Raw genomic sequence first — 56729 nt, 5'->3', positions numbered from 1 at the left:
AATTCCGAAAGGAATTTATTTTGTGGATAAATTCATAGAAACTGAAACAAAAAAAATCCAACGTAAAAAAACACTTGCTAAAATTTTACCTCACTAAAAAGTATCTTTTACTTTTCTAATTAACCTGTTCCCTCATTTATGTTTTTATTGAAGTATAGCGTTAAGTAGTTTTATATAAACTTTAAAACGAAAAGCTATGTTTAAAAAACTATTTTATGCAATGTTATTATTGAGTTCAATAACACTTGTAGCGCAACAAAGAACAATAACAGGTGTAGTATCAGATGAATCTGGTCCATTACCTGGAGTTACTATTGTGGTAAAAGGAACTACCAATGGTACGGAAACTGATTTTGATGGAAGATATTCTATCTCTGTTAATAAAGGAGACGTACTAGTGTTTTCTTTTGTAGGTATGAAAACTCTAGAAGAAAAGGTAAAAGACAGTTATGTGATTAATATTTTAATGGAGGCTGACAGCGTTTTAGAAGAAGTTGTAGTAACAGCCTACGGTATTTCAAAAAGGAGAAAATCATCGGTCTCAAAAGGTATCAGAATCAGAGGGCTTAGTCAAATTGAAAATAGAGACTCTTATGCGGGAAGAAGTGAGAATATTTTTAAAAGCCCAATTCATTCACCTTTATCTACTTTTTCTATTGATGTTGATAAAGCTTCTTACAGTAACATAAGAAGAATGATAAATAACGGTCAAAAAGTACCAAAAGAAGCAGTTAAGGTTGAAGAAATGATAAATTATTTTGACTATAAGTATCCACAACCTACAGGGAAACATCCTTTTTCAATAACAACAGAAGTTGTTTCTACTCCATGGAATAAAGATACCCAGTTAGTAAGAATAGGATTAAAAGGAAAAGAGTATAAGCAAGAGAAGTTACCAGCATCAAACTTAACTTTTTTAATAGACGTTTCAGGGTCTATGTCAGAACAAAATAAGCTACCGTTATTAAAGTCAGCTTTTAAATTATTGGTAAATCAGTTAAGAGAAAAAGATAGAGTGGCTATAGTTGTATATGCAGGGGCGGCAGGAGTAGTTTTAAAACCTACATCAGGAAATGAAAAAGGGAAAATACTCGAGGCTTTAGATCAATTAGAAGCTGGAGGTTCAACAGCAGGAGGAGAAGGAATAGAGTTAGCTTATAAACTTGCAAATGAAAATTATATAAAAGATGGAAATAATCGAGTTATTTTAGCTACAGATGGTGATTTTAACGTAGGAGCTTCAAGCAATGTAGCAATGGAAGAGTTGATAGAAGAAAAACGTAAATCAGGTGTTTTTTTATCTGTGTTGGGGTTTGGTTATGGAAATTACCAAGATGATAAATTGGAAGTTTTAGCAGATAAAGGAAATGGAAACCATGCATATATAGACACGATGCAAGAAGCACAGAAAGTTTTTGGTAAAGAGTTTGGAGGAACTTTATATACAATAGCAAAGGATGTGAAAATTCAAGTAGAATTCAACCCAAAGAAAGTACAAGCGTATCGTTTAATAGGGTATGAAAATAGATTATTAAATGATGAAGACTTTGTTGATGATACAAAAGATGCTGGTGAGTTAGGTAGTGGTCATACAGTAACAGCATTGTATGAATTAATTCCTGTAGGAGTAAAAAGTAAATTTTTGAAGAAACTACCCAAATTAAAGTATACTCAAAATAAACAATTAGGTAGTTTTAATGATGAATTATTAACCGTGAAGTTTAGATACAAATTACCAAAAGGCACCAAGAGTATAGAGTTAGTGAAAACTGTAAAAAATGAAGTATTGGTACCAACGAATGATATGAAATTTATTTCAGCAGTAGCTTTATTTGGAATGCAATTAAGTAAATCAAAATTTAAAAATAAATCAAAAATTGAAGATGTACTTAGTTTGATAGAAGGAGAAGTAGGAGAGGATAAGGATGGTTATAAAGCAGAGTTTGTTAGATTAGTGAAAACGTATAATTAAGAATAAAAAGAAACAGGGCTAAATGCCCTGTTTTTTTATCTATCAACATCTAAAAACTTTTTGTCATCAAAAGCTTTTTTATAATCAGTTAAACTCATTCCGAATCGTTCGGCGTTATAGTTTTTCTCTTTGTTTATCTTATAAAGTTTACTTTTTCTACTTATTTCCATAGAGTTGGCTACAAAGAAAATAGAATCGGCGGTAACGTTTGTTACTTTTACGGTAGAGTAGGCTTTGTCGGATGACTTGTATTCAATAATATCATTAACTTCGGGAGAATTAATATAGGTAACAACATCCTTATCGTGTTGCTGTGCAGAGTAAATTCCGAAGAGAATTATAGCTCCCATTAATAAAGAACCTATCCAATGTGTGAATGGAGTTTTTGCATTTCGTTTTACATTGTCATGAGCTAGTTTTAATTGTTCGCTCATGTTTTTACGTTCGTAAGTAGCTTTGCAATGGTTACACTCAGACACTCCCTTTTTACCTATAGGAAAAATAGGTATCCAATAAATGTAAAAGTATTTACCAAAAATACTAATAGTGTGAGTGTTTTGTTGTTCACAGTGATTACATTTTACACCACTAACTTTTTCGCTGTGTAAATGCGCTCCTTTTGTTCCGTAGAAAATCATAATAGTGAGAAGTTTGGTTTGGATAAATATATAAAAAAAATCCAACGATTATTTTCGTTGGATTTTGAAGTTTTATAAAGAAATAGAAAATTATTCTTCCATAGAGTGATAGACATTATTCACATCATCATCTTCTTCCAATCTTTCTAAAAGTTTGTTAACTTCTTCTTTTTGTTCGTCAGAAATGGCAGTAGTGGTCGTAGGTATACGTTCAAATTCAGAAGAAAGAATTTCAATATTATTTTCTTCTAAATATTTTTGAATAGCACCAAATTGTTCAAACGGAGCATACAGCATTACTGAACTATCTTCTTCGTCAGCAAAAACTTCTTCTACTTCAAAGTCAATCATTTCCATTTCAAACTCTTCTAAATCCATACCTAATGAATCTTCTTTTACTTTAAAGTTAACCACATGGTCAAACATAAAAGCAACTGATCCAGAAGTTCCTAAATTTCCGTTACACTTGTTAAAAGCAGCACGTACATTAGCTACTGTACGGTTGTTATTATCAGTAGCAGTTTCTACCAAAACAGCAATACCGTGAGGAGCATATCCTTCAAATAATACTTCTTTATAGTTTTCAGTACTTTTATCAGAAGCTTTTTTAATAGCGCGCTCAACATTGTCTTTAGGCATGTTAGCAGCCTTCGCATTTTGAATTACAACACGTAAACGAGAGTTGGTTTCGGGGTTTGGACCACCTTCTTTAACTGCCATAACGATATCTTTACCAATACGAGTAAAGGTTTTAGCCATAGCTGACCAACGTTTCATCTTTCTTGCTTTCCTAAATTCGAATGCTCTTCCCATGTGTATTCTGTTTTAATTTTGCTTGGCAAATGTAACTAATGCTATAAAATATTGCAATTAAAAATGTTTTTTGAAAATTACATCACCTGTTTGTTCATCATAAGCTTTCCAAGTTCCACTTTGCTTATCATTTTTATAATGTCCTTTGACTTTTATATTTCCGTTTTCATAGTAAGATTTATAAGAGCCATCTTTTAAACCATCATCTAAGTCCACCTCAAACTTTAGTTTTCCATTTTTATAATACTCCTTGTACGATTTAGCGCTTAAATCTGAAGGATGTATTGGAGGTAGTTTGAAAAATGATGTAGAATTTTGAGTATCTGTTGAGTCTTTATAAGTAGCTAACTCTAGCAGTAACTTTTCTCTTAACTCTTTATCTTTTTTAATACTTGTTTCAATGTTTTTTGGATCTTCAAAAACGAAAGAAATATTAGTTTCAAAAAGTTCATCAGAAGCAATTAGTTGCATTCCAATTTGAGAAAAACAAGTTATGTATGGTTTATTCTTTTGGAGTTCACGTCGAGTTTTGCTGTCAACTAAACTTAAAAGATCTTTGTATGAGTTAGGTGTGTTTACATAAGCAAATACACTAGATTTCTTTTCAAAGTGATAATTAAAATCGTCAAACTTTTCAGAACTTTCAAGTGTGTATCCTATTAAGTGATTATTAATGATTTCTTTAATAGTATTTGGGCTAGTACTAAAAACAATAAAATCATCAATAATTGTAAAATAAGGTTTCTCCATCTTAGAAAACATGTTTCCAGCTAACATTTTAAAGAATCCTTTTAAATCAAAAAAGTTAATAGGATAACCTCTATAATTTATTTGCTTGTATTTTAAAGGGGTGTTTTCTTTAATTTTAGAAAGAATAAGCTGAAGATTTTCTTTAGCATCATCAATATCATCAGCTTTAATAATAGCGGCAATATCTTTTTTGTTTTTTGAAAGCTCAGTGTTAAAATGAATTAAAGCTATTTCACTACCAATCCAACTATAAATATTTTCAGACACACTTATATCTAATTTATCCTCAATCATAGCGAGCTGATCAGTATACATTTTAAATTCAGCTGGATTTTCTTGTTGAAGCTTTTCTAAATTGCTATTAAATGTTTTAAAGTCATCAAAAGAGAAACTAAGATATAAAGAAGTGTTTTTGGGAGCTATTTTAGCAACACTACGCTTACCAACTCCAGATTTTTGTAATACTTTTAGGTAGGTTTGCGAGTTGCTATCAACATTTGTAAAACCTGTAGCTTGAACTATAACTCCTTCTATAATTGATATATCTAAACCAGAGTAGAAGAATGCTTCTTTATTTAAGAAATTTAAATTACTTGAACTGGTAAAACAGTTGAGATAGTCTTTTAGGTATTTATGTTGTAAGTACATATTAAAAAAGCCATCAGTATCTGTTTTCTTTTTTATTTCTAAAAAGTTGAGATCACGTCCAATAACAGGATTCAAGTATTGGTCTATTGATTGCTCAACCAAAAGGTGAGTGTAGGAAGCTACGACCTGATTTTTAATAAAGGAAAGATGTAAGGTTTCTCTTGTTTGCTTATTATAGAGTTCTATAATTTCATGCTCTTTGTATACGCGTTTGGTTACTTTATAGTCTTCACCTGCTAAATTACTAATAGCCCTTTTTAAAAAGATGAGTTTAGAGAACTTTTGTAAATCAGCAATATATAATAACCCATACTTTTTTGGGCTATATACATGTACAGAAATAACTAGGTTACGTTCTCCAATAAAGTCAAAGATTTCCTTTTTTGCTTTAAAAGTTTCATCTAAACTATTTATACCTTCAGATAGTTTATTGATTTGTTGATTCTTTTGAAGATGTGTCCAAATTTGACTTGAGCTTATTTCATCCCAAGTATCAATAGGTCTTTCTGTATCAACTATAAAAACAGCATCATCAGGAACTAAGTAAATAGATTTTATATTATCATTTTCAGATAAGGTGAAAATATAAACCTGATAGATTACAAAACCAATTACAAGGGCAATAATACCCCAAAATACTTTCCTCTTCATGCTGTTTTCTATGTTTTAAACTTGTAACACTCCTAGGTTGAAAGGCTTTTCAATAGGAGCGTGGTCAGCAGCTTCTATTCCCATAGAAATCCAAGTTCTAGTATCCAGAGGATTAATCACAGCATCGGTCCAAATTCTTGCTGCAGCATAATAAGGAGATATTTGATTATCATATCTCGATTTTATCTTGTCAAATAACTCAGCCTCTTTTTCAGGAGTAATTTCTTCTCCTTTTTTCTTTAAGGCAGCTGTTTCAATTTGTAATAGTACTTTGGCAGCTGAAGCACCACTCATAACTGCTAATTCTGCACTAGGCCATGCAACAATTAAACGAGGGTCGTAGGCTTTACCACACATAGCGTAATTTCCTGCTCCGTAGGAATTACCAATAACGATGGTAAATTTTGGAACAACAGAGTTACTAACAGCATTTACCATTTTAGCTCCATCTTTAATAATTCCGCTATGCTCTGATTTACTTCCTACCATAAATCCAGTAACATCTTGCAAGAAAACTAACGGAATTTTCTTTTGGTTACAGTTGGCAATAAATCTAGTGGCCTTATCAGCAGAATCGTTGTAAATCACACCACCAAATTGCATTTCGCTAGGTTTCGTTTTAGCACCTTTTGATTTAACAATTTTACGTTGGTTGGCAACAATACCAACAGCCCATCCGTCAATACGAGCGTATCCTGTAATAATTGTTTGACCGTAACCGGCCTTGTATTCTTCAAATTCAGAATTATCTACCAAACGTTTGATGATTTCCATCATATCGTATTGCTCATTACGAGCTTTAGGTAAAATTCCGAAAATATCATCTTCATTTTCTTTTGGAGGGAAAGCTTCTTTACGGTTAAAACCAGCTTTGTCATAATCTCCAATTTTATCCATTAAGTTTTTAATAGTGTCTAAAGCATCTTTATCATCTTTTGCTTTGTAATCGGTAACCCCAGATACTTCACAATGTGTGGTTGCTCCACCCAACGTTTCATTATCAATAGTTTCACCAATAGCGGCTTTTACTAAATAACTACCTGCTAAGAAAATACTTCCAGTTTTATCTACGATTAGTGCTTCATCACTCATAATAGGTAAGTAAGCACCACCAGCAACACAGCTTCCCATAACGGCAGCAATTTGGGTAATTCCCATGCTACTCATTACAGCATTATTTCTAAAAATTCTTCCGAAGTGTTCTTTATCAGGAAAAATTTCATCTTGCATTGGTAAGTACACTCCAGCAGAATCTACCAAATAGATAATAGGTAGTTTATTTTCAATTGCTATTTCTTGTGCTCTTAAATTCTTTTTTCCTGTAATAGGGAACCAAGCACCTGCTTTTACCGTAGCATCATTAGCAACAACAATACATTGCTTACCGCTAACATATCCCATTTTTACAACTACACCTCCAGAAGGACATCCACCGTGTTCTTGATACATGTCTTCACCTGCAAATGCAGCAATTTCAATAGACTTAGATTTATCGTCTAATAAGTAATCAATACGTTCACGAGCAGTTAATTTTCCTTTCTCATGATGTTTATCAATACGTTTTTGTCCGCCACCTAATTTTACTTTGGCAAAGCGTCTGCGTAAATCTGATACTAAAAGTTTATTGTGGTCTTCGTTTTTATTGAAGTTAAGATCCATGGTAAGTTATTTGTTTGCGTGTGCTAAAATAAGAAAATCAATGTATAAAACAAGGTGTTTAAGTATATGATTGAATGATGTTTTCAACAGTGTTTTCTATTTCTTTATTTCTAGATTGTTTCATTAAAATATATGGTTCAGCTACACGTTCGTTGCAATTTTTTACAGCACAAGTTTCGCATGTTACTCCTACTGTTTTTTTAGTGAAAGTATCTTCATTAAAAAAATGAAGTTTTCTTTTTAAGTGTGGAGAAAGTAACATACCTATACTCACACTACGATTAATTTTTTCTTTAAAAGGATCTGCGGTAGCTGCAGAAAGTACTAAGTATTCTTTTTGAGAATTTTCGTACGATGATATCTGAATTCCGTAAGCAGATTTTTTTTCATCAGATACTTCTAAATCCTGAATTGTTTTAATAGCAATCCATCTTCTACAATAATGTTCGTTATTACGATTGGCATGGGGAGATTGTTGTTGAGTAATATGTAATTCTTTTGAAAGTCTATGCACTGGAGAACCTTCTTTATGTGTAAAACGTAAAAAGAATAAATTTTTAATATTAAAATGTTTTGGTAGGATGTTGGTCAAACGTTGATAGAATGTCTCATCAGAACAGTTATAGCTTCTAATAATTTTGTGTAATTGTATAGGTTGCCAGGTTTCTAAAGAAAAAAGTTGTGTTAGTTTTTGAATTAAATCATCTTTCGGAATAATTAAAGCACCAGCAAAGTAAGAAGCAATAAAGTTATTTAATACTTCATCAAAACTCTCAAATTTAATCCAAGGAAAGGTATATAGTCTATTTTCTATCTGTAAATAATTGTAGGCTATTTCTTTAGCAAAAATGAACGTTTTTTGTGCTTCGTTTATGTCGTTATATATAAGGAGTGTTTTATTCTTTGGAATATAGATGTTTCTGAGTTCAGATAGTTTTTGATGTTTAGATAGTTCTTCACTATCAATAGTATAACCATATTCTTCAATTAAAATTTCTTCTAAGTCTTTTGAAGTAATAGGTTTATTTGGGTTTATTTGATATGCTTTAATAAAGTCAGTAACCTTCGTTTCAATATCCTCAAAATAGTTATTGTGTGCCTCTTGGTACGAACGTAATGCAGCGAGAAAAAAACTCTCTCTTGTTAAATTGTAGTTTTGAGAAATCTTAATAATTGTACTTATAAATGCATTAACCTTGGCAGGAGCATTGGCAATGATGTCAATTAAATTATTTTCTTTAATACCAAATAGGTCAAGAGGAATCTCTTTTAAAATTTTGGATTGTAAAATTTCACCAATTGGCGCTAAGTTTTTATCTAACTTTAGGGAAACTAAATGGTCATAAGGCACTTCTAGCTTCTCAGAAAGAATAACAATTTTATCAGTTTTTGGGTACTTTTTTCCTTTCTCAATTTCGTTTAAATACGATTTTGATAATCCTGTTAGTTTAGCTAATCCAAAGAGTGATAGGTTTTTATCTGTGCGTATTTGCTTAAGCTTTAATCCGAAAACTAATCTGATATATTCTTCTTCCAAGGTGTTTTTATTAAAAGATTCGTAATTCAAAGGTATAAAAATTAGCGAATTAATAAAAATTAGTAAATTATTTATTTTTAGCGAACGTTCGCTTTTTTGTTTAGGTTCTTTTTTTTAATATTGAACTGTCAATCAATAAGAAAAAAATAAATAGATATGAATCAAGATGTTTTAGCAAAAGAAATTCAATGTGTAGGTTTTGATCAAACCGAGTATAAAAGTATTCTAACTGACGAAGCCAAAGCGTTTTTAATTCAACTTCAAGAAAAGTTTAATTCTCAAAGACTTCAATTATTAGCTGAAAGAGAAATAGAACAAGCTTATTTTGATGCAGGAAATAATCCAACATTTCCTTTAGAAACGAAAGAAATTAGAGAAAGCGATTGGGTATGTGCTCCATTACCTGAAGATTTGTTAGATAGGAGAGTAGAAATTACAGGACCAGTAGAGCGTAAGATGATTATCAATGCTTTAAATTCTGGAGCAAAAACATTTATGGCAGATTTTGAAGATAGTAATTCACCTACAATTCAAAATATTTTAGATGGTCAGGTGAACTTACTAGATGCGGTAAATAAAACAATTTCATTTTACAACGCTACAAAAGATAAAAGCTATGAGTTGAAAGACAAAGTAGCTACTTTATTAGTAAGACCAAGAGGATTGCACTTAAACGAAAAACATTTGTTGATTGATGGAGTAGAAATGTCAGGTTCTTTGGTTGATTTTGGTTTGTACTTTTTCCATAATATCAAAACCTTGCAAGAGAAGGGGAGTGCAACTTATTTTTATTTACCTAAACTAGAGCATTACAAAGAAGCACGTTGGTGGAATGATGTTTTTGTCTTTGCACAAGAATATTTAGGAGTGCCACAAAAAACAATTAAAGCAACAGTGTTAATTGAAACAATTACAGCAAGTTTTCAGTTAGATGAAATTATTTATGAGTTAAAAGATCATATGGCTGGATTAAACTGTGGTCGTTGGGATTATATTTTCTCATACATTAAAAAGTTTAGAAATCACACTGGTTTTATTGTGCCAAACCGTTCACAAGTAACCATGAGCAGTCCGTTTATGAGAGCATATTCATTACGAGTTATTCAATCATGTCATAAACGAGGTGTACATGCAATGGGGGGAATGGCTGCGCAAATTCCAGTAAAGAATAACGAAGCGTTAAATAAAGAAGCTTTTGCAAAGGTGAAGAATGATAAGGAGCAAGAAGTTAAGAATGGTCATGATGGAACTTGGGTTGCTCATCCTGGTTTAGTAGCAGTTGCAATGGATGTTTTTAATAAAACAATGCCTAATGCAAATCAAATAGATAAAAAGCTAGAAGATTTAACTATTACTGAAGAAGATTTAGTGGCTTTACCAGAAGGTACAATTACCGAGAATGGTATACGAGAAAACATTAACGTTGGAATTCTGTATATAGAATCTTGGTTAATGGGGCAAGGAGCAGCTGCTTTGTATAACTTGATGGAAGATGCAGCAACAGCTGAAATATCTCGAACACAAGTATGGCAATGGTTGCATAAAAGCGTAATGCTTGAAGATGGTAGAACATTTACAGAAGGAATGTATGAGCAATTTAAAAAAGAAGAATTAAAAAAAATAAAAAGTTATGTAGGTGAAGACAGATACAACAACGGGAAATTTGAATTAGCTATTCAATTATTTGACGAGTTAATTTTAAACAAAGAATTTGTTGAATTCTTAACCTTACCAGCATATAAATACTTGTAGTATAAACTATTTATAGAACAAGTTCTTGTGTAAACAAATATTTTAATATATAGACTAAACTAGGAATATTTAATCTCGATTATCGAGTAAAAAAAGCCCTCAAAAATGCGGCAACATTTAAGAGGGCGAGCTATCAATAAAAATTAATAACCTTATCAATCACAAAATTATGAAAAATTTAGCACACGCTAATTATAGTTCTGCTTTACAAACTGTAAAAGAATTAAAGAAAAAGTTCGGATCAACTTGGCATTCAGTATCACCAGAAAATGCAGCTAGAATGGTAGCGCAAAACCGCTTTAAAACTGGCTTAGATATTGCTAGATATACCGCTGCTATTGTGCGTAAAGATATGGCTGCTTACGATGCAGATCCATCTAACTATACACAATCTTTAGGATGCTGGCATGGGTTTGTAGCACAGCAAAAAATGATTGCGGTTAAAAAACATCATAAAACTACTAGTAAACGTTATTTATATCTTTCTGGATGGATGGTAGCTGCGTTACGCTCAGAATTCGGACCGTTACCAGACCAGTCAATGCATGAAAAAACAGCAGTTCCTGCGTTAATTGAAGAAATTTATGATTTTTTGCGTCAAGCAGACGCTATTGAATTAAACGATTTATTTAGAAGATTAGAAAACGGAGAAGACGTGCAAAATGAAATCGATAATTTCGAAACGCACATTGTACCAATTATTGCAGATATTGACGCTGGTTTTGGAAATGAAGAAGCAACGTATTTATTAGCAAAAAAAATGATTCAAGCTGGCGCTTGTGCTATTCAAATAGAAAACCAAGTTTCAGACGCTAAACAATGCGGGCATCAAGATGGAAAAGTAACAGTACCACATGAAGATTTTATAGCAAAGCTTAATGCAATTAGATATGCCTTTTTAGAATTAGGTGTAGAGGATGGAGTTATTGTTGCTAGAACCGATTCGGAAGGAGCAGGATTAACTCAAAAATTACCAGTAAGTCAAGAACCAGGAGATTTAGCATCTCAATATTTAGCATTTGTAGAAGCTGAAGAAATTACGATTGAAGAAGCAAGAGAAGATGATGTGTTATTAAAACGTGAAGGAAAGTTAGTGCGTCCTGTACGTTTGGCAAATGGTTTGTATAAATTTAGAGAAGGGACTAATATCGATAGGGTAGTGTTAGATTGTATTACAAGCTTACAAAATGGTGCAGATTTACTTTGGATTGAAACACCTACACCTCATGTAGGTCAAATAGCAAATATGGTAAATAGAGTAAGAGCTGTAGTACCAAATGCAAAATTAGTATACAACAACTCGCCATCATTTAACTGGACTTTAAATTTCCGTAATCAAGCATATGATGAAATGGTAATACAAGGATATGATGTTTCAATGTATGACAGAAATAATTTAATGGATGCAGCTTATGACGGATCACAGCTTTGTCAATTAGCTGATGAAAAAATTCGCACTTTCCAAATAGATGGGGCAAGAGAAGCAGGAATCTTTCATCATTTAATCACCTTACCAACGTATCATACAACAGCACTACATATGAACGATTTAACAGAAGGTTATTTTGGTGAAGATGGAATGTTAGCGTATGTAAAAGGTGTACAACGACAAGAAATTAGAAAAGGAGTGTCGTGTGTAAAACATCAACGTATGGCTGGTTCAGATTTAGGAGATGATCACAAAATGTTTTTCGCAGGAGACAAGGCATTAAAAGCGGGTGGAGAAAAAAATACGTCTAATCAATTTGAAGCAAGAGCAAAAGATAAAAGATTAGAAGAAGAAAGTGCAGTGGTTATATAAAAAATCTTAGTTGTTTGTAAACTTCCCGTTATGTTTGGTTTGTTTCAATTGTTTGTTTACATAGCGGGAATTTTACTTATTAATTTAACGGTATAAATTTATAATTAGCAGTTGTAAATTTTATTTTGAAGTAGTAGCTCTCTTTTTAAAAGAGAGCTTTTTCATTTTGATAATATTTTTCAATAAAAGCTTTAATATTTTTGAGTATCAATAGATTTTGTAATAGGAGTTATTACATCACCAGTGTGTTTAGTAGATTTTGTTTCAATAAGCATAATTAAACACTCTTCCAAAGAACTAACTCTATGATTGATACCTTTAGGAACTACGTATAGATCTCCTGTTTTCATTGTAAAACTAGGTTGGTTTTCAATTTCCATTAGAAGATTTCCATCAATAATATAAAAAAGCTCATCTTCATCTTCATGATTATGCCACGGAATATCTTCTCCTTTAATTTTAGCTATTTTAACGTATTCATTATTAACCTCAGAAATTATTTTAGGAGAAAAATATTCTTTTAGCTTTTCAGCTTCCTGTAGGATATTAATTGTTTGAGTTGTATCCATATCGTAAATTATCTAGATTTTGTTTTTAGTTCCATTTTAATATTACAACGTTCATATGGGCAACCTTCTTCTACTGGAATTTCTAAAAAGCCAAATTTTCTATAAATGTAAATAGCATTTTCTAGCTTTGTGTTAGAGTAAAGAACGAGTTTGTCAAAATTATTTTCTTTGGCAAAATCAATACAATGCTGCATAAGTTGTTGTCCTATTTTGTAACCTCTGTGTTTTGGTGAAACAGCCATTTTAGTTAGTTCATAAACGTTGGGTTCGTCCATTGGCATCAAAGCAACAGTACCAACAATTTCGTTATTTAATGTAGCAAAGAAAATACGTCCTCCTTTGTTAATAATATATGTATGAGGGTTGCTTAAAACTTCCTTATCATAAGGTTCTACGTAGAAAAATGTTTCTAACCATTCAATATTCAAATCGTAAAAAGAAGAGCTATACTCTTCTTTAAATGTGGTAATTGCTACAGTGTTTTTTGTTGTATTCATTTTTATATGTTCAATAATAGCTTTACTGAAGGGTTTTTCGTTAAATTTAGCTTCTAACTCATTTATAAGTTCAGTTAGAGACTCAGATTTTATATTTGTATACTCTTTAATAATGTACTCAATACTGTTCCAAATTGGGGTAACACTTTTGATAAGTCTTTTTCCTTTATCGGATACAAAAACAACTTTTTTTCGCTTATCTAACTTATCTTCTTTTAGAATGATAAGTCCTTTTTTTTGAAGTTTATTAATTGCTTGCGTTGTAGCAGGTTGTGATGTTTTTAAACTGTTGGTAATCTCAGTATTTGTTACACCATCTTTGTTTTTTATAATTTTAAAAGTAGGGAATAGGTAAGGGTCAAAGTCAATATTAAACTCATCATATACCAATTGTGTTTCACGCATCATATATTCACTAGTTCTCTTTAATCTAGAACCTAAACCTATTTCTCCTAATCCTTTTAATGCATCCATTTATAAAATATAAGTACTTATATAATTACAAATATAAATGTTTTTTTGATTTCAAATAGTTGCTTATTAATTTTAATAAATACCTAGAGAATATATACCATGGAGAATAATTGAAAAATTTCATATATTTGTAAAAGAATTTTAACAACAATTAAAAATGAAAAGAGATAAAATTATTTTTTATGTAGCTACAGGCTTGTTAACACTATTGATGTTTTTTTCAGCAGGAATGTATTTTTTTAACCATGGAGAAGTAGCTAAAATGTTTACAACATTTGGGTATCCAACATACATTATTTATCCCTATGCAATAGCAAAAATATTAGGTTTAGTAGCATTGTGGTTTTTTAGAGGGAAGTTTATAAATGAATGGGCATATGCAGGCTTTTTCTTTGCGTTCATTCTTGCCTTTTTTGCTCATTTTATGATTGGAGATGGAGAGCAAACAGGTGCTGCAATTGCAATGGTACTAGTAATAGTTTCGTATATTTATAGTAAAAAAATATAATGAGCAATAATCCAACATCAACAGTTACTTTAACTGAACGAAATTACTTAGCAGAAGGTAAAATGAGAAATCATTTTGCCGTTATTGATGAACCTTTGGATAAAGGAGGAGACGATAACGGACCAACCCCAGTAGAATATTTATTAACAGCAATTGGCGGTTGTGTATCAATAACACTGCGAATGTACGCAGAAAGAAAAGGGTGGGACTTAGGAAGAGTTACAGTAAATGTCAGTCAAAAAGAACAATTAACTCCAGAAGGAATTAAAAAATCATTAGTAGAAGAAATTTCTTTTGAAAAGGAAATTACGGATGAGCAACGTGTCAAATTATTAGAAATAGCAGGTAAGTGCCCAGTAGCTAAAATGGTGAAGGGAGAAACTGAAATCGATTCAAAAATAACAACATAAATGAAGAGTATAATCGCTTTTGCGGGGAGTAATAGTAAAAAATCAATAAACAAACAATTAGTAATATACGCTTCAGGTTTTTTAAAGGAAGTTGAGGTTTCTGTATTAGACTTAAATGATTATCCATTACCTATTTATGGAGTTGATAAGGAAGCGGAAAGCGGTATTCCAGAAAATGCGGTAAAATTTCTGGATAAAATTAAAAAAGCAGATGGAATTGCGGTATCGTTAGCTGAACATAACGGAAATTTTACGGTAGCTTTTAAAAATATAATAGATTGGATGTCGCGTATAGAACAAAAAGTATGGCATAACAAACCTGTGTTATTATTATCTACCTCGCCCGGAGGAAGAGGTGGAGCATCATCTATGTCCATAGCAAAAAACGGTTTTCCACACATGGGGGCAAATGTCATAGCTAATTTTTCTTTACCAAAATTTTATGATAACTTTAAAGACGGAAGGGTTGTAAATGAGGAATTTAATAAAAAAATAAAAGAGGCCGTTGCAACTTTCCAAAAAGCAGTATAAACATAAAATTTAATATTATGTCAGAAGCAAAGGAAATTGTAAAAAAATATAGTAATGATGATATTACTGTAGTTTGGAAACCAAATACATGTATCCACTCAAAAAAATGTTGGAAAGGTTTGATACAGGTTTTTAATCCACAAAATAGACCATGGATTAATATGGATGGAGCAACTACAGAAAGAATTAAAAAACAAGTAGAAGAGTGTCCATCAGGAGCTTTATCATACATTTCAAAAAGAGAAGATAATCAAGCAGCAGCTCATACAGAAACTAAAGTAGAAGCTCTAGAAAATGGCCCTTTATTAATCTATGGAACCTTGCATGTAACCAATCCAGATGGTAGTACAGAAAAGAAAAGTAAAACAACTGCTTTTTGTAGGTGTGGAGCTTCTCATAATAAGCCATATTGTGATGGTACGCATGTAAAGGTAGAGTTTAAAGGATAATCATGAAGGTACAGCAAGAAGACAAAGGAGGTAAGGGAGAGTTTTATATTGAAGTTAATGGAAGTAGGGATGCATTAATGACTTACACTTGGGCAGGGAAAGATAAATTAATTATAGATCATACCGAGGTTGGAGATAGTTTAAGAGGAAAAGGAGCCGGATACAAGTTAGTAGCAGCTTCAGTTGAGTTTGCGAGGAGTAAAAATATTAAAATCCTTCCTTTATGTCCGTTTGCTAAATCAGTTTTTGATAAAAAGCCAGAATATTCAAACGTTTTAGCATAAACAAAATTCCTTTTCAGTATTTGTAAAGAGTTTATATTCCTTGGTATATAAATGTGTGTTTTGTATTTTTGTACTCAAAATAAGGAGGTTAAAATGAAGATAGTTTTATACGGTAGAAAAGGACATGCACATACAGTTGCATATAAAAACTTTCTAAAATCTGCAGAAGTATCATTTGAAAACAAAGATGTTTCTGTTGATAACGAAGCAAAGGAGCATACTAAAGAATTGTATGAAGGTCAAGTAAAATATCCAACACTATTTGTTGATGAAGAAGTGTACTTAACACCATCATCGGATACTTTTAACAAATTAATGCAAGACTTAAAGTTAAAAGGGTAATCTTTTTTATTAAATAATATAAACCGGCTAATGGCTAAATAGTCGATAACAAAACAATGGGAGATATTTCAAAAGACATCAATTCAAAATTTCCAAATAATAAAATCAAAGCTTTTATAAATATTAAATATACTGCTAACTGGATAAACAGTAAAGAAAATGAGTTTTTTAAGCAGTATAGTATTTCGCCACAACAATTTAATATTCTTCGTATTTTAAGAGGAGCAAAAAAAGCAATAAAAGTTCAAACAATTAAAGATAGAATGATTGAACGAGCTCCGAATGCCACAAGATTAATGGATAAATTATGTGAGAAAAACTTAATTGACCGTGAAAGATGTGAAGATGATAGAAGAGTGGTTTATATAAGTATTACCCAACAGGGAAAAAAGCTTTTAAAAACAATAGATGATAAATTGCATTTAGATTTTATTGATAATTTAACAGAAGAAGAAGCCACACAACTTAGTGGTTTATTGGATAAAATAAGACAGTAAATTTTGTGCTTATTTATTAAATAAATAGGAAATCTAGTTTAAATATTGTATCTTTTAAGAAAGTGAAAAGATATAAGTCATGTATACATACGATACACTTTCAGAAGCATTAAAGGACCTGCAAAAAAGAGGGTTTACTCTTGATTTTAACCTGAGAGAAAAGGAAATAGAGAGTAAAAATACTAAAGAAATTTTTCCTCCAGATTTCTTTGAGGTAGTAGAAGTATATCGATTTGAAGGAATGAGCAGTACAGGAGACAACTCTGTTGTATATGCAATTCAAACAAAAACAGGTGTTAAAGGAGTTTTAGTTGATGCTTACGGGGTTTATGCCAATTCTCTTTCCCCAGAAATGATTCAAAAACTAAAAATAGTTCATTAACATAAAAATAAAAAGACAATTTTTTTTGATTTTCTCTTTTTTTTGTAACCAAAAATTGTTTAAAAAAGGGCTAATCACCTCATAAAATAAAGGTGTTTCCCTTATATAATAAATAACCTTTTGCCTATAAGTTTCTAAATAGAGGTAAGATATATTTGGGCTAATTAATTAACCCAAACTAATATTTTATGAAAACTTTAAAAACCCTAATGTTTGTAAGTATCTTTTTCCTGGTATTTGCATCATGTCAAAACGAAGAAACTGTATTACCAAACGAAACTCAGACAGAAGCAATTGATGCTAAAGCTGCAAAATCCACAGATGATTTAAGATTAGATTACCATGAAGACTACGGAGTAGTTAGAGCGGATGAATACCCAATGAATCCAGAAGGTGTTACAAAACCAACCTTAGATCTATTTTTAGAAAAAGGAAACCTTAAAAAAGAAGATTTAAAAAGTTACCGTATTGTAAAAGATGAATTTTCAGGTATAGGTTTAGCAGAGCATAGAATGGAGGATGGTAATGTAATACAAGTACCGCACGAGTATGAAAGGCAACCAGTTTATAGATTTGAAGCTGAACTAAATGATGGAACTAAAGTTAGAATTATTATAATTATAATATGTTCAAATGGTTTAATTATAATCATTTGGTGGTAATAGAATAAGTAAGTATTTCTAAAAGACCTTATACACAAGTATGAGGTCTTTTTTATATGAAAAACATATTATAAAAATATGTATCTTGCAATTTGTTATGCGTGCATAATATTTTATAAAAATAAAACAATGAAATACAAACATATTTTCGAGCCATTAGACTTAGGCTTTACAACTTTAAAAAATAGAGTATTAATGGGCTCTATGCATACTGGTTTAGAAGAAGAAAAAAATGGAATTGAACGTATTGCTGCTTATTATGCAGAACGTGCACGTGGTGGAGTAGGTTTGATTGTTACAGGAGGAATTTCTCCAAATATTCAGGGATGGACAGCTCCTTTCTCTGCTCGTATGAGCACAAAAAAGCATGCAAGAGAGCATAAAGTAATTACAGAAGCAGTCCATAAAGAAGGAGGTAAAATATGTATGCAAATTTTACATTCTGGCCGTTACGGTTACCACCCATTCAATGTGGCACCTTCAAAAATAAAATCACCAATAACTCCTTTTAAACCGTTTGCCTTAAAGCAATCAGGAATACGAAGAACAGTAAAAGATTTTGTTAACTGTGCTAAGTTATCACAAGAAGCAGGATATGATGGAGTAGAAATCATGGGGTCTGAAGGTTATTTAATCAATCAGTTTATAGTAACAAGAACAAATAAACGAACCGATGATTATGGAGGGAAATATGAAAACAGAATTCGTTTAGCAGTAGAGTTAGTTCGAAAAATTAGAGAAACAGTTGGTGAGCATTTTATCATTATCTATCGTTTATCAATGTTAGATTTGGTAGAACAAGGAAGTTCTTGGGAAGAAGTGGTACAACTAGGAAAAGAAATAGAAAAAGCTGGAGCTACTATTATCAATACAGGTATTGGTTGGCATGAAGCACGAATACCTACTATTGCAACTTCAGTACCTAGGGCTGCGTTTACTTGGGTAACTAAAAAAATGAAAGAAGAATTATCTATTCCGTTAGTTACTTCTAACAGAATTAATATGCCTGATACTGCTGAGAAAGTACTAGCAGAAGGACATGCAGATATGATTTCAATGGCACGTCCGTTTTTAGCTGATCCTGAATGGGTAAATAAAGCGAAAGAAGAAAGAGTAGACGAAATAAACACTTGTATAGCTTGTAATCAAGCTTGTTTAGACCATGCTTTTCAGAAAAAAGTGGCAAGCTGTTTAGTAAACCCAAGAGCATGTCATGAAACAGAGCTAAACTATAATCCAACATCAAAAAAGAAAAAAATAGCAGTTGTAGGTGCAGGACCAGCAGGATTAGCAGCTTCAACAGTAGCAGCACAAAGAGGACATGATGTAACCTTATTTGATGCAGATAAAGAAACAGGAGGTCAGTTTAATATAGCAAAACAGATTCCAGGAAAAGAAGAGTTTTATGAAACCATTCGTTACTTTAATAAACAGCTAGAATTACACAACGTAAATGTAAAGTTAAACACAAGAGTTTCTGCAGAAGATTTATACAATGGTAATTTTGATGAGGTTGTTTTAGCAACAGGAATTACGCCAAGAACTCCAAGAATAGAAGGTGTAGAGCACGAAAAAGTATTGAGTTATATAGATGTTGTAAAATTAAAGAAACCCGTTGGTAAACGTGTTGCGGTTATTGGAGCAGGAGGAATTGGTTTTGATGTTTCAGAATACTTAGCTCACGAGGGGGAGAGTACTTCTTTAAATGTAGATGCTTGGTTAAAAGAATGGGGAATAGATAAAACATTAGAAGCACGTGCAGGAATTGAAGGAATTGCTCCAAAAATTCATCCTTCACCTAGAGAAATATTTATGTTCAAGCGTAGTTCAGGGAAGTTTGGAGGAAATTTAGGAAAAACTACAGGATGGATTCATCGTTCAGTATTAAAAAGAAAAAAAGTACAGTTTATTAATGAGGTACAGTACACAAAAATAGATGACGAAGGTTTGCATTATGTTCAAAATGAAGAACAAAAAGTATTACCAGTAGATAATGTAATTATTTGTGCAGGTCAAATTCCGTTTAAAGAATTATTAGAACCATTAGAAGCTAAAGGAATGAAAGTACATGTAATTGGAGGAGCAGATGTTGCAGCAGAATTAGACGCAAAGAGAGCCATAAATCAAGGAAGTAGGTTAGCTGCTGAACTTTAGTTTATACATAAATTTAAAATCACTAAAAAAGTCTTGCCAATGCAAGACTTTTTTTATGCACACAACTACAGTGAATAAGTCTAAATAATTACCGATATTTGTAGCTCACATTTTTTTGAAAAAAGTAAATTATGGCAATGAACAAAAACACTGTCCTAGGTTGGGCAACGCTTATAATGGTATTAATGGGGATTTTACTTATATGTTTAGCAGTATTTAAGTATGATGAAATAGCTGGATATGGCTTTGGAGCTGTTGGTTTAGGTTTTTTTGCAAATGCATGGGTATTTAATGCCTTAAAAGGAAGAGTTTAATTAAAGAAAAAAATAAAGAAATGAGCGACGATAAAAAAGTCATTTTTTCAATGAATAAGGTCTCTAAGACCTACCAAAGTACAGGAAAACAAGTTTTAAAAGATATTTATTTAAGTTTCTTTTATGGAGCTAAAATTGGTATTTTAGGTTTAAACGGTTCGGGTAAATCTACTTTATTAAAAATTATAGCAGGAGTAGAAAAAAATTACCAAGGAGATGTTACATTTTCACCAGGTTATAAGGTTGGATATTTAGAACAAGAGCCACAATTAGATGAAAACAAAACTGTTTTAGAAGTTGTTAAAGAAGGAGCAGCAGAAACTGTTGCTATTTTAGATGAATACAACAAGATAAATGACATGTTTGGTTTAGAGGAAGTGTATTCTGATGCGGATAAGATGCAAAAATTAATGGATCGTCAAGCTGAACTACAAGATAAAATTGATGCATCTAATGCTTGGGAGTTAGATACTAAGTTAGAAATTGCCATGGATGCGTTACGTACGCCTGAAGGTGATAAAAAAATAGGAGTATTATCAGGAGGAGAGCGTCGTCGTGTAGCCTTATGTCGTTTATTATTACAAGAACCAGAAATTTTATTGTTAGATGAGCCTACCAACCACTTAGATGCAGAATCTGTACATTGGTTAGAGCACCATTTAGCACAATATAAAGGAACCGTAATTGCAGTAACGCATGACCGTTATTTCTTAGATAATGTTGCAGGATGGATTTTAGAGTTAGATAGAGGAGAAGGTATTCCTTGGAAAGGGAATTACTCATCTTGGTTAGATCAGAAGTCAAAACGTTTGGCTCAAGAAAGCAAGACAGCATCTAAACGTCAAAAAACATTAGAGCGAGAGTTAGAATGGGTACGTCAAGGAGCAAAAGGTCGTCAAACAAAGCAAAAAGCACGTTTGAAGAACTATGAGAAGTTAATGAGCCAAGACCAAAAGCAAACGGAAGAAAAATTAGAAATCTATATTCCAAACGGTCCACGTTTAGGAACGAATGTAATTGAAGCTACTGGTGTTTCTAAAGCTTACGGAGATAAGTTATTATATGAAAACTTAGAATTTAATTTACCACAAGCAGGAATTGTAGGAATTATTGGTCCAAACGGAGCAGGTAAGACTACTATTTTTAGAATGATTATGGGAGAAGAAACTCCTGATGCTGGAAGTTTTAAAGTAGGGGAGACAGCTAAAATTGCTTACGTAGATCAATCACATTCAAACATAGACCCTGAAAAATCTATTTGGGAGAACTTTTCAGAAGGTCAGGATTTAGTGATGATGGGAGGTAAGCAAGTAAATTCGAGAGCTTATCTAAGTCGCTTTAACTTTTCAGGAAGTGAGCAAAACAAAAAAGTAGCTACTCTATCTGGAGGAGAACGTAACCGTTTACATTTAGCAATGACTCTAAAAGAAGAAGGTAATGTATTGTTATTAGATGAGCCTACTAACGATTTAGATGTAAATACGCTACGAGCTTTAGAAGAAGGTTTAGAGAATTTTGCAGGTTGTGCTGTAGTAATATCGCACGATAGATGGTTCTTAGACCGTATTTGTACACATATCTTAGCCTTTGAAGGAGATAGTCAAGTGTATTTCTTTGAAGGTTCTTTCTCTGATTATGAAGAAAATAAGAAGAAACGTTTAGGAGGTGATTTAATGCCTAAGCGAATTAAATACAAGAAGTTAATTAGATAAAATTATTGTCTAATATTTTATAAAATAAAACTCGAAGTTAGCAGCTTCGAGTTTTTTCTTTTTCTATAACAATTGTCCCCTCAATGTAAAACTGTTTTGTAGATAGTTTTTCATAGTATAGCGAATTGTGTTAAAGTTTTCTTAACAACAATTATTGTGCCGTAAACTCAATAAAATAACATTTTTATTGAATTTCTGTTATTTTTTACCGTTTTACGGTAAATTATCTGTTTTTAGTACTGTGTAAAAAACCTCACCATTTATTGATGAGGTTTATAAGTATTTATATTTCATGAGTTTAGTAGCACTTTTCAAAGTAGCCATCAACACAGCAATATGGAACATCAGTAATACAGTGTACAGGAGAAGGGTATTGGCTGTTACAGGCCAAACCTTCTCTAGGGCATATGCTAGTAATTCCACCTGTAATAGATTTTTGCTCAGAAGCTTTTAAGACAAGCCCAATGTTTGAAATATTTTTTAACATAATCATAAATTTTAAAGTTGTTATAAATTTATGTATTAAGTCAAAAGTAAACTTTAGAAAAACCGTAATAAATGTAAGGTAATTACGTATTTTAAAAACAAACCTCACCAAATTAGGTGAGGTTTACGAACTTTTATATGTTCTTTAATAATCCTTTTTTGAAACTTTAACTAAATTAATAGCTCTTTGTGTTATAAGGTATACTATTAACTACATATTTCATAAAAACCATTAACGCAACAAAAGTTTACCGCTGGAAGGCATTCAGAAGGAAATTGAGATCCACTAGAACAACGATCTCCTAAAGAACATTCTTTCATATCATTTCCTCCTTTTACTGATTTTTGCTCTTCTTTCTTTAAAATAGTTCCTACTTCTAAAATATTTCTTAACATAAGTGTAAATTTTTATTATAAAACAAATTTATATTATAGAAGTCAAGAAACTTGATTAAAAACCGTAATAAGAATAAGGGAATTACGTACTTTTTTAATTATGAAAAGCAGCATTATGCGCTAAATCTCCGTTACAACTGTTACACTTTCCAGTAGTATCTGCCCCTCCAGCACAACCGTTGGTACAGGTGTAATGATATTGTCCAGAAGCATTAGGTCCAGAAGTAGTCTGTGTTGCAGGAGTTGATATTGGAGAGTTAGAAGTTTTGTTTTGAGTATTATGAAATCCTTGGTTATGAGCAAGAGGAGTTTTACAAACAGGGCAAGAAGTACCTTGAACACTTGAAGTTCCTCCTTCACACTTTTTAGGGCATATATAATGCGCTCCTCCAATAATATTAACAGAATTATTGTTATTATTTGGAAGTTGTGGAGTTGGACGTTCACTAAAAGGAACTGTTAATGGATTTACGGGTGTTTTCTTCTCTTCTGTTTTACAAGAATAAAAACAGCATAATAAAACGAATATTGGGAGTATTTTTTTCATATTCAAATATAAAAAAACCTCGCCAAAAAAGACGAGGTTATAATTTATATAAAGTTTGTAAATTTTATAAATGAATTACTTCATCATAAGCATCTGCAACAGCTTCCATAACCGCTTCACTCATGGTTGGGTGAGGGTGGATAGCTTTTAATACTTCATGACCAGTAGTTTCTAATTTACGACCTAAAACAGCTTCAGCAATCATGTCAGTTACACCAGCACCAATCATGTGGCATCCTAACCATTCACCATATTTAGCATCAAAAATAACTTTTACAAATCCGTCAGGAGTTCCAGCAGCTTTAGCTTTACCTGAAGCAGAGAATGGGAATTTTCCAACTTTTAATTCGTAACCTTTTTCCTTTGCTTGCTCTTCAGTTAAACCAACAGAAGCAATCTCAGGAGTAGCATAGGTACAACCAGGAATGTTTCCATAGTCGATAGATTCAGTATGCAGACCAGCAATTTTTTCAACACAGGTAATTCCTTCTGCAGAAGCAACGTGAGCAAGTGCAGGACCAGGAGTAACATCACCAATAGCATAATAACCAGGAATATTAGTTTGATACCAATCGTTTACTAAGATTTTATCTCTATCAGTAATAATACCCACATCTTCTAAACCGATGTTTTCAATGTTGGTTTTAATACCAACAGCAGATAATACGATGTCTGCTTCTAAAACTTCTTCTCCTTTTTTAGTTTTAACGGTAGCTTTTACTCCGTCACCAGAAGTATCAACAGATTCTACAGAAGAACTAGTCATTACTTTAATTCCAGCTTTTTTGAAAGAACGTTCCATTTGTTTAGAAACATCTTTATCTTCTACAGGAACAATTGTTGGCATAAACTCAACAACAGTAACGTCAGTTCCCATTGAGTTATAGAAGTGAGCAAACTCAACTCCAATAGCACCAGAACCTACAACAATCATTGATTTTGGTTGTTTAGGTAAGCTCATAGCCTCACGATATCCGATAACTTTTTTACCGTCTTGAGGTAAACTTGGTAACTCACGTGAACGAGCTCCAGTTGCAATAATGATATGGTCAGCTGAATACTCAGTTACTTTACCATCTTTATCAGTAACATCAACTTTTTTACCAGCTTTTACCTTTCCAAAACCATCGATGATGTCTATTTTATTTTTCTTCATTAAGAACTGAACACCTTTGCTCATTCCTTCAGCAACACCACGACTACGTTTAATAACCGCTTCAAAATCTTTATCGATTGCTTCTGCTTTTAAACCGTATTCATCAACATGTTTTAAATAATCATAAACTTGAGCAGATTTTAATAATGCTTTGGTGGGAATACATCCCCAGTTTAAGCAAATTCCACCTAAGTTTTCTTTTTCAACTACAGCGGTTTTAAATCCTAATTGAGATGCTCTAATTGCAGTTACATAACCTCCAGGACCACTTCCGATTATTAGTACGTCGTATTTCATGTTGTTTACTTTTACTTGTTGTTTGTTAATTTATTACATTCTTTCAGGAACCTGAATTCCTAATAATTTGAATGCAGATTTTATGGTGTCAGCTACTTTTTTAGATAACTGAACTCTAAATATTTTTTTATCTTGATTTTCTTCTCCTAAAATGGATACGTTTTGGTAGAATGAGTTAAACTCTTTTACCAAATCGTATGTATAATTTGCAATTATAGCAGGTGAATAATTATTTGCAGCTTGCTGAATTATTTCAGGGTACAATTCTAATTGCTTGATTAATTCTTTTTCTTTATCGTGTAATTCTACTGATACCGAAGAAGAATAATCGAAATCAGCTTTACGTAAGATTGATTGAATTCTTGCATAGGTATATTGTACAAAAGGACCTGTATTTCCTTGGAAGTCTACCGATGCTTGTGGGTCAAACAAAATTCTCTTTTTAGGATCTACCTTTAAAATGAAGTATTTTAAAGCTCCTAATCCGATAATTTTATATAATTCCTCTTTTTCCTCAGTAGAATACCCTTCTAACTTACCTAACTCTTGTGAAATTTCACGGGCTGTATTGGTCATTTCGTTCATTAAATCATCAGCATCTACTACGGTCCCTTCACGAGATTTCATTTTTCCAGAAGGTAAATCTACCATTCCGTAACTTAAGTGGAATAATTGTTTAGCCCAAGAGTATCCTAGCTTTTGTAAGATTAAGAACAACACTTTAAAGTGATAATCTTGTTCGTTACCTACAGTATATACCATTCCGTTTACATCAGGAAAATCTTTAGAACGTTGGATAGCAGTACCAATATCTTGCGTCATGTACACCGCAGTTCCATCCGAACGTAATACTAGTTTTTCGTCTAGTCCTTCGTCAGTTAAATCACACCAAACAGAACCATCTTCTTTTTTGAAGAAAACATCATTTTTAAGTCCTTCTTCAATAACATCTTTTCCTAATAAATAAGTGTTGCTTTCGTAGTATAATTTGTCAAAGTTAACTCCGATGTTTTCATAAGTAACATCGAACCCTTTATACACCCATCCGTTCATCATTTCCCAAAGGGAAACAACTTCTTTATCTCCAGCTTCCCATTTACGAAGCATTTCTTGTGCTTCTAAAAATAATGGAGCTTGTTTTTTAGCATCATCTTCAGAAATTCCTTTTGAAACTAATTCTGAAATTTCTTTTTTATACTCTTGATCAAACTTTACGTAGTAATTACCAACTAATTTATCTCCTTTTAATCCTGTAGATTCAGGAGTTTCGCCTTCTCCAAATTTTTTCCAAGCCAACATTGACTTACAAATATGGATACCACGATCGTTGATAATTTGTGTTTTGTAAACTTTATGCCCTGCAGCTTTTAAAATTTCAGCAACAGAATATCCTAATAATACATTACGAACATGTCCTAAGTGCAAAGGTTTGTTGGTGTTTGGAGAAGAATACTCTACCATTCGAGCATCTGTTTCGTCTTCTTTTACAAAACCATACCTTGCATCTGCTGCAATTTCATTAAAAAAGTTTACATAAAAAGAATCTTCAACGACTAAGTTTAAAAAACCTTTTACAACATTGTAACTGGTAACTTCGTTGATGTTTTCAACTATATATTTACCTAAATCTTCACCAATTTGAACCGGATTTCCTTTTTTGTACCGTAGTAATGGGAAGACAACAACAGTAATGTCTCCTTCAAAATCTTTACGGGTTGCTTGAAATTCTACACTAGGAATTTCTACATCATACAAGGCTAAAAATCCTTCTTTTACTTTCGTTTCTATTAACGATTGAATATTCATTGGTTCTTTTTGATTATCGCACAAAATTAGTGTTTTTAATTTTTTCTTCCCACCATTTTAAGGATGATTTTTTGATTCATGATTATAGCATACTTAGTTGATGCTTTTGTACCTTTGCACCATGGATAAAGACCTTGAAAACTTACCAAAATTAGCCAAAGACGCTTTACAAGAAAATAAGAAGTATTTTCAACGATTAAAGAAAAGAACACCCAAACGCTTAGACTTACTAATGCAAGAGTTGCATGAGGAAGAATTTGAACGTACGGATTGTTTAGAATGTGCAAACTGTTGTAAAACAACTTCACCAATTTTTACCGAAAAAGATATAGAGCGTATAGCAAAACACTTAAAAATGAAGGTGGTTGATTTTACAAATCAGTATTTACAGCGAGATGAAGATAATTTTATGGTCTTACAATCAGCTCCATGTACTTTTTTAGACGAGTCTGATAATACTTGTTTTATTTATGATGTTCGTCCAAAAGCTTGTTCAGAATATCCACATACGAATCGAAAAAAGTTTATCCAAATAGCAGATTTAACTATTAAAAATACAGAGGTTTGTCCTGCTACTTATAGGATAGTAGAGGAATTGAAAAAACGTCTACCACAATCGGGAAGTTCTAAAAAATAAGTCGTTATAGATATTTTTTCTATTTTTAGAAAAAATATTACACATTGGAAACCCTTATACATTATTTTGAAAATATTCCTTCTAGTCATAGAAGTATTATTTTAGTTGGAGGAATAACTTTTTTCTGGTTGTTAGAAGGCGCTGTGCCTTTATTTAGTTTTAAATACAATAAGTGGAAACACGCATGGCCTAACTTGTTTTTTACTGCTACCACGGTAATTATCAACTTTACTCTGGCTTTTGTATTGCTTAAAACAGCGGACTGGGTACAAGCAAATGATTTTGGATTGATTAACTGGCTTCCTGAAATGCCATTATGGTTGTATGTATTGTTAGGAGTGTTGTTTTTAGACTTTTTCGGAGCTTATTTAGCACATTTAGTAGAGCATAAAGTGAAACCTTTATGGATGGTGCATTTAGTACACCATTCTGATCATAAAGTAGATACCACAACAGCAAACAGACATCATCCAATAGAAAGCGTTATTCGTTTTACATTTACATTACTAGGTATTTTTTTAGTAGGAACACCTATAGGTATAATAATGTTATATCAGTCTATGTCGTTAGTGTTTACACAACTAACTCATGCTAACATAAAAATGCCTAAAAAATTGGATAAAGTATTAAGTTATGTTATTGTTTCACCTGATATGCATAAAGTACATCATCATAATTTATTACCTTATACTGATTCCAACTACGGAAACATCTTTTCTATTTGGGATCGATTATTAGGGACTTATATGGAATTAGATAGAGAAAAAATAGTCTACGGAGTAGATACATTCCCTGATGAGGCAAAAAATTCAAACCTAAAAGAGTTGCTTAAGCAACCTTTTCAAGGATATCGAAAACCTACAAACTTAAAGGGTATTAAATAAATAAAAGCAAGCAGTTAGGCTTGCTTTTATAATTCTTATCTAGTTATAAAGGATAACAAATGTAGCCACGATAGCTTAAATCTGTGTAAGAATAAAAAAAGGTAGGTGTATTACCGTTACTAGTTTGGTTATGACACCTCCACTTCCAACTTGGTGTTACTGGATCAGAAGGAAACCTGTCAGGATCTGTTGTTGTGTCTACTCCATCTAAATAACCACCAAAAGAACCACCTCCTGAAATTTCTTTTTGAGTTAAACTGTTTAGTTTTTGAACACCACTTAACTTTAAAATTTTTTTCAACATAATTTTTTATTTTGATTTATCATGTTGGCAAAACTATAACCGAAAGAGAATAAGGTCTTTAGGTTAATGACTATATTTTTTAAAGGAATAAACACTTGATTTATAGAGGGTATAAATTGAAATACCCACAAACTTTAGCAAATGTTCAGTACATAAGATTTATTTTAAGGGTGTTTTTCCTGTGGTATAAACAACAATTCCCCTGATAGTTAAGCTGTGGTGTTCGTATATATTTGAGTTCATAATTAACCCCGAAAACTATTATTTTATGAAACGACTACAAAACTTTGTAATTGTAGGCATCGTCCTTATGATGCTACAAGCATGTCAAAAAGAAGACACTGCAAACGAATTGTTAAACAACACAAATTTAGAAGTAAAACAAGCTCGAGCCTATTACGCACCATGGGTATATGTTATGGATTGGCGTTTTAGTAGAGGAACTTGTACTACAGGACCAGGAGTGTGTTTTAAAAACGACTATGGAGACATACTTGTATATGGAAATGCAAGTTCAGGCTCATCAGATGAAGTAAAAGAAACTTTCTCAAAACTTATGGAAGGAAACAATGATGAAGATAATGGTGTGATAGCGTTCAGAAATGAAGGTGAATCATTACGATTGGTGTTTTCAAGAAGTTTAGAAGAAGAAGATTTCATTATTTCAGAAGACGTATCACTAAGAGATGATATAGTAGCAGAATTAGGTAAAACTAATATTACTTTACAAGCAGGTAAATACGTTGTAGATTATTCACGTTTTAAAAACGGAGAGGTTTTAATACCTGTAAAAAATTAAATAACTAACTAATCAAACTAATAAACTCTTAGTAAATGCTGGGAGTTTCAAAAAATAAGAAAAAATGAAAAAACAAAATTTTTTATGGATGGCTGTGATGTGCTTTACATTGCTTTTCAGCTGTCAAAGTGAAGATGTAATTGAAAATGAATCGAACAAAGAAGAAGTACAATTAGCAAAAGAAGGTACAGTAACTATTAATCATACATACGATTATTATGGTAAGCAGTTTAAAGTGGCTTATGTATATGATGAAGAAAGTGGAGAAGTACTGAAAGCTGATGGAGATGTTGAGCTTGCTCAAGAAATCTTTGGAGATGAAGAAAGAGCTCCAAAATCATTATTCTTTGATAATCAAAAAGAAGGAAGTACTGATATTCAAGTTAAGGTTTTTGATAATGGAGAAGATTTACAAGAGTATGCTTCAAAAGTAGCAGAAGAATTCCCAGGTGATCAAGAAGCAACAGAAGGAAGATCATCTAAGTGTAATAGCTATGATTTATATGGAACAGGAAGGTTTTATTTCTACAAACACGCTTACTATAATACATACATGAGTGGAATGAGTAGAATGGATCGTAGGTATTATAGAGACCATTGGGTAGGAAGCGGTTATAACGATCAGTTATCCTCTTTAATAGTGAAAAAACCATGGAATAGAAGAGCTTTGGTGTACTTATATCAACATTCTTGTTATGGAGGAAAAGTTATAGGTTTTTATCAATCAGTAGGTCCTTCAGGTTTTGGAGTAGCTAACCTTAAGTGGTATACTATGTCAGGCTGGTGGTTCTGGAGAAAGTCTTGGAACGACCAAGTTTCTTCTACCAAAGGCTGGGCTTGGTAATACAATAGCTACAACTATTTAGTTGTTTGTAAAATAATAAAAGAACCTCAGAAGATTTTTCTTCTGAGGTTTTATAATTGTTTTTGGTTTTTATGCTTCTCTATCAACTCTAATATTTTCTTGCCTCTAGCTTTACAGCCTTTACTCTCATGAATTACTTTAGTACGAATTAGATGTTCTAACTCAGGATGAACCCAATCTTTTTGTAAACCAAATAAAAACAAAGTGCTCATGGTGTAGGCTTTCACGGCTATTTTTTGATCGGTAATTAACCAATCAAATCCAGTTTCTATAATTAAATCAATATCAGTTTCTGTTAACTGTTCTTTTATACCATTGGTTGTTTTTGAGGAAAAAGCAGTTGCTAAATGCTCACAAATTTTAGCACATGGTCTTACAGCACTGTCAAAATGTACGCTAGATATATTTTTTGTAAAAACACTTAAATAAGGAAGAATATACTCAACCCCTTTGTGCGTACAAATCCATTCCAATACCCAAGCAGCTTTAATAGATAGTTTATTATCAACATCAAAAGTGATATCAATCAAATATTTTATCAATTCAGGTTGTGCTAACACAATATTTGAAGCATTATCTCTGTTTACTTTAGCAGCATTATCAACATTTTCTAACACAGAAATTAAAAAATCAACACTCATATTGGTATGGTTTATGTAAATTTGAAATGTAAAAGAAATTATAGCATGATAAATATAAAAAGGATATTTTCAACAGCACTTTTATTAGCAGTCTTTTTTACAACGGCTGCACAAGCACAAAAAATTAATCAGTTTGATGCAAATGGTAAGAGACATGGGGTATGGAAAAAGTATTACGACGACAATAAAAATAGAATAAGATACTCAGGCGAATTTAAAAATGGGAAAGAAGTTGGAACATTTAATTTTTATGAGCCTAATTCTTATGGAGTACCTTCTATGTCTAAAGACTTTTCAGCAAAATCAGATAGTGCTTTTGTACAATTTTTTACACCAAAAGGAAAAGTAAAAACAAAAGGATGGATGAAAGGAAGAAAGAGAGTAGGTAAGTGGACGTATTATTTTTCAGATGGAAAGCTTTTTTCAGAAGAAGAATATACTGATGGTAAACTAGATGGAGTTTTAAAAAACTACTATAGAAATGGTAAATTAACGGAGGAAAGCATCTATAAAGATGGTAAAAAAAATGGACTTTCTAAGATTTTTACTGAAGAAGGAGTGATGATTGAAGAAGTATATTATGTTGACGGAAAACTAGAAGGAGAAGGAAGGTATTACGACTTAAAAGGTGATTTAAAAGAAAAAGGAATGTATAAAAACGGTAAAAGAGACGGTAAATGGCAATTTTACATGGATGGAGAAGTTGTTACCGATAAGAGAAAAAGAGCTGTACATTCAATACCTAAAAACTAATCTATAGATACAGAGAGTATAAAGATAAATTTATTTCTTTTATAAAGTAACGCAGAAGAGAATAAGAGTTTTACTTTCTGACTGGGTAATTTAAAAATATTCTAAGAAATGACGAGAAACTAAGATATAGTTGCTGTCCATCAATTTTTACAATGAAGTCATCAATTATTTCCATAATAAAAAACGTTTATTATTTCGTAAATTTGCAGCTTCAAAAGTAAAAAATGAAAAGAGTAGTAGTAGGACTTTCAGGAGGGGTAGATAGTAGTGTAACAGCCTATTTACTAAAAGAACAAGGATATGAGGTTATTGGCTTGTTTATGAAAAACTGGCACGATGACTCAGTAACCATTTCTAATGAATGTCCGTGGTTAGAAGATAGCAACGACGCTATGATTGTTGCAGAAAAATTAGGAATTCCTTTTCAAACAGTTGATTTAAGCGAACAATACAAAGAACGTATCGTTGACTATATGTTCAACGAATATGAAAAAGGACGTACACCTAATCCTGATGTATTATGTAATCGTGAAATTAAGTTTGATGTGTTTATGGACATCGCATTAAGTTTAGGAGCTGATTATGTAGCAACGGGACATTATTGTAGGAAAGCAGAAGAAATTATTGATGGAAAACCTGTATACAAGTTATTAGCAGGAAAAGACACTAATAAAGATCAATCATATTTTTTATGTCAATTATCGCAAGAACAATTATCTAAAGCGTTATTTCCTATTGGAGAATTGACAAAACCAAAAGTTCGTGAAATAGCAAAGGAAGCAGATTTAATTACAGCCGATAAAAAAGACAGCCAAGGATTGTGTTTTATAGGAAAGGTAAGACTTCCAGACTTTTTACAACAAAAACTACAACCGAAAGAAGGAGATATTGTTCGAATTCCAGATGAATTTGAGCAGTACAATCGTTCAGTTCCAGAATTTGAGAATAAAGAGGCAGAGTTGGAATATTTTTCAACGAAGTTCTCTTATAACAAAGAAGATGGAAAAGTAGTAGGAAAACATCAAGGAGCACATTATTTCACCAAAGGTCAGCGTAAAGGTTTAGCCGTTGGAGGAACTAAAGAACCGTTGTTTGTAATTGAAACCGATGTAGATACCAATGTTATTTATACTGGAGAAGGAAAAAATCACCAAGGATTGTATCGAAGTGTATTATTTGTGTCAAATGAAGAATTGCACTGGGTACGTGAAGATTTAGCTTTACAAACAGGTGAATCTATGGAGGTAGAAGCACGTATTCGTTACCGACAACCATTAGAAAAAGCTACGTTATATAAAGTTGACAACGGAATTTATGTAGAGTTTGAAAATCCACAATCCGCTATTCAAGAAGGGCAGTTTGTTGCTTGGTATAAAAATGAAGAGCTGTTAGGTTCTGGTGTGATTTCGTAAAAAAAGAAAAATAAAGCTATGAAAAAAATATTGTTATTGTTTATAGTATTCATTAGTATTAATGGGTACTCACAAAAAGATTCTATTTCTAATTATTTAGATAGAAAGTTTAGAATAACTTCAAACAAAAACGATGCTAAATATATTGAAACTAGTGTAAAAAAAGGAGCTCTTTGGGAAAAGATACTTTATTATAGAGACGGAAAAATTTTTAAGAAGGGGTTTTCAAAAAATAATAGAGGAAGCAGTTATGTAGGAAAATATCTTGTGTTCCACCGAAACGGAAAAATATCTAAAAGGGTTTTTTATGATGCTGAGGGAGAATTAGAAGGAAAAGTACTTACATTATTTGACAATGGCAATAGAAATTATACGGGTTTCCATAAAAAAGGAGTCCCATCAGGGTTGTGGAAGTATTATCATTACAATGGTAACCTAGCAGCAAAATTTTATTACGATATAAATGGAGATATAGAAAGGTATATACTATTCAATGAAAAAGGAGAAGAACTTAAGGACGATACTTATACAAAGTTTATTAAACCTACTTTTAAAAAGGGAAAAGAAGAGTTTAATTCAAAGATGAGCTATTTAATAGATAATGTAAGTTATGCTATTAACACCATTATCTATGTAAATTTTACTATTGATGTAGATGGAAGTATCAAAGACGTATGGGTGGTTAATAATATTCCAAATAAATTAAGGAGCGAGATAATTGATTTTTTTGAATCTATAAAAGGGTGGAAGCCAGCGGTGGAAATGAATAGAAAAATACCATCTAAATATGGCATTGCGTTGAATTTTACGACAAGAGTAATAGATTAAAACTTATTAGATATAAGGGGAACTTTTTCACACATAAAAACATAAACATACAACCTCGATTTTTTCGAGGTTTTTTTGTGCTTCCTAGCTAATGATTGTACATTTACGCTATGCAAAACAGAATTACCAAACTATTTAATATACAATATCCAATCGTTCAAGGTGGAATGATTTGGGTAAGTGGCTGGAAGTTAGCTTCTGCAGTGTCTAATGCAGGTGGATTAGGATTAATTGGAGCAGGATCTATGTATCCAGAAGTACTTCGTGAACACATTCAAAAATGTAAAAAAGCAACTGATAAACCTTTTGGGGTAAATGTGCCAATGTTGTACCCTGATATTGAAAAAATCATGGATATTATCGTTGAAGAAGGAGTAAAAATTGTGTTTACTTCCGCAGGTAATCCAAAAACATGGACCTCTTTTTTAAAGGAAAAAGGAATTAAAGTGGTGCATGTAGTAAGTTCAGTAAAATTTGCCTTAAAAGCAGAAGCAGCTGGAGTAGATGCTGTAGTATGTGAAGGTTTTGAAGCTGGAGGTCATAACGGACGTGAAGAAACTACTACGTTTACGTTAATTCCTATGGTAAAAGAACAAGTTGAAATTCCAGTAATTGCAGCAGGAGGAATAGGTTCAGGCAGAGGAATGTTAGCAGCAATGGTGTTGGGAGCAGACGGAGTACAAATTGGAAGCCGTTTTGCAGCTACTGTAGAATCTTCAGCACATGACAACTTCAAAAAAACAATTGTTGAAGTAAAAGATGGAGGTACACAACTAACGTTAAAAGAACTCGCACCTGTTCGTTTGGTGAAAAACAAGTTTTATCAAGAAATACAAGAATTATATCAGCAAGGGCCATCTGTAGAACAATTAAAAGAATTGTTAGGACGTGCGCGTGCTAAGAGAGGTATGTTTGAAGGAAACTTGGACGATGGAGAACTAGAAATAGGTCAAGTAGCAGGGCTTATCCATGAAATTAAACCAGCAAAAGAAGTTTTAGAAGCAATTGTAGAAGAATATCAGCAAGTGAAAAAAGAGCAGTTGTTTTAATCGCAGGGCGATTGCCAAAAAAATAGAAACGTCATTCCGACGAGGTAGGAGGAGGAATCTTATAAAGATGAGTTATAAACATGCTTTTATCGTACTAACGAGTAAAAATTAAGGTAAAACAAAATAGTAATGCTTAAACAATTAATCAGTATTCTGTTTTTAATTATAGGTATTTACCAGCTATTTAAATTAGTTAACTTAATTGAAAGCAATAAGGAGTCTTTTAAGGTATTTATAGGTGATAGTAAAAATAAGTTATCCTATCCAAAAGGTTCAGAGATGTTCTTCAAGTTATTTTTTAGATACTTTTTACTCTTTTTAATTAGCATGTTTATATTTGGTCAACTTGTTTAGCTTTCCTAAAGGAGACGAGAATTAGTAATTAGATTTTTTTAATCAGTACTTTACAAGAATAAATCTAACACTATTCTCAACACTTTTTAGAACTAACAAATTTCTCTTTAATAATTTGTGCCACAGGTTTATTTTCAATCTTACTTTCAAGCCACGAAAGGATGTCTAAATATAAAAAAGCTCTTTTCTCATAAGGATGATTCTCATAAACCTTAAGGCGACTGTGTACTTTTTTTAATTCCTTTTTTATTTGATGCGGAAACACATCTCCCAACGCTTTTATAGAAGAAATAAACTCTTTTTGAACCTCTTGTAAATTTTCCATTTTAAGTAAAAAACGATAGGTATCTTTAAACTGTCGCTCCAAATCATAATCTAAGCCACACTCGTAATGAGCAATTAAAGAAAGTACTCTGGCAAAACACTGTAGATCGTTAGCTACTTGAATATTTTTAGGTTTAATTATTTTATTTAAATACAAAATACACTCTTTGTTTTTACCCATACCAAAGTACAAACAAGCAATTTTATAGTAAAAAACTACAATATGATGCGTATCTAAACGGTCTTTGTACTCATCTATTTTATCATTAATAATATCTACTAGGTATTCACCTTCAGAAAAGTTGCCTTCTAAGAAATGTAAGTGTAATTTATTAGCATAATAGTATAGAAAAGTTAAGATTTCAGTATTGCTATTTTGCGGAATACTTTTCTCTTCAATTTCCTCTTCAAAAGCAGAAAGCTCTTCTTTAAACTTATCATAATGCTTTATAAAAAATAAGCTCTCTAATAAGTAGTTCTTTCCTTTTAAATAAAAAACAGGATGCAAAGAAATATTCTTAGTATCATGCTTAAATAAATCTACCCATTTATTAGCATACTTATAACTCTGTAAAAAATCTTGAGTTAAAAAGCTATGCCACAAATGTGCTTTGTATAACCATAACTTTTCTCTAAAACCCAATTCTTCATATGTATATTCAGGAAGTTTAGAATAAAAGTAAGTATTTACTCGCTGCAGTTCTTCATCGTTTTTTACGTAGCCATTTTTAAGCAATGTTCCATACAGTTGTAGCGACAAGTTAGACAATTTACTGGCGATAACATTTTGCATGCTAAGCTCTTTTGCCTGAATAGTTAATTCGTCAGAACGCGTATCAATACTTCGGGTTATATACTGACTTTCAATGACTTTTTCAAGCTCAACAATTTCATAAGCAACATTCTTTTCTTCATTTTCAACCGCCATATTTTTTGCTTTGTCAAGCAATTTTAAACTTTGCTTGTATAACCCTTTTTGATATAAAACTGTAGCAAAATCTAACTGCTCACGTATTTGAATTCTAATGTTTTTATGAGCAGGATTCATACGAAGACTAGTTAGTATTTGCTTGTATAAATGAGCTTTTAGGTTAGATAACTGTTGTTTGCTCACCACACCGCTATCAATAATAGCCTTTTCGTTATAACTCTTTTGTTTTTCAAGTAATTTAAAAAGCGCAAAAAATTTAGCATCTACATTACCTCCTAAACGACCAACATATAAATTAAACTGACGTTTTTCTGACTTTGATAAAGACTTAATCAAAACAAACAAAGCGTCATTTTGTTGGTTGGAGAATGTAATTGGTTTACGCATAACTTTTTGTTTTTCAGTATTTTATTTTTGTTTTTTGTCGTTTTGATATCGTAACTAACCCATTAAAAAAGAGCTTGCTAGAAAAGCCAATATATACATTTGGTTTTTATTTTGATAATCATAGTTAGATTTATGCAAAGCGATAAAATTCAAATTTTCGATACTACATTAAGAGACGGAGAGCAAGTCCCAGGATGTAAATTAGATACCCAACAAAAACTAATTATTGCAGAAAGACTCAATTTTTTAGGAGTTGATGTAATTGAAGCAGGTTTCCCAGTATCAAGCCCAGGAGACTTTACTTCGGTACAAGAAATAGCTAAATTAGTTAAAAATGCTACTGTTTGCGGATTAACAAGAGCCGTTAAAAAAGATATTGAAGTAGCAGCAGATGCTTTAAGATTAGCTAACAAACCTAGAATTCATACAGGTATTGGTACTAGTGATTCACATATTCAGTATAAATTCAATGCTTCGAAAGAAGAAGTAATTAGGCGAGCAAAAGAAGCTGTTTCGTACGCAAAAAACTTTGTAGACGATGTAGAGTTTTATGCAGAAGATGCAGGTAGAACCGACAACGCTTTTTTGACCAAAGTTTGTGAAGAAGTTATAAAATCAGGAGCAACAGTGTTGAATATTCCTGATACAACAGGATATTGTTTACCTGAAGAATATGGAGCGAAAATCAAGTATTTAAAAGACAATGTAAAAGGCATTGAAAATGTAATTATTTCATGTCATTGTCATAATGATTTAGGGTTGGCTACAGCAAATTCTATTGCAGGAGCTATTAATGGTGCGCGTCAAATAGAATGTACGGTTAATGGAATAGGAGAGCGTGCAGGAAATACAGCGTTGGAAGAGGTGGTAATGATTTTAAAACAGCACCCATATTTAAATCTTCAAACAGATATTAACACCAAATTACTTTATGATACAAGTATGATGGTTCGTGAACGCATGGGAATGCCTGTACAACCTAACAAAGCTATTGTAGGAGCCAATGCTTTTGCACATAGCTCGGGGATTCATCAAGATGGAGTTATCAAGAATCGTGAAACGTATGAAATTATCAATCCAGCAGATGTAGGAGTCACAGAAAGTGCTATCGTATTAACCGCAAGAAGCGGAAGAGCAGCCTTAGCATATCGAGCAAAAAAGATAGGATATGAGCTAACCAAAATTCAGTTAGATACAGCTTATAAAACGTTCTTACAGTTTGCTGACAGGCAAAAAGAAGTAATCGACGAAGATATTCATCAGATTATGAAACAAGTAAATAAAATTTCAAAAATAGCCATAGCTTAATGGGAAAGACATTATTTGATAAAGTATGGGATGCGCATGTAGTAGATACTGTAAAAGACGGACCACAAATATTATACATAGACAAACACTTAATTCATGAAGTAACCAGTCCGCAAGCTTTTAACGAGTTAAAAGAGCGTAATATTCCAATTGCACGACCAGACAAAACAGTAGCAACAGCCGATCATAATACACCAACCGTAAATCAACATTTACCAATAAAAGATGAATTATCAAGGCAACAACTAGAGCAGTTAACACAAAACTGTAAAGAAAACGATATTACTCTATATGGTTTAGGACATCGATATAATGGAATTGTACACGTTATGGCTCCCGAATTAGGGATAACACAACCAGGAATGACCATGGTTTGTGGAGATAGCCATACATCAACACACGGTGCTTTTGGTACCATTGCCTTTGGTATAGGAACAAGTCAAGTAGCACAAGTATTTGCTAGTCAATGCTTATTGTTAGAAAAGCCTAAGAGCATGCGTGTAACTGTAAAAGGTAAACTTAAAAAAGGAGTATTACCCAAAGATGTAATCTTATATATCATAGCACAATTAGGAACAAATTCAGGTACAGGATATTTTTGTGAATATGCAGGAAATGTATTTGAAGAAATGTCTATGGAAGGTCGTATGACCGTGTGTAATATGAGTATCGAAATGGGAGCAAGAGGAGGTATGATTGCTCCTGATGAAACTACTTTTGAATATGTAAAAGGACGTGAGTTTGCACCAAAAGGAGACGAGTTTGATAACAAAGTAGCCTATTGGAACACATTAAAGACTGATAAAAGTGCAAAATTTGATAAAGAATACACTTTTAAGGCAGAAGACATAGAACCAATGCTTACTTACGGAACCAACCCAGGAATGGGGATAAAAATTTCAGAGAACATTCCCCAATTTAATGATGTTTCCTTTGAAAAGTCATTACAGTATATGAACTTTAAAAAAGGAGCATCATTAATTAATACACCCGTTAACTATGTATTTATAGGAAGTTGTACTAACTCTAGAATAGAAGATTTTAGAGTAGCAGCAAACTATATAAAAGGAAAGCAAAAAGCGGCGAATGTAAATGCGTGGTTAGTACCAGGATCACAACAAGTAGCAAAACAAATAAAACGAGAAGGCTTACAAGAAGTTTTTGAAGCAGCAGGATTTCAGTTACGACAACCAGGTTGCTCAGCATGTTTAGCAATGAATGATGATAAAATACCAGAAGGAGAATACTGTGTATCAACTTCAAATAGAAACTTTGAAGGACGTCAAGGACAAGGAGCAAGAACTATTTTAGCAAGTCCGTTAATGGCTGCAGCGACGGCTGTAGAAGGAAAAATAACTGACTTTACAAAACAATTAAACTAATGGAGAAATTTGTTAAACTAATAGATACGGCCATACCATTACCGACGGAGAACATAGATACCGATCAAATTATACCTGCACGATTTTTAAAATCAACCAATAAAGAAGGGTTTGGAGACAATGTATTTAGAGATTGGCGCTACAAAAAAAATGGTAGTTTAAATGAAGACTTTGTTTTAAACAACACAAATTATACAGGAAGTATCTTAATTGCAGGAGATAACTTTGGTTGTGGTTCAAGTAGAGAACATGCCGCATGGGCATTAGCAGGCTACGGGTTTAAAGTAGTTATTAGTAGTTTTTTCGCTGATATATTTAAAGGAAATGCACTTAATAACGGAATATTACCAGTACAAGTACCCAAAGAATATTTAGCAAAATTGTTAAAAAAAGTAACTGAATTACCCGATACAACCATTATAGTTGATTTAGAAAATCAAACACTAAAAACCCCTATAGGTAATGTGGGGTTTGAAATAAACCCGTACAAAAAACTATGTATGATAAATGGTTATGACGATATAGATTTTTTAATCAGTAAAAAAGATACAATAACAGCTTTTGAAGCAACAATGATATAAAAAGTAAAAAGATGAAGTACAATATAGCGGTAATACCAGGAGATGGAATAGGACCAGAAGTAACAGAGCAAGCAAAAAAAGTGCTTAGAGCTGTTGGTAATGTGTTTGATCACACATTCTTATTTAAAGAAACATTAATGGGAGCTTGTGCTATTGATAAAACAGGAAATCCATTGCCTGATGAAACCATTGAGTTGTGTAAAAAGAGTGATGCTATTTTATTTGGAGCCATAGGAGATCCAAAATATGATAATGATCCTACAGCAAAAGTACGTCCAGAGCAAGGATTACTACGTTTAAGGAAAGAGTTAGGGTTATTTTGTAATGTACGTCCTGTAAAAGCATATGACACATTAATTCATAAATCACCTTTAAAGAAAGATAGAATTGAAGGAACAGATATTACTATTTATAGAGAGCTAACAGGAGGAATCTATTTTGGTATTAAAGAGCTAAGTGATGATGGGAAGCATGCTTTTGATGGTTGTTCTTATACTGTAGAAGAAATAGAACGAATGGCACATTTAGCTTTTCAAGCAGCTCAAAAAAGACGTAAAAAATTAACGTTGGTAGATAAAGCCAATGTATTAGAAACCTCAAGGCTGTGGCGTAAAACTGTTGGAGATTTAGCAACTCAATACCCTGATGTTGAAGTAGACTATTTATTTGTTGATAATGCAGCGATGAAGTTAATTTTAAACCCAAAAGATTTTGATGTTATTTTAACCGAAAACCTTTTTGGAGACATTCTTTCTGATGAAGCAAGTGTTATAGGAGGTTCTATAGGTTTGTTAGCTTCCGCTTCAGTAGGAAAAGAAAATGCGTTATTTGAACCAATCCATGGATCTTTTCCACAAGCAAAAGGAAAAGACATCGCTAACCCATTAGCATCCATACTATCATCTGCATTGTTGTTAAGACATTTAGAATTGCATACAGAGGCAGATACAGTAGAGAGTGCTGTTCAAAAATCATTAGAATTGGGTATTACTACAGAAGATATTAATTCAGAAAACCCATTTTCAACATCTAAAGTAGGAGATTTTATAGCAGACTATATATATAATCAAGAAGATAGTGATATGAATTTCCAAAATATACATATGGGGCAAAGCACCATTATATAAGTAGTAAAAACTATAAATAATTATGTAAACTTCCTTTAACTATCATGGTTAAAGGAAGTTTTGTTTATAAATAATTGGTAGTCTGATTGTTAGTTGTTTGAAATTATCGTGTATTGTTTAATATTTAATATTTTATGATTTTTCTGTTTAAATATTCTTTTTTTTAACGTTTTTTTCAGGTTTATTTAAAATATATGAATCTAAAGTGTAGATTTACAGCGAATTAAAAAACCCTTCATATTATGAAAAAAACAAAGTTAGCCCTAATTATGGGCTTGTCTGCAGGTGTATTCTTCACCTCATGTTCAAGTGAAAACGAACAAGTTAAAAACCCTGAAGTTATAGAGCAATCTAGCGATAACCCAGGACTTAAACCAATACCTCAAGAGGTAGTTGATGCTGTAGCCAAATTAGAGCTAAATGTAGATCATATTCGTTATGACAATTTTTACTTTCCTGATGGAACTTCAGAAGTACGTTTATTTTTAGAGGAAGATGTAGTAATAACAGAAGATCAGTTGTTTACTATGGCTAAAGCTAAAGATCAATCTGCTCGTCAATACTCTACCAACAATTTGGTATCTCAGGGTAGAAATATTTCTATCGTAGGATACACAGGTGGTGGTGGATATGGTCTTTCTAGTAAAGAGCAAACAGCATTACAATGGGCGGTAGATAATTACAACCGTTTAAGTGGTGTATCTATTAGCTTTACATTAAGTTTTGGAACCAACTACAGCAACAAAGATATGGTAGTATACCATAACCCAACTCAATCTGGAGCAGGTGGTAGTGCAGGTTTCCCAAGCAATGGTTTACCATACAAGTTTGTACAAATATATGGTTTGAACAACTACGATACAAATGTTGTTGAGCATGTAATTACACATGAAATTGGACACTCAGTTGGATTTAGACATACAGATTGGTTTAGCCGTCAAAGTTGTGGACAAAATACCAATGAAGGTACTGCAGGTGTTGGAGCTAACCATGTATCTGGTACACCAACAGGATACGATTCAACTTCAGTTATGTTAGCGTGCTTTAGCTCTAACGAAGACGGAGAGTTTAATGGTAACGACATTACAGCATTACAAAACATGTACTAAGAAATAACTAACCTTAATACATAGTGAGCCACCGATTAAAAGTCGGTGGCTTTTTTATTGCTTATATTCCTTAGTTTATCATTTATTTTCCTGAGCTTATAAAAAAAATGTTTTTAAAAACATGAGTCCAAAATACTTTTGAGGCATCTAATAATAAAAACATACCATGATGAACACAAAAAGAGAACTTATTTTTTTAAGAACATTTGCAGTAAGTATAACAGCTTTAATAGGAGTTTTAACTACTGTAGCCTTTAAAAATAAAGGGAATACACAATTTGATACTATTGATGTAAAAAGAATTAATATTATAGAAAATGATGGAACAGTAAAAATGCTAATTACAAATGCAGCAAACTTCCCTAGTAAAGGTGATAAGATTAATGGAAGAGTATATCACGAAAGAAAAAAGAGAGCAGGAATGCTTTTTTATAATGAAGAAGGTATAGAGTGTGGCGGATTTATTTATGATGGTAAAAAAACTGAAAAAGGACATAGTTCAGGGTTATCGTTAACGTTTGATCAGTATGATGGAGACCAAGTAATGCAGCTCATAACTACAGATGCAAAGAGAGATGGAAAAAGGTACAAAGCAGGTAGGTTAGTATTTAATGATAGAGGAGATAACGAAACCCAAGAAAAGACTCAAAAAATAAGTGAAGAATTAAGAGCTATTAAAGATCCTGCTGAAAGAAGAGCTAAGTTTAAAGAGTATCAACAAAAAGGAATGATAGGTGGGGTACCAAGAGTAGCTTTAGGACAAACACCAGGAAAACAAAACGGATTATTTTTATACGATTCTAACGGAAAAACAAGAGCTAAGTTTATTATAGATGAGGATAATAAAATAAAATTAGAAGCCTATGATGAAAAAGGAAATACAGTAAGTACTTGGCCAGAAGATAAATAGAAATACTAGAGTTTGCGGTGAGATTCAATCAAAAGTTTCATCGCAAATTTGATATATTTGTGAGTACTGATATGAAAACAAACACATCCTTTTTTAGAGAAAATGCTACATTTTTAATCTTTCTCTTTACCTTTTGCTTAATATTTATTTTAAAAAATCAATTTGGGAATTCAGATTCTTGGAAAGATTTTATCTTTTATCCTGATGCTCCCTTTTGGTATTTCTTTAAAGCAGTTTTTATTTTTTGGTGGGTTAGTTTTATTAAAAAGAGTATTAATAAAAGCTCAAAAAAACAAACTTCATTAAGTAGAAGATATGTGCAATTTTTTGGAATAGGCTTGTTAACATATTTAGTGATAGGAAATAGTTTCGGATTAATTGTTGCGTTCATTTTTGATACCTATTCCAGAAACTTTGGTTCTGTTTATCATGTAATATATGTTAATATAAATTCTGTAATTGACTTTATTATTTTTGGAGGATTTTCATTAGCCTACTTGTATTATAAAGAAAATGTTGCTTATCAAAAGCAGGTAGCTGCCTATGAAATAAGTAAAGCTAAAAATGAAATAACACAATTAAAAACACAATTAAACCCTCACTTTTTATTTAATAATCTAAATATTTTAGATCAACTTATTGAAGAAGATACTCAAAGAGCTTCTTTATTTTTAAATCGTTTTGCAGAATTATATAGGTATAGCTTACATAGTTCAGATAAACAACTGGTTACATTAAAAGAAGAGTTGTTTTTTACAGAAGGATATTTTAAGCTAATGGAAGAAAAGTATGAAGGTTATTATAAACTAAATATAGCACCAACTTTATACACAAAAAACATTGTAGTACCCCCGTTTTGTTTACAAGTTCTTATAGAAAATGCAATCACTCACAATAAAGGAACCTCCGAATCACCTGTAGATATTACTATAACAGAGGATGAAGGAATTAAGGTAACAAATAATAAAGTACTGTATGCTACAAGAAGAAAAGGTAATGGAATGGCGTTGATTAACTTATCAAAACAATTTGAGTTACTTGCTGAAAATACTATTAAAATACGTGAAACTGAAAAGGAGTTTGAAGTTGTTTTACCATTAATACCATCTCATAAATCTGTATAAAAATGATAAAAGCACTTATTGTTGAAGACGAATTACCAGCTAGAAAAAAGCTAAAAAAATATATAGAAAGTTATCATGAACCTATCACTGTGGTAGATGAGTTTGAAACAGTAGAAGAGGTGCTTCAGTTTTTTGAATCAACGTCTGATATTGACTTAATTTTTTCTGATATAGAATTACGAGACGGTAATGTTTTTGATGCTTATAATAAGCTACAAATTCAAGTACCAATTATTTTTATAACAGCATACAATCAGTTTTGGATGCATGCTTTTGAAACCAGTGGTATAGAGTATTTATTAAAACCTTATTCGTCTGAACGTTTTGAAAAAGCAGTAAATAAATATTCAAGCTTAAAAAGTTCAATGAAGGATGAAAGTAACCATAATGTTTTACAAAAATTAGATGCTTATCTAGCAAACCAAACAGCTCAAACACCTAAAAGCTATCAAGATTTTATTGCTGTTAAATCTTCTCAGTACACCTACTTCTTAAAGATGGAAGAGGTAATGTATTTTCAAGCAGATTATGGAATTGTAACAGCATATGATATAAATAATAAAAAACATGTATTAAATCAATCCTCCTTAAAAGCATTAGAAGAAATAATAAACCCTAGTGTGTTTTTTAAAATTAATAGAGGCGAACTTCTCAATAGAAACTATATAGAAAAGATAAGTAGGTATAATAAAAATGTAGTAGCCATCAATCTAAAAAACAGCAAAACAGTTTTAAAAACCAGTCAAAATAAAACAGCAGAGTTTACTAAGTGGTTAGGGTTATAAAATAGGCGATTACAGTCATCCCGAACAAAAGTGAGGAATCTCATTCAAAAGAGAAAAGCCATTTAGTCTGATAGTAATAAAAACAAAGCAGCTTAGATAAAAACCCAAACTGCTTTTGTTTATAGTGTTATTCTACATGTGTAAAAACCTTAGCTACAATTTTCCATTCATTCTCTATTTTAGTTAGAGACAAGTAGTCGTAATAATTATAACCCAACATAGGTACATGTAACTTTGCCATGGCAATTTTCCCCATAATATCAACTCCAATAATTTTCATGTTAAAAGATTCCTTCAAATCATTTGGACTTTGTCTGTTAGCAACACCTTCAATATAGGCTTCAGCACTTTTAAAATAGTCAGTCCCTTTAATATCTCCATAAATAGGAGTATTGTTATGAAAGCATGCTCGAAGTTTTTCAGTATCTCCATAAAAAATACCCTCAAAGTAGTTCGTTACTAAAAGCTCTATTGCTGTTATATTCTCTTTATACATATTTTTAGTTTTTAAATAGCATGACCAATAGTATGTCCACCTGCCACATTCATCGTTTCACCTGTAACAAAATTTGAAAAAGCTAAATAATAAGCAGCTTCAGCAATATCAGTAACTTCACCAATACGGTTTAATAAGTGTAACCCTGCCAAACTATCAGCATCTTCAATACCAATTTTGCTTTGTAGCGGACTTCTAATAATACCAGGAGCTATAGTATTTACTTTAATATTATCATTACCAAACTCAGCAGCTAACTGTCTGGTTAAGGCATGAATTGCACCTTTGCTCATTAAAGGAGCAGTAGCAGGAAAACCAGCAATAGCATGGTCTACCAATACGGTTCCTATATTTATAATCGCTCCGTTTTTTTGTTCCACCATACTTGGAATAACAGCTTGAGAAGCAAAATAAGTTCCTTTTAAATTTACATTCCAGTACAACTCTAAATCCCTTTCTTCAACCTCTAAAAAAGGTTTAGGAGCAAAGATTCCAGCGTTGTTAATTAATACATCTATACTGTTGAATTTTTCTAAAGCTAAGGCTACTAATCGCTTACTTGTTTCCTGCTTACTAATGTCTCCAACAAGAAAAGCAGCGTTTGAAGGATTTCCTAACTCTTTATAAGCATTTTGTAAGTTTTCTTTGGTAGAAGCATTCATTACCACATTGCATCCTTTTTCTATAAAAAGTTTAGCAATTTCTTTACCAATACCAGTTGAAGCTCCTGTAATAATTGCAGTTTTATTTTTCATAAGTCTTATTTTTTAGTTCCTAAATATTGTTTACCATCGTGTCCCCAATTACCCATAGGAACTTCTTCAATAACAATATGGGTAGTTGCAGGATTTTTCTGAAGCACATCAACTAAAAGCTGTGTAGTTCCTTCAATAAGTTGACGTTTTTGTTCTTGAGTTACCTGTTCGTCGGTAACTTTAATGTTTACAAAAGGCATAATAATATGTTTTAAAATTATGCTACAAAGTTGCGGTGGATACACAACTCTACACAGGAGCTATGTCACACCTTTAAAGTGATGTATGTCACATACAAACAGTAAGAAGTACTAAAATTAAGAATTAAGTCTGCTAAGAGTTTCTCTAGAAACCCCTAAATAAGCAGCAATCATTTTTTTAGGAACACGTTGAAAAAGGGTAGGGTATTGTTCTAAAAGTTGGTCGTATCGTTCTTTTGCAGAATTTTGTAAGAGCGATACAATTCTTTTTTGAAGAGCTATTCTGCCCATTTTACTCTTTTTAGCCCAAAAGCGTTCCATTTTGTGCATGGTAGCAGTAAGTTTATCACGGTTTTCGTAAGTAATGTATAGTAGTTTACAATCTTCAATACAATCAATTGCTGTTTTAGAAGGTAGTTGCTTTACAAATGACTCGTAATCGGTAATCCACCAATTTTCCATAGCAAATTGTAAAATATGTTCTTTACCGCTATCTTCAATAAAATAACTCTTTACACAACCTTTTATCACCCAATACTCTTTATTGGCAGTTTCACCTTCTTGCAGTAAGTATTGATGTTTACGCTTAGTAACAGGCTGAAAAAAACTTAGGATATAAGCAAACTCCTCATCAGTAAGAGGAATAATTTCTTCAATATGTTGTCGTAAAGGATGTGTCATTTAATAAAGAGTATGCTATTTTCTTTTTACTATATGCAAATATACTTGTAAAGTAAGTAGTATTTAGAAAATGTTTTTATGTACTGTCATTACGATGAGGGGGGGTGAACTCCAAACAAAAAGATTACCACGCTTTATTCATAATGACTATATATTTTATGACCTTCAAGAAAATCTTTGAAAATCAAGACAGCAGCGATGGAGGTAAGATAAAAAGCTGTTTGAGCGGTAGCGAGTTCTTTTTATCAGTGGAAGTTGTCGTAGTATTTTCTTACGATTTTATTGTAAGTCTTGATTTTTGTTTCTTTTTATCAAGAAAAAGAATATAAAACTCCTTTTTATCGTCATAACGAGGAGCGATAGCGACGTGGTTATCTCATTATTTAAAATCCATACTCTAACAACAAACAAAGCATTCTTTCAAAGTATTTAACCTTAAACAAAGTTAGTAGAAGTACTTATTAAGTACAAACAAAGTACACGCTCCGTATTTACTTAGTACAAAGAGATTTAATGAAAAATATTCTAGTTTTTTAAATGGAAAAATTGTAGGTTTGATACGTTGAAATTGCTAAGAATTACTTCAACAAGAAAAAAAATAACTAAAAATAAAGCTATGAAATATAGAACTATGCTGTTGTTTAACAACAGAGAGATAGAAGTACTAACCTATAACTTTGGTTTTAATAGAAACATTAATGCTTCTGACCAACCTACAAGCTCCGCTAACTTTGCAGGTTTAGAATTAGAAATAGAATCAGGTAGTAATACTGATTTTGAAGAATGGGCTTGTAAAGAAAATGCTATAGACCAACTAGAGTTAAAAATATACTACCCATATTTAAAAGGAGGCTCTAAAACAATGACTTTTTTTGATTGTTACCTAAAGAAATATGAAACAGTATTTTCTAATACAAACGATCAACCGATAAAAGACCGATTAATTATTATATGTGCAGGAGTGAAAATGCCTAACGCTTCGCTAGAATATTCTACGTATTGGAGGAAAACACTTTCTGGAGTACAAAAAGAAGTAACTAATAATGGTAGTGCCGTTTCTAGTAACGGTACAAACTTTAGTGTAACCCCAAAATTATCGTAATATGCCAAGTTTTGTCTCCCTAGGAATAGCTGATTACAGCGGAAATAGTGAAAGAGGCTTTGTACAATTTACTTACCAAATAGCCGATAATAATGCCAAAGAACTAACGCTACAAATTAGAGATGGAAGCTCGGTGATTTTTGAAGAAAAAATAACAGATGCTAGCAAACTAAAACAAGGAGAACACATTTGGAAATGGGATGGGTTTGATAGCGGAGGAATTTTAGACACTGCTAAACTAACACAATACGAAAATTTAAACCTGTATACTATTGGCGTAGATAGCTCAAATAACTATAGCAGAAAAAAGTTAGATTTTAGTATGCGTTACGATGAGGTAAAATGGGTAGATGTAAAGATTGATAAAAACTCTAAAAGAATAGATGTTACATTACGTGTTAACTTAAAAGATGGAGGAGCAAGAGGAATAGAGTGTTATGAAAAGGATATTGACCCAGATCCAAAACTTAGAGTTCCAATGGAAGTATGTCCGTGGGATAAAATACCAGAAGAAGTATTATCACATTATGGTAAGTCTCCTATTAAGAGTAGAACAGAGAGATTTAGCTTTGAAGAATTGAAAAAAATGGCTTTAGAAGGGATTAATAAGTATTGGAGTAGGCACAGTAATAACATAGGGAAAGGTGTAAATATAAATGGAGAATTTTATGAACTTTATATAAACTCCATAAATGAAACTAACCCAAGGTTAAGCCTTAATGATGTTCCTTTAATTTACAATACAAATAACCCTTGGTCTCGTTCTGGAAATACAGGAGGTAGTTACGATGATGGTAATTTGGATGATGAAGTTATGGGGTTATTGCCTAATGGAATAGTTCAAAGACTATCTTATAATGTAGGATATATTTTCCATTCTAATTGGAAGGAATGGTATAAAGGTCACCCTATTCATAAAACAAAAGGTTGGGTGTTTAATTCAGCAGTTGATGAAACAGAAGACTTTATGGAAACATCAGCTCATGAAATTGGACATGAAATATTACAAGCTCTAGCGGGTACAGTTTTTTCTTGGCAGCATAAAGGGAGTTCATATTATTTTCCTCAAGATAGAAAGCCTGTAGGCAAAGAGTCTATTAAGGAGGAATATGTGAATATTGATTTTATGGAAAACTCTAAGGGAGAAAAAGCTCCTGCTAGAGGAGAGATAGATTTAATGAAATATTATAATAATTACTCTAACTATAAAAATAGAATAATAGCAAGTGAAAAAGATGTTTTAGGTTTTCTCTGGCTAACTAAATTAAATATAAGATGATAAAAATTTTCTTAATAATATTTGCTCTCTGTTCTTTGATATTAATTCTTAGTTCTCGATTTAGAAAACAAAAATTGTATTTAAAAGTACTTATTTATATCTCTTTTACTATTGTATCAGTTTTTATTTTCTTTATAACTATAATATATTTATGGAACTCAGGTGATGATTATAATCAACAAAAGCATGTTATGGAATCTTGGAATATTCAAGTCTTAAATAACTCAGAGATGCCTATAAGAGATGTTAAAGTAATTAATTTAAGAGAACAAACAGATACAATTATATCAGATATTGATGGAACTGTAAATCTATATGAGTTTAGAGAAGGCTTGGTAGTGCTTCAGGCAGAAGGTTATATTCCAGACACTATAAATGTAGCTGAAATGCCAAGTACAAAGGTGTATTTAAATAAGTTAAAATAAGTACCTTTTTATCAAGAAAAAGAATATAAAAATCCTTTTTATCGTTATCACTTTCAATGACGTAAACCTATATATACAATAGTATACGGTCATTCCGAACGGTAGTGAGAAACCGTAAGGTTCAGCGTAGCTAAATCTCACTCAGAAGTGTTACCCTTATTCTTTTATTATAATCACTGTCAGTTCGAGTGATTTTTATTGAGTGATAACGAAGTGAAAATGGTATCGAGAACTATTAGAAAACTTCTCGATACAAAATTATTTTCATTTCATTTCAATAATTTTACTCGAAGTGACACTAGATGATAAAAAGAATATAGAACAAAGACCTATAAATAAGTCTTTACTCTAACGGCGAAGCGGTCTATTCTATTAGCTCTAAAATAACCGTCATAACGAAGAACGATAAAACACCCTATAAAACATTGAGAATTTTGTTAGTTATAGTAGTGAACACCTAATACCCATTAAAAAACATAACAAAAAGAGTATATAATATAAGAAAGTACGAGCTATATGCTCGTACTTTTTACGTTATTAAATTTTGTATTAACCTTCATACACTACTGTATGAAGTCACCCGACACTACTGTATAGTGTTACGATACAGTAAGAGTATATGTAGACTCAGCTATCATAATATCCTTTAAAAATTGATGAGTACTAGAAGTAGCTTGCGTTTTAATTCTAACATGATAGTTACCAGCAGCAAGGGCAGGAGCTTGACCAATAATCTTCTTATTACTCTTTTAAAAGTTAAGAAAATCAATATAACCTCTAACAAAGCTTTAATTATGGAAGCCATTTTGTATAGCCCCTAACATAATAGCAAAGCCTACGGAAACCCTCAAAGTTTTGTGCTTTAAGGAGGATAAGTTTGCAGTAATATTAATAAAAAAATAAAAAATGAGAAAAGTGTTTATTGTATCGGTAATACTATTAGCTATTGTTTCGTGTTCTTCCCCTCTTGATAAAAAGTTTAATGAAGAAAGAGCAGCAGAAGACATCAAGGCGGTTCAATCAGAAATTGATTCAACTGAATTTGGAATGTTGATGGGATCAATGTTAAGATTAAAACTAGAAGGAGAAAGAGTAGAAGGCTTAACCTACAGGGAAATTTTAGAAAAAGGGAAAAGGTGGAAAGAAAAAGAAGAAGAACTAGAGAAAGAGCAGAAACTCTTAGCAGAGAAAGCAAAAAAAGAAGAGTTAGAAAGGATTAATAGATTATCAGAAAGTGTAGTGATTTCTTGTTTTGAAAAGGGATTTTATAAGTACAAATATGAAGATTATATTACGTATAAGTTTGTAATTCAAAATAAATCGAGCAAAAATATAAGAGCAGTAAAGGGGAGCCTTATTTTTTCAAATTTATTTGATGAAGAAATAAAAATGATAAACTTGGTTTATGATAAAGTGCTTACAGCAGATACTACCGTTAATTATGAAGCACAAACAGATTACAACCAGTTTAGTGATAGTGATAAAGCTCTTAAAAACAAAGAGCTAAAGGACATGAAAGTAAAGTGGAAACCTGAGAAAATAATTTTTGAAGACGGAACAACTTTAGAGTAAATCATTAACCCTACGGATTCCCGTAGGGTTTTGTGTTTTTATAAAGGTAGGTTTGTAATGATATTAACAAAAAAATATAGATATGGCTGTAAAGCACACACCAACAAATGAGGTTCATAAAGGAAGTAAAGGAGGAACTACAGGATGCGGTTTTGATACAACAGAGCACCCAGAACATTGGGTAAGTACTAGTGATAGAATTACTTGTGATAAAAATGGTTGTAAAAACTAGGAATCAAATTTTAAACAGAGAGTTATGGAATATAAAGTAATACCCTTTACACCGTCTATTGATAGAAATAAAGGAAACTCAGCAAAAGTAGCACAACAATTAGAAGCTATTATTAGTAATTACAACGATCAAGGTTGGCGATATGTTCGACTTGAGAGTGTGGAAACTCATGTTCTCCCTGATTCAGGTTGTTTTGGAATAGGTTCTCAACCAGGATATACAGCATACAGACAAATGATTGTTTTTAGTAAAGAATAATGAAACATTTGTTACTTCTTTCTATAAAGGCGTATTGGAAGTTTAAACCAAAGGATAAGCCAGCACGCTGTATATTTAGAAAATCCTGTTCACATTATGTATATGAAGAAACAAAAAGAAAAGGACTGTTAGCAGGAATAAAAGCATTAAAATATCGGTTTAACAATTGTACTTATGGTTATGAACTGTATTTAAACCCGATTAGTGAGAAAAAACAGATGTTGCTAAAGAATGGAGAAGTACTAGAAGAAGAGGAAATAGCAAAGCGACTATTATATTGATTAAACCCTACGGATTTCCGTAGGGTTTTCTGTTTTATAGAAATTAGATTTGATATAATAAACTTAATCCCTTCAATATTATGAATCAGAAATATGAAAAAGTATTACTAATTACATCATTATTAATAGTAATAGTTGCTACGGTAGTTGTAACGAAGAAAAACAATTCTAAAGAAAATTTATATAACAAAGCTTTAGTAGGCTGTTATGTTCCACCTAAAGCTAGGTGTACAGGCTCTGTAAACTGTAGAGCATGTAAAAACTGTAAGTATTGCAAATACTGTAACAGCGGAGGCTCTTGCGGAGTTTGCGGAAAAAGAAGTAGTACAAAAAGCTATACCAACTCTTATAAAAGCTATTCAAAGAAGCCACAAACCAAACAAACTATTTTTGACGGACGCACTACAAAAAGAACCTCTTCTTTAGAAGAACCTTATTATCTAAAAACATTATTGGTAAACAAAAACCTTTTAAATTTAAGAAGTGGCCCAAGTACTTCTTATTATGTAATTCAACAATTAGACTTTGGAGAAAAACTAACCATATTAGCCACTCAAGCAAAATGGATTAAAGTAAAAGTACAAAGAACAAAAGTAACAGGGTTTGTTCATGTTAGTGGTGTTCTTTTGGTGGAATAAAAGAAAGCTTAGATGTGGGTTTCCGTAGAGTTTTCTGTATTAGAAAGTATAGTTTTGATGTAGTACTAATTAAAAATATACAAAATGGGAAACCCAAAATTTGAAATCAAAAAGAGAACGGATAATGAATTCATGTTTAACTTGAAAGCAGGAAATGGAGAAGTAATTTTAACCAGTGAAGGCTACGCTAGTAAACAAGGATGTAAAAATGGAATAAGTTCTGTAAAAACGAATGCACCAGATGACGATAATTATGAAAGAAAAGTAGCTTCAAATGGGCAATATTATTTTACACTAAAGGCGCAAAATGGAGAAGTTATAGGTAAAAGTGAAATGTACACGACCACTTCAGCAAGAGATAAAGGAATTGAATCAGTTAAAAAAAATGCACCAATAGCCTCTGTAGAAGAGTAAATATAAACAAAACAAAAAAGAGTATTTAGAAGCCTTACGGAAATCCGTAAGGTTTTGTTTTTGAGGTAGTTTAGATTTGAGGTATAACCAAACTAAAACATAATGATAAAAAGATTACAAATTGTAGGTCTCTTTTTTATTTCAGTATTATTAACAGAATGTTCTACTGATACGGATGGAATAGAAGAGCAAGAAACAAAAACAGAATGGAAGTGTGGGGTTCATAATGGAAAGCAATTATGGACAGGACCCAAAGGAGGATGCTATTATAAGAATAGTAATGGAAATAAAACATATGTAGACAGATCAGAATGTAATTGTTAAATGAGCTATGAGTACAAGAGCATTAAATGTATTCAATTACAACCTGTTTTTATCAAGGTTTATTTATGGTTTAATTATTGTAAATATAATCTGTTTAGTACTAGAGTCTTTTAAAACTTTAAGAGTTAACTATACACAGTTCTTTCAGTTTATAGAAGGATTCTCTATTCTGGTTTTTTCAATAGAATTTATAACAAGAATTGTAATTGCAGAAAAGCAAGATAATAAAGGGTGGAGTTCTTACGTGTTTTCTGGTTACGGAATTTTAGACTTACTGTCAATATTACCTTTTTACTTACCACTAATTTTTCCGTTTGATTTACGAGTTTTAAGAGTGTTGAGGCTGTTAAGGTTAGTACGAATATTTAAACTAGGTAGGTATTCAAAATCCTTTAAAACAATCAATTTAATACTAAAAGAAACCAAGCCAGAACTCTTAATAACAGCCTTTATAGCATTGATATTAGTAATGCTCTCGTCTACTTTAATCTTTTATGCAGAAAACGAAGCACAACCTGATAAGTTTTCAAGTATTATAGAAGCCTTTTGGTGGTCGTTAGGAACGCTTACCACTGTAGGAGTAGCAGATATGTACCCCGTAACTCCCTTAGGAAAATTCTTTAGCGCTTTAATAGGAGTTATAGGAATTGGTTTTGTGGCATTACCTACAGGAATTATTAGTTCAGCTTTAATAGATAAAGTAAAAGAAGAAAAGAGTAATTGTAGTAACTGCCCTAATTGTGGGGTAAGAATAGATAAGAACTAATGGGATTTCAATTTTACAGACGAATAAAATTAGGAAAAGGTTTTGGACTGAATATTAGTAAATCGGGCATTTCTCCAAGTTTACGAACTAAAATAGGAGCAGTAAGTTCCAAAGGGTACTCTATAAGAACAGGTATAAAAGGGTTGCAGTATAGAAAAAGACACTCTAAAAAAGAAGGAATAGGCTGCCTAGGAATTGTCTTTGCTATAGTTAGTGTTTTTGTAGCACTATTAATAAAAAGAAAGTAAATGTACTCGTAGTTAAACTTTAATCAAATGAAAGTAGGAATACAAAAAACAGTAAATATTATTTGTGCCATAGCATTGTTTTTAGCAGTAACAGCATTACCAATAGAATATTACAATGTTTTAAGAATAGTAATTTTTGCAGGGTGCTTATTGATAGTTTTTAATCAGAAAATAAAGAAGTATTGGAGGTTATTATTTATACCAATAGCATTATTATTTAACCCCATATTTCCCATCTATTTATATGTAAAATCATATTGGGTTCTTTTAGATGTTCTCTGTGGAATCTTATTTCTACTGCTCGTATTTTATGGGTATAGTTCAAGCATAAAAAAACAACGAACAATAAAAAAACAAGTGTCTAAAAATAAAGACATGTATAATGTTAAATATTAAAAAAATGAATGAAATAACTACCGAACTTAAAAGTCACTTTTTAAGACTATATGAAATGGCTTTTGCTGACGATGATTTTGATGTGTTAGAAACACAAATGCTATACAAGTTTGCAGAAGAGAGAAATATATCTAAACAAGAGTTAGATAATATTTTACTATCAAGCCAACAAGAAAGCTTAGTACCCGAAAGCTTGGAGCTTAAAGTTGAATACTTATACGATTTAGCAGTAATGATTTGGGCAGATGGAAAAGTAACAGAAGATGAAATGATAACTCTAAAAAAGTATTGTTTAAAGTTCGGGTTTTTGGAAGAGAACTTAGAGGAATTGACTAGTTTTTTGATAGAAAATGCAAAAAAGCATACACCTAAAACAACATTGTTAAAACAACTAACCTAATCAACTAACAAATATGGAAGCCTTAAAAAAAATATTTACTACAAGGGAGAAAGACCCAGTAGAAGAAGTAGTAGTAAAGGAAGAAAAAAAAGATGTTAAACTAACTTTTTTCGAAAGTGGTTATGGATCATCTAAGCAGGCCTCAGGGAATCACAAAGTCTTTAGAGCTTGTTTAAACGATGTCTATATGGATTATAAAAGAAAATGTGCAGAAGACGAAGAGCTACAAAAAAAACTAAAACAACCACATATTCAAGAGAAAGGAAGAGAAGGCATAGAACTTAAAAAAAGACAAACAGCCAAAGCAATCTTAGAAGAAAGTATAAAAACTGATGAAGAAAAGATTGAAGAGTGCGAACATCAAATAGTTGAAGTTAGAGAAAATCCAGAGAAGTATGTAGAAGAAGTAGATAAAAAGCCAAAAGCCCAATTTTATTTAGGGTTAATAGTACTTATTCCAATAACATTCTACTTATTAGTTTTTTACATATCAGCTTCATATTCAGCTTTTTTTAAAGACTTTGAAAATAGCGAGTTATCAGCGGCAATTTTTGATGGAAAATCATTTTCTAAAGCTTTAGAACATGGAGTGTTAGAAGCGGTTTTTATAGCTACCATACCATTCGCTTTTATGGGTTTAGGGTATTTAATACATATGTTTCAAAAACATAAAAATTGGTTGTCATATGTAAAAATAGGAGCATTATTTATTATTACTTTTATATTCGATGCCATACTAGCGTATCAGATAGAAATGAAGATTTATGATTATAATAAAACACCAGATTCACCAGAGTTCGATTTGTCAATAGCCTTTAGTAAAGTGGAGTTTTGGGGAATAATCTTTGCAGGCTTTGTCGTATATATAATTTGGGGACTGGTGTTTGATTTTATTATGAAGGAATATGAGAACATTGATAAAATAAAAGCCTTTATAAGAAGTAAAAGAGAAACGATTGTTAACCTACAAAAATCAATAGCTGAAGCCATAGAAAAATTAAACGGTGTAAAAGAAGAAATCTCAGGAATAGAAGCAAGAATTGCAAACTTACAGAGAACAATTGATGGCTTTGT

65 protein-coding genes (2 of these 65 only partly in view) are annotated in these 56729 nt (G+C 31.9%); 47 read left to right on the top strand and 18 right to left on the bottom strand.

Features of this window, described 5'->3' with window-relative positions:
- Together ACTPNM_RS11690 and ACTPNM_RS11685 are read left to right on the top strand one after the other, a co-directional pair.
- Positions 1-97, top strand: the 3' end of a protein-coding gene (locus ACTPNM_RS11690) for an AMP-binding protein (RefSeq protein WP_440121952.1). Its footprint begins 959 nt before the window's first position; only the last 97 of its 1056 coding nucleotides appear in the window; its start codon lies beyond the left edge, outside the window; its stop codon occupies positions 95-97.
- 99 nt (positions 98-196) lie between these two features.
- Positions 197-1972: a YfbK domain-containing protein gene (locus ACTPNM_RS11685; protein ID WP_440121951.1), complete on the top strand. Its 1776-nt coding sequence runs from the start codon at positions 197-199 to the stop codon at positions 1970-1972.
- A gap of 35 nt (positions 1973-2007) precedes the next feature.
- Here the strand turns inward: ACTPNM_RS11685 and ACTPNM_RS11680 are convergent, their stop codons facing one another.
- The 5 genes from ACTPNM_RS11680 to ACTPNM_RS11660 all read right to left on the bottom strand — a co-directional run bounded on the left by ACTPNM_RS11680 (position 2008) and on the right by ACTPNM_RS11660 (position 8668).
- On the bottom strand, positions 2008-2610 hold the full coding sequence (locus tag ACTPNM_RS11680) for a hypothetical protein (RefSeq protein WP_440121950.1): 603 nt from the start codon (positions 2608-2610) through the stop codon (positions 2008-2010).
- A 90-nt stretch (positions 2611-2700) separates the two neighbouring features.
- Complete coding sequence (locus ACTPNM_RS11675; protein ID WP_099216239.1) at positions 2701-3423, bottom strand: YebC/PmpR family DNA-binding transcriptional regulator; 723 nt, start codon at positions 3421-3423, stop codon at positions 2701-2703.
- Between the two features lie 57 nt (positions 3424-3480).
- Positions 3481-5472 (bottom strand): DUF3352 domain-containing protein, encoded by a 1992-nt coding sequence (locus ACTPNM_RS11670; protein ID WP_440121949.1) that lies wholly within the window; start codon positions 5470-5472, stop codon positions 3481-3483.
- Positions 5473-5487: 15 nt separating this feature from the next.
- A complete protein-coding gene (locus ACTPNM_RS11665; RefSeq protein ID WP_440121948.1) occupies positions 5488-7131 on the bottom strand; it encodes an acyl-CoA carboxylase subunit beta in 1644 nt (547 codons plus the stop codon).
- A gap of 58 nt (positions 7132-7189) precedes the next feature.
- The gene (locus ACTPNM_RS11660; protein WP_440122837.1) at positions 7190-8668 is read right to left on the bottom strand and encodes a helix-turn-helix domain-containing protein; all 1479 of its coding nucleotides are present in this window, start codon (positions 8666-8668) and stop codon (positions 7190-7192) included.
- Between the two features lie 156 nt (positions 8669-8824).
- Here ACTPNM_RS11660 and aceB point away from each other — a divergent pair, with 156 nt between their 5' ends.
- Both aceB and ACTPNM_RS11650 read left to right on the top strand, forming a co-directional pair.
- Positions 8825-10420 carry a malate synthase A gene (gene aceB / locus ACTPNM_RS11655; RefSeq protein ID WP_440121946.1) on the top strand — a complete coding sequence of 532 codons (1596 nt, stop codon included), beginning with the start codon at positions 8825-8827 and terminating at the stop codon, positions 10418-10420.
- 169 nt (positions 10421-10589) lie between these two features.
- Positions 10590-12221, top strand: coding sequence for an isocitrate lyase (locus tag ACTPNM_RS11650; RefSeq protein ID WP_440121945.1), 1632 nt, complete (start codon positions 10590-10592; stop codon positions 12219-12221).
- 191 nt (positions 12222-12412) lie between these two features.
- Here ACTPNM_RS11650 and ACTPNM_RS11645 read toward each other — a convergent pair whose 3' ends face one another.
- Positions 12413-12790 (bottom strand): cupin domain-containing protein, encoded by a 378-nt coding sequence (locus ACTPNM_RS11645; protein WP_440121944.1) that lies wholly within the window; start codon positions 12788-12790, stop codon positions 12413-12415.
- Positions 12791-12798: 8 nt separating this feature from the next.
- Entirely contained in the window at positions 12799-13761 is a 963-nt protein-coding gene (locus ACTPNM_RS11640) for a bifunctional helix-turn-helix transcriptional regulator/GNAT family N-acetyltransferase (protein WP_440121943.1), read from the bottom strand.
- A 157-nt stretch (positions 13762-13918) separates the two neighbouring features.
- On the opposite strand from ACTPNM_RS11640, the gene ACTPNM_RS11635 reads away from it, so the two are divergent.
- From ACTPNM_RS11635 to ettA, 12 genes are all read left to right on the top strand, one after another.
- Positions 13919-14269 carry a DoxX family protein gene (locus ACTPNM_RS11635; RefSeq protein ID WP_274640613.1) on the top strand — a complete coding sequence of 117 codons (351 nt, stop codon included), beginning with the start codon at positions 13919-13921 and terminating at the stop codon, positions 14267-14269.
- Positions 14269-14679: an OsmC family protein gene (locus ACTPNM_RS11630; protein WP_440121941.1), complete on the top strand. Its 411-nt coding sequence runs from the start codon at positions 14269-14271 to the stop codon at positions 14677-14679. Before ACTPNM_RS11635 ends, ACTPNM_RS11630 begins: the two co-directional genes overlap by 1 nt.
- Positions 14680-15210 carry an NADPH-dependent FMN reductase gene (locus ACTPNM_RS11625; protein WP_440121940.1) on the top strand — a complete coding sequence of 177 codons (531 nt, stop codon included), beginning with the start codon at positions 14680-14682 and terminating at the stop codon, positions 15208-15210.
- Between the two features lie 17 nt (positions 15211-15227).
- Positions 15228-15659 carry a (4Fe-4S)-binding protein gene (locus ACTPNM_RS11620; RefSeq protein WP_440121939.1) on the top strand — a complete coding sequence of 144 codons (432 nt, stop codon included), beginning with the start codon at positions 15228-15230 and terminating at the stop codon, positions 15657-15659.
- A gap of 2 nt (positions 15660-15661) precedes the next feature.
- Positions 15662-15943: a GNAT family N-acetyltransferase gene (locus ACTPNM_RS11615; protein ID WP_440121938.1), complete on the top strand. Its 282-nt coding sequence runs from the start codon at positions 15662-15664 to the stop codon at positions 15941-15943.
- Between the two features lie 93 nt (positions 15944-16036).
- Positions 16037-16285, top strand: a complete 249-nt coding sequence (locus tag ACTPNM_RS11610) for a glutaredoxin family protein (RefSeq protein WP_440121937.1) — start codon at positions 16037-16039, stop codon at positions 16283-16285.
- 56 nt (positions 16286-16341) lie between these two features.
- A complete protein-coding gene (locus tag ACTPNM_RS11605) occupies positions 16342-16782 on the top strand; it encodes a MarR family winged helix-turn-helix transcriptional regulator (RefSeq protein WP_099216225.1) in 441 nt (146 codons plus the stop codon).
- Between the two features lie 79 nt (positions 16783-16861).
- A complete protein-coding gene (locus ACTPNM_RS11600) occupies positions 16862-17164 on the top strand; it encodes a phosphoribosylpyrophosphate synthetase (protein WP_440121935.1) in 303 nt (100 codons plus the stop codon).
- A gap of 188 nt (positions 17165-17352) precedes the next feature.
- Entirely contained in the window at positions 17353-17826 is a 474-nt protein-coding gene (locus ACTPNM_RS11595) for a hypothetical protein (protein WP_440121934.1), read from the top strand.
- 129 nt (positions 17827-17955) lie between these two features.
- Positions 17956-19980 carry an oxidoreductase gene (locus ACTPNM_RS11590; protein WP_440121933.1) on the top strand — a complete coding sequence of 675 codons (2025 nt, stop codon included), beginning with the start codon at positions 17956-17958 and terminating at the stop codon, positions 19978-19980.
- Between the two features lie 137 nt (positions 19981-20117).
- Positions 20118-20294, top strand: a complete 177-nt coding sequence (locus ACTPNM_RS11585; protein ID WP_099216284.1) for a CAL67264 family membrane protein — start codon at positions 20118-20120, stop codon at positions 20292-20294.
- Between the two features lie 20 nt (positions 20295-20314).
- Positions 20315-22006 (top strand): energy-dependent translational throttle protein EttA, encoded by a 1692-nt coding sequence (ettA, locus tag ACTPNM_RS11580; protein ID WP_274640621.1) that lies wholly within the window; start codon positions 20315-20317, stop codon positions 22004-22006.
- Between the two features lie 693 nt (positions 22007-22699).
- Here ettA and ACTPNM_RS11575 read toward each other — a convergent pair.
- The 4 genes from ACTPNM_RS11575 to argS all read right to left on the bottom strand — a co-directional run bounded on the left by ACTPNM_RS11575 (position 22700) and on the right by argS (position 26694).
- Positions 22700-22888 carry a hypothetical protein gene (locus ACTPNM_RS11575; RefSeq protein ID WP_440121932.1) on the bottom strand — a complete coding sequence of 63 codons (189 nt, stop codon included), beginning with the start codon at positions 22886-22888 and terminating at the stop codon, positions 22700-22702.
- Positions 22889-22982: 94 nt separating this feature from the next.
- Positions 22983-23435 (bottom strand): hypothetical protein, encoded by a 453-nt coding sequence (locus tag ACTPNM_RS11570; protein WP_440121931.1) that lies wholly within the window; start codon positions 23433-23435, stop codon positions 22983-22985.
- Between the two features lie 64 nt (positions 23436-23499).
- Positions 23500-24888 (bottom strand): dihydrolipoyl dehydrogenase, encoded by a 1389-nt coding sequence (lpdA, locus tag ACTPNM_RS11565; RefSeq protein WP_440121929.1) that lies wholly within the window; start codon positions 24886-24888, stop codon positions 23500-23502.
- 33 nt (positions 24889-24921) lie between these two features.
- A complete protein-coding gene (gene argS / locus ACTPNM_RS11560) occupies positions 24922-26694 on the bottom strand; it encodes an arginine--tRNA ligase (protein WP_440122836.1) in 1773 nt (590 codons plus the stop codon).
- 121 nt (positions 26695-26815) lie between these two features.
- On the opposite strand from argS, the gene ACTPNM_RS11555 reads away from it, so the two are divergent.
- Both ACTPNM_RS11555 and ACTPNM_RS11550 read left to right on the top strand, forming a co-directional pair.
- Entirely contained in the window at positions 26816-27331 is a 516-nt protein-coding gene (locus tag ACTPNM_RS11555) for a YkgJ family cysteine cluster protein (RefSeq protein WP_274640626.1), read from the top strand.
- 44 nt (positions 27332-27375) lie between these two features.
- Positions 27376-28215, top strand: a complete 840-nt coding sequence (locus ACTPNM_RS11550) for a sterol desaturase family protein (RefSeq protein ID WP_440121928.1) — start codon at positions 27376-27378, stop codon at positions 28213-28215.
- Between the two features lie 43 nt (positions 28216-28258).
- Here ACTPNM_RS11550 and ACTPNM_RS11545 read toward each other — a convergent pair whose 3' ends face one another.
- Positions 28259-28519 (bottom strand): hypothetical protein, encoded by a 261-nt coding sequence (locus ACTPNM_RS11545; protein WP_099216210.1) that lies wholly within the window; start codon positions 28517-28519, stop codon positions 28259-28261.
- A gap of 268 nt (positions 28520-28787) precedes the next feature.
- Here ACTPNM_RS11545 and ACTPNM_RS11540 point away from each other — a divergent pair, with 268 nt between their 5' ends.
- Both ACTPNM_RS11540 and ACTPNM_RS11535 read left to right on the top strand, forming a co-directional pair.
- Complete coding sequence (locus ACTPNM_RS11540; protein WP_440121926.1) at positions 28788-29318, top strand: hypothetical protein; 531 nt, start codon at positions 28788-28790, stop codon at positions 29316-29318.
- Positions 29319-29382: 64 nt separating this feature from the next.
- The gene (locus ACTPNM_RS11535; RefSeq protein ID WP_440121925.1) at positions 29383-30162 is read left to right on the top strand and encodes a hypothetical protein; all 780 of its coding nucleotides are present in this window, start codon (positions 29383-29385) and stop codon (positions 30160-30162) included.
- A gap of 71 nt (positions 30163-30233) precedes the next feature.
- Here the strand turns inward: ACTPNM_RS11535 and ACTPNM_RS11530 are convergent, their stop codons facing one another.
- Complete coding sequence (locus ACTPNM_RS11530) at positions 30234-30824, bottom strand: adenylosuccinate lyase (RefSeq protein ID WP_440121924.1); 591 nt, start codon at positions 30822-30824, stop codon at positions 30234-30236.
- Positions 30825-30869: 45 nt separating this feature from the next.
- Between ACTPNM_RS11530 and ACTPNM_RS11525 the strand changes: the two genes are divergently transcribed.
- The 4 genes from ACTPNM_RS11525 to ACTPNM_RS11510 all read left to right on the top strand — a co-directional run bounded on the left by ACTPNM_RS11525 (position 30870) and on the right by ACTPNM_RS11510 (position 34866).
- Positions 30870-31577 (top strand): toxin-antitoxin system YwqK family antitoxin, encoded by a 708-nt coding sequence (locus ACTPNM_RS11525; protein ID WP_440121922.1) that lies wholly within the window; start codon positions 30870-30872, stop codon positions 31575-31577.
- Between the two features lie 224 nt (positions 31578-31801).
- Positions 31802-32989: a tRNA 2-thiouridine(34) synthase MnmA gene (mnmA, locus tag ACTPNM_RS11520; RefSeq protein ID WP_440121921.1), complete on the top strand. Its 1188-nt coding sequence runs from the start codon at positions 31802-31804 to the stop codon at positions 32987-32989.
- An 18-nt stretch (positions 32990-33007) separates the two neighbouring features.
- A complete protein-coding gene (locus ACTPNM_RS11515) occupies positions 33008-33817 on the top strand; it encodes a toxin-antitoxin system YwqK family antitoxin (protein ID WP_440121920.1) in 810 nt (269 codons plus the stop codon).
- Positions 33818-33927: 110 nt separating this feature from the next.
- Complete coding sequence (locus ACTPNM_RS11510) at positions 33928-34866, top strand: NAD(P)H-dependent flavin oxidoreductase (RefSeq protein ID WP_440121918.1); 939 nt, start codon at positions 33928-33930, stop codon at positions 34864-34866.
- Positions 34867-35296: 430 nt separating this feature from the next.
- Here the strand turns inward: ACTPNM_RS11510 and ACTPNM_RS11505 are convergent, their stop codons facing one another.
- Entirely contained in the window at positions 35297-36862 is a 1566-nt protein-coding gene (locus tag ACTPNM_RS11505; protein WP_440121916.1) for a hypothetical protein, read from the bottom strand.
- Between the two features lie 132 nt (positions 36863-36994).
- Between ACTPNM_RS11505 and ACTPNM_RS11500 the strand changes: the two genes are divergently transcribed.
- From ACTPNM_RS11500 to ACTPNM_RS11465, 8 genes are all read left to right on the top strand, one after another.
- Positions 36995-38170: a 2-isopropylmalate synthase gene (locus ACTPNM_RS11500; RefSeq protein ID WP_440121915.1), complete on the top strand. Its 1176-nt coding sequence runs from the start codon at positions 36995-36997 to the stop codon at positions 38168-38170.
- Entirely contained in the window at positions 38170-39552 is a 1383-nt protein-coding gene (gene leuC, locus ACTPNM_RS11495) for a 3-isopropylmalate dehydratase large subunit (protein WP_440121913.1), read from the top strand. The genes ACTPNM_RS11500 and leuC overlap by 1 nt, the downstream gene beginning before the upstream one ends.
- Positions 39552-40133, top strand: coding sequence for a 3-isopropylmalate dehydratase small subunit (leuD, locus tag ACTPNM_RS11490; protein WP_440121911.1), 582 nt, complete (start codon positions 39552-39554; stop codon positions 40131-40133). The genes leuC and leuD overlap by 1 nt, the downstream gene beginning before the upstream one ends.
- A gap of 11 nt (positions 40134-40144) precedes the next feature.
- Positions 40145-41260, top strand: coding sequence for a 3-isopropylmalate dehydrogenase (gene leuB / locus ACTPNM_RS11485; RefSeq protein ID WP_440121910.1), 1116 nt, complete (start codon positions 40145-40147; stop codon positions 41258-41260).
- Between the two features lie 242 nt (positions 41261-41502).
- Entirely contained in the window at positions 41503-42369 is an 867-nt protein-coding gene (locus tag ACTPNM_RS11480; RefSeq protein WP_274640639.1) for a M57 family metalloprotease, read from the top strand.
- A 166-nt stretch (positions 42370-42535) separates the two neighbouring features.
- Positions 42536-43279 carry a hypothetical protein gene (locus tag ACTPNM_RS11475; protein ID WP_440121909.1) on the top strand — a complete coding sequence of 248 codons (744 nt, stop codon included), beginning with the start codon at positions 42536-42538 and terminating at the stop codon, positions 43277-43279.
- Positions 43280-43350: 71 nt separating this feature from the next.
- Positions 43351-44403, top strand: a complete 1053-nt coding sequence (locus tag ACTPNM_RS11470) for a sensor histidine kinase (RefSeq protein WP_440121908.1) — start codon at positions 43351-43353, stop codon at positions 44401-44403.
- Between the two features lie 2 nt (positions 44404-44405).
- Entirely contained in the window at positions 44406-45188 is a 783-nt protein-coding gene (locus tag ACTPNM_RS11465) for a LytR/AlgR family response regulator transcription factor (protein WP_440121907.1), read from the top strand.
- Between the two features lie 127 nt (positions 45189-45315).
- Here the strand turns inward: ACTPNM_RS11465 and ACTPNM_RS11460 are convergent, their stop codons facing one another.
- From ACTPNM_RS11460 to ACTPNM_RS11445, 4 genes are all read right to left on the bottom strand, one after another.
- A complete protein-coding gene (locus tag ACTPNM_RS11460) occupies positions 45316-45684 on the bottom strand; it encodes a nuclear transport factor 2 family protein (protein WP_440121906.1) in 369 nt (122 codons plus the stop codon).
- 11 nt (positions 45685-45695) lie between these two features.
- Complete coding sequence (locus tag ACTPNM_RS11455; protein ID WP_440121905.1) at positions 45696-46439, bottom strand: SDR family NAD(P)-dependent oxidoreductase; 744 nt, start codon at positions 46437-46439, stop codon at positions 45696-45698.
- A gap of 5 nt (positions 46440-46444) precedes the next feature.
- The gene (locus ACTPNM_RS11450) at positions 46445-46639 is read right to left on the bottom strand and encodes a tautomerase family protein (RefSeq protein WP_073183706.1); all 195 of its coding nucleotides are present in this window, start codon (positions 46637-46639) and stop codon (positions 46445-46447) included.
- Positions 46640-46756: 117 nt separating this feature from the next.
- The gene (locus tag ACTPNM_RS11445; RefSeq protein WP_440121904.1) at positions 46757-47320 is read right to left on the bottom strand and encodes a Crp/Fnr family transcriptional regulator; all 564 of its coding nucleotides are present in this window, start codon (positions 47318-47320) and stop codon (positions 46757-46759) included.
- 616 nt (positions 47321-47936) lie between these two features.
- Between ACTPNM_RS11445 and tssD the strand changes: the two genes are divergently transcribed.
- The 15 genes from tssD to ACTPNM_RS11370 form a co-directional block, all read left to right on the top strand.
- Positions 47937-48422 carry a type VI secretion system tube protein TssD gene (gene tssD, locus ACTPNM_RS11440; protein WP_440121903.1) on the top strand — a complete coding sequence of 162 codons (486 nt, stop codon included), beginning with the start codon at positions 47937-47939 and terminating at the stop codon, positions 48420-48422.
- Position 48423: 1 nt separating this feature from the next.
- Positions 48424-49701, top strand: coding sequence for a hypothetical protein (locus tag ACTPNM_RS11435; protein ID WP_440121902.1), 1278 nt, complete (start codon positions 48424-48426; stop codon positions 49699-49701).
- Positions 49702-49775: 74 nt separating this feature from the next.
- The gene (locus ACTPNM_RS11430; RefSeq protein ID WP_440121901.1) at positions 49776-50126 is read left to right on the top strand and encodes a hypothetical protein; all 351 of its coding nucleotides are present in this window, start codon (positions 49776-49778) and stop codon (positions 50124-50126) included.
- Positions 50127-51032: 906 nt separating this feature from the next.
- Positions 51033-51698, top strand: coding sequence for a hypothetical protein (locus ACTPNM_RS11425; RefSeq protein ID WP_440121900.1), 666 nt, complete (start codon positions 51033-51035; stop codon positions 51696-51698).
- Positions 51699-51780: 82 nt separating this feature from the next.
- Positions 51781-51930, top strand: coding sequence for a hypothetical protein (locus ACTPNM_RS11420; RefSeq protein WP_170141641.1), 150 nt, complete (start codon positions 51781-51783; stop codon positions 51928-51930).
- Between the two features lie 24 nt (positions 51931-51954).
- Positions 51955-52188 carry a hypothetical protein gene (locus ACTPNM_RS11415; RefSeq protein ID WP_099216602.1) on the top strand — a complete coding sequence of 78 codons (234 nt, stop codon included), beginning with the start codon at positions 51955-51957 and terminating at the stop codon, positions 52186-52188.
- Complete coding sequence (yidD, locus tag ACTPNM_RS11410; protein WP_440121898.1) at positions 52188-52469, top strand: membrane protein insertion efficiency factor YidD; 282 nt, start codon at positions 52188-52190, stop codon at positions 52467-52469. The genes ACTPNM_RS11415 and yidD overlap by 1 nt, the downstream gene beginning before the upstream one ends.
- An 80-nt stretch (positions 52470-52549) precedes the next feature.
- Positions 52550-53107, top strand: coding sequence for an SH3 domain-containing protein (locus tag ACTPNM_RS11405; RefSeq protein ID WP_415269841.1), 558 nt, complete (start codon positions 52550-52552; stop codon positions 53105-53107).
- 84 nt (positions 53108-53191) lie between these two features.
- Positions 53192-53521 (top strand): YegP family protein, encoded by a 330-nt coding sequence (locus ACTPNM_RS11400; protein WP_415269842.1) that lies wholly within the window; start codon positions 53192-53194, stop codon positions 53519-53521.
- 102 nt (positions 53522-53623) lie between these two features.
- Positions 53624-53845, top strand: coding sequence for a hypothetical protein (locus ACTPNM_RS11395; RefSeq protein WP_099216606.1), 222 nt, complete (start codon positions 53624-53626; stop codon positions 53843-53845).
- Between the two features lie 7 nt (positions 53846-53852).
- Positions 53853-54611: an ion transporter gene (locus ACTPNM_RS11390; protein WP_440121896.1), complete on the top strand. Its 759-nt coding sequence runs from the start codon at positions 53853-53855 to the stop codon at positions 54609-54611.
- The gene (locus tag ACTPNM_RS11385) at positions 54611-54859 is read left to right on the top strand and encodes a DUF4236 domain-containing protein (RefSeq protein ID WP_159615776.1); all 249 of its coding nucleotides are present in this window, start codon (positions 54611-54613) and stop codon (positions 54857-54859) included. Before ACTPNM_RS11390 ends, ACTPNM_RS11385 begins: the two co-directional genes overlap by 1 nt.
- 27 nt (positions 54860-54886) lie before the next feature.
- The gene (locus ACTPNM_RS11380) at positions 54887-55255 is read left to right on the top strand and encodes a DUF6804 family protein (protein ID WP_440121895.1); all 369 of its coding nucleotides are present in this window, start codon (positions 54887-54889) and stop codon (positions 55253-55255) included.
- Positions 55256-55259: 4 nt separating this feature from the next.
- Positions 55260-55655, top strand: coding sequence for a hypothetical protein (locus tag ACTPNM_RS11375; protein ID WP_440121894.1), 396 nt, complete (start codon positions 55260-55262; stop codon positions 55653-55655).
- A 13-nt stretch (positions 55656-55668) separates the two neighbouring features.
- Positions 55669-56729, top strand: the 5' portion of a protein-coding gene (locus ACTPNM_RS11370) for an ABC transporter permease (protein WP_440121892.1). It continues 202 nt past the right edge of the window; only the first 1061 of its 1263 coding nucleotides appear in the window; the start codon lies at positions 55669-55671; its stop codon lies beyond the right edge, outside the window.

The sequence above is a fragment of the Tenacibaculum sp. Ill genome, from assembly GCF_051938915.1.
In the GTDB taxonomy this organism is placed as follows: Bacteria; Bacteroidota; Bacteroidia; order Flavobacteriales; family Flavobacteriaceae; genus Polaribacter; species Polaribacter larymnensis.
Note: the sequence above shows the minus strand (reverse complement) of the source record. Positions and strands in the feature narration are given on the sequence as shown.

Coding starts and splice junctions, on each gene's coding strand:
- ACTPNM_RS11685 (WP_440121951.1), top strand. CDS start 197: ATGTTTAAAAAACTATTTTATGCAATGTTATTATTGAGTTCAATAACA.
- ACTPNM_RS11680 (WP_440121950.1), bottom strand. CDS start 2,610: ATGATTTTCTACGGAACAAAAGGAGCGCATTTACACAGCGAAAAAGTT.
- ACTPNM_RS11675 (WP_099216239.1), bottom strand. CDS start 3,423: ATGGGAAGAGCATTCGAATTTAGGAAAGCAAGAAAGATGAAACGTTGG.
- ACTPNM_RS11670 (WP_440121949.1), bottom strand. CDS start 5,472: ATGAAGAGGAAAGTATTTTGGGGTATTATTGCCCTTGTAATTGGTTTT.
- ACTPNM_RS11665 (WP_440121948.1), bottom strand. CDS start 7,131: ATGGATCTTAACTTCAATAAAAACGAAGACCACAATAAACTTTTAGTA.
- aceB (WP_440121946.1), top strand. CDS start 8,825: ATGAATCAAGATGTTTTAGCAAAAGAAATTCAATGTGTAGGTTTTGAT.
- ACTPNM_RS11650 (WP_440121945.1), top strand. CDS start 10,590: ATGAAAAATTTAGCACACGCTAATTATAGTTCTGCTTTACAAACTGTA.
- ACTPNM_RS11645 (WP_440121944.1), bottom strand. CDS start 12,790: ATGGATACAACTCAAACAATTAATATCCTACAGGAAGCTGAAAAGCTA.
- ACTPNM_RS11640 (WP_440121943.1), bottom strand. CDS start 13,761: ATGGATGCATTAAAAGGATTAGGAGAAATAGGTTTAGGTTCTAGATTA.
- ACTPNM_RS11635 (WP_274640613.1), top strand. CDS start 13,919: ATGAAAAGAGATAAAATTATTTTTTATGTAGCTACAGGCTTGTTAACA.
- ACTPNM_RS11630 (WP_440121941.1), top strand. CDS start 14,269: ATGAGCAATAATCCAACATCAACAGTTACTTTAACTGAACGAAATTAC.
- ACTPNM_RS11625 (WP_440121940.1), top strand. CDS start 14,680: ATGAAGAGTATAATCGCTTTTGCGGGGAGTAATAGTAAAAAATCAATA.
- ACTPNM_RS11620 (WP_440121939.1), top strand. CDS start 15,228: ATGTCAGAAGCAAAGGAAATTGTAAAAAAATATAGTAATGATGATATT.
- ACTPNM_RS11615 (WP_440121938.1), top strand. CDS start 15,662: ATGAAGGTACAGCAAGAAGACAAAGGAGGTAAGGGAGAGTTTTATATT.
- ACTPNM_RS11610 (WP_440121937.1), top strand. CDS start 16,037: ATGAAGATAGTTTTATACGGTAGAAAAGGACATGCACATACAGTTGCA.
- ACTPNM_RS11605 (WP_099216225.1), top strand. CDS start 16,342: ATGGGAGATATTTCAAAAGACATCAATTCAAAATTTCCAAATAATAAA.
- ACTPNM_RS11600 (WP_440121935.1), top strand. CDS start 16,862: ATGTATACATACGATACACTTTCAGAAGCATTAAAGGACCTGCAAAAA.
- ACTPNM_RS11595 (WP_440121934.1), top strand. CDS start 17,353: ATGAAAACTTTAAAAACCCTAATGTTTGTAAGTATCTTTTTCCTGGTA.
- ACTPNM_RS11590 (WP_440121933.1), top strand. CDS start 17,956: ATGAAATACAAACATATTTTCGAGCCATTAGACTTAGGCTTTACAACT.
- ACTPNM_RS11585 (WP_099216284.1), top strand. CDS start 20,118: ATGAACAAAAACACTGTCCTAGGTTGGGCAACGCTTATAATGGTATTA.
- ettA (WP_274640621.1), top strand. CDS start 20,315: ATGAGCGACGATAAAAAAGTCATTTTTTCAATGAATAAGGTCTCTAAG.
- ACTPNM_RS11575 (WP_440121932.1), bottom strand. CDS start 22,888: ATGTTAAGAAATATTTTAGAAGTAGGAACTATTTTAAAGAAAGAAGAG.
- ACTPNM_RS11570 (WP_440121931.1), bottom strand. CDS start 23,435: ATGAAAAAAATACTCCCAATATTCGTTTTATTATGCTGTTTTTATTCT.
- lpdA (WP_440121929.1), bottom strand. CDS start 24,888: ATGAAATACGACGTACTAATAATCGGAAGTGGTCCTGGAGGTTATGTA.
- argS (WP_440122836.1), bottom strand. CDS start 26,694: ATGAATATTCAATCGTTAATAGAAACGAAAGTAAAAGAAGGATTTTTA.
- ACTPNM_RS11555 (WP_274640626.1), top strand. CDS start 26,816: ATGGATAAAGACCTTGAAAACTTACCAAAATTAGCCAAAGACGCTTTA.
- ACTPNM_RS11545 (WP_099216210.1), bottom strand. CDS start 28,519: ATGTTGAAAAAAATTTTAAAGTTAAGTGGTGTTCAAAAACTAAACAGT.
- ACTPNM_RS11540 (WP_440121926.1), top strand. CDS start 28,788: ATGAAACGACTACAAAACTTTGTAATTGTAGGCATCGTCCTTATGATG.
- ACTPNM_RS11535 (WP_440121925.1), top strand. CDS start 29,383: ATGAAAAAACAAAATTTTTTATGGATGGCTGTGATGTGCTTTACATTG.
- ACTPNM_RS11530 (WP_440121924.1), bottom strand. CDS start 30,824: ATGAGTGTTGATTTTTTAATTTCTGTGTTAGAAAATGTTGATAATGCT.
- ACTPNM_RS11525 (WP_440121922.1), top strand. CDS start 30,870: ATGATAAATATAAAAAGGATATTTTCAACAGCACTTTTATTAGCAGTC.
- mnmA (WP_440121921.1), top strand. CDS start 31,802: ATGAAAAGAGTAGTAGTAGGACTTTCAGGAGGGGTAGATAGTAGTGTA.
- ACTPNM_RS11515 (WP_440121920.1), top strand. CDS start 33,008: ATGAAAAAAATATTGTTATTGTTTATAGTATTCATTAGTATTAATGGG.
- ACTPNM_RS11510 (WP_440121918.1), top strand. CDS start 33,928: ATGCAAAACAGAATTACCAAACTATTTAATATACAATATCCAATCGTT.
- ACTPNM_RS11505 (WP_440121916.1), bottom strand. CDS start 36,862: ATGCGTAAACCAATTACATTCTCCAACCAACAAAATGACGCTTTGTTT.
- ACTPNM_RS11500 (WP_440121915.1), top strand. CDS start 36,995: ATGCAAAGCGATAAAATTCAAATTTTCGATACTACATTAAGAGACGGA.
- leuC (WP_440121913.1), top strand. CDS start 38,170: ATGGGAAAGACATTATTTGATAAAGTATGGGATGCGCATGTAGTAGAT.
- leuD (WP_440121911.1), top strand. CDS start 39,552: ATGGAGAAATTTGTTAAACTAATAGATACGGCCATACCATTACCGACG.
- leuB (WP_440121910.1), top strand. CDS start 40,145: ATGAAGTACAATATAGCGGTAATACCAGGAGATGGAATAGGACCAGAA.
- ACTPNM_RS11480 (WP_274640639.1), top strand. CDS start 41,503: ATGAAAAAAACAAAGTTAGCCCTAATTATGGGCTTGTCTGCAGGTGTA.
- ACTPNM_RS11475 (WP_440121909.1), top strand. CDS start 42,536: ATGATGAACACAAAAAGAGAACTTATTTTTTTAAGAACATTTGCAGTA.
- ACTPNM_RS11470 (WP_440121908.1), top strand. CDS start 43,351: ATGAAAACAAACACATCCTTTTTTAGAGAAAATGCTACATTTTTAATC.
- ACTPNM_RS11465 (WP_440121907.1), top strand. CDS start 44,406: ATGATAAAAGCACTTATTGTTGAAGACGAATTACCAGCTAGAAAAAAG.
- ACTPNM_RS11460 (WP_440121906.1), bottom strand. CDS start 45,684: ATGTATAAAGAGAATATAACAGCAATAGAGCTTTTAGTAACGAACTAC.
- ACTPNM_RS11455 (WP_440121905.1), bottom strand. CDS start 46,439: ATGAAAAATAAAACTGCAATTATTACAGGAGCTTCAACTGGTATTGGT.
- ACTPNM_RS11450 (WP_073183706.1), bottom strand. CDS start 46,639: ATGCCTTTTGTAAACATTAAAGTTACCGACGAACAGGTAACTCAAGAA.
- ACTPNM_RS11445 (WP_440121904.1), bottom strand. CDS start 47,320: ATGACACATCCTTTACGACAACATATTGAAGAAATTATTCCTCTTACT.
- tssD (WP_440121903.1), top strand. CDS start 47,937: ATGAAATATAGAACTATGCTGTTGTTTAACAACAGAGAGATAGAAGTA.
- ACTPNM_RS11435 (WP_440121902.1), top strand. CDS start 48,424: ATGCCAAGTTTTGTCTCCCTAGGAATAGCTGATTACAGCGGAAATAGT.
- ACTPNM_RS11425 (WP_440121900.1), top strand. CDS start 51,033: ATGAGAAAAGTGTTTATTGTATCGGTAATACTATTAGCTATTGTTTCG.
- ACTPNM_RS11420 (WP_170141641.1), top strand. CDS start 51,781: ATGGCTGTAAAGCACACACCAACAAATGAGGTTCATAAAGGAAGTAAA.
- ACTPNM_RS11415 (WP_099216602.1), top strand. CDS start 51,955: ATGGAATATAAAGTAATACCCTTTACACCGTCTATTGATAGAAATAAA.
- yidD (WP_440121898.1), top strand. CDS start 52,188: ATGAAACATTTGTTACTTCTTTCTATAAAGGCGTATTGGAAGTTTAAA.
- ACTPNM_RS11405 (WP_415269841.1), top strand. CDS start 52,550: ATGAATCAGAAATATGAAAAAGTATTACTAATTACATCATTATTAATA.
- ACTPNM_RS11400 (WP_415269842.1), top strand. CDS start 53,192: ATGGGAAACCCAAAATTTGAAATCAAAAAGAGAACGGATAATGAATTC.
- ACTPNM_RS11395 (WP_099216606.1), top strand. CDS start 53,624: ATGATAAAAAGATTACAAATTGTAGGTCTCTTTTTTATTTCAGTATTA.
- ACTPNM_RS11390 (WP_440121896.1), top strand. CDS start 53,853: ATGAGTACAAGAGCATTAAATGTATTCAATTACAACCTGTTTTTATCA.
- ACTPNM_RS11385 (WP_159615776.1), top strand. CDS start 54,611: ATGGGATTTCAATTTTACAGACGAATAAAATTAGGAAAAGGTTTTGGA.
- ACTPNM_RS11380 (WP_440121895.1), top strand. CDS start 54,887: ATGAAAGTAGGAATACAAAAAACAGTAAATATTATTTGTGCCATAGCA.
- ACTPNM_RS11375 (WP_440121894.1), top strand. CDS start 55,260: ATGAATGAAATAACTACCGAACTTAAAAGTCACTTTTTAAGACTATAT.